At 44.5% G+C, this 57,671-nt stretch carries 49 protein-coding genes and 4 tRNA genes (2 of these 53 cut by a window edge); 32 read left to right on the top strand and 21 right to left on the bottom strand.

The window, feature by feature from the left end:
- The 5 genes from ppx to PSBA01_RS05145 form a co-directional block, all read left to right on the top strand.
- Nucleotides 1–878, top strand: the 3' portion of a protein-coding gene (gene ppx / locus PSBA01_RS05165; protein ID WP_093067257.1) for an exopolyphosphatase. 685 nt of this gene lie to the left of the window's left edge; the window shows 878 of its 1,563 coding nt (coding positions 686–1,563); its start codon lies beyond the left edge, outside the window; its stop codon occupies nucleotides 876–878.
- Between the two features lie 165 nt (nucleotides 879–1,043).
- Nucleotides 1,044–1,847, top strand: a complete 804-nt coding sequence (locus PSBA01_RS05160) for an acetyl-CoA carboxylase carboxyltransferase subunit alpha (RefSeq protein WP_093067260.1) — start codon at nucleotides 1,044–1,046, stop codon at nucleotides 1,845–1,847.
- A gap of 134 nt (nucleotides 1,848–1,981) precedes the next feature.
- A complete protein-coding gene (gene tilS, locus PSBA01_RS05155) occupies nucleotides 1,982–3,538 on the top strand; it encodes a tRNA lysidine(34) synthetase TilS (RefSeq protein ID WP_093067263.1) in 1,557 nt (518 codons plus the stop codon).
- A gap of 323 nt (nucleotides 3,539–3,861) precedes the next feature.
- Nucleotides 3,862–4,695, top strand: coding sequence for a pyrroline-5-carboxylate reductase (gene proC / locus PSBA01_RS05150; protein ID WP_186475248.1), 834 nt, complete (start codon nucleotides 3,862–3,864; stop codon nucleotides 4,693–4,695).
- A 142-nt stretch (nucleotides 4,696–4,837) separates the two neighbouring features.
- Entirely contained in the window at nucleotides 4,838–5,407 is a 570-nt protein-coding gene (locus PSBA01_RS05145) for a YggT family protein (protein WP_093067270.1), read from the top strand.
- Between the two features lie 131 nt (nucleotides 5,408–5,538).
- Here the strand turns inward: PSBA01_RS05145 and PSBA01_RS05140 are convergent, their stop codons facing one another.
- Nucleotides 5,539–6,333, bottom strand: a complete 795-nt coding sequence (locus PSBA01_RS05140; RefSeq protein ID WP_093067273.1) for a hydroxymethylpyrimidine/phosphomethylpyrimidine kinase — start codon at nucleotides 6,331–6,333, stop codon at nucleotides 5,539–5,541.
- 345 nt (nucleotides 6,334–6,678) lie between these two features.
- On the opposite strand from PSBA01_RS05140, the gene PSBA01_RS05135 reads away from it, so the two are divergent.
- The 3 genes from PSBA01_RS05135 (at nucleotide 6,679) to PSBA01_RS05125 (ending at nucleotide 7,923) form a co-directional block, all read left to right on the top strand.
- Nucleotides 6,679–6,768 (top strand) — tRNA-Ser (locus PSBA01_RS05135).
- 183 nt (nucleotides 6,769–6,951) lie between these two features.
- Nucleotides 6,952–7,028, top strand: a tRNA-Arg gene (locus tag PSBA01_RS05130).
- Nucleotides 7,029–7,260: 232 nt separating this feature from the next.
- Entirely contained in the window at nucleotides 7,261–7,923 is a 663-nt protein-coding gene (locus tag PSBA01_RS05125) for an RDD family protein (protein ID WP_093067276.1), read from the top strand.
- A 45-nt stretch (nucleotides 7,924–7,968) separates the two neighbouring features.
- Here PSBA01_RS05125 and PSBA01_RS05120 read toward each other — a convergent pair whose 3' ends face one another.
- From PSBA01_RS05120 to PSBA01_RS05070, 11 genes are all read right to left on the bottom strand, one after another.
- Nucleotides 7,969–8,943, bottom strand: coding sequence for a calcium/sodium antiporter (locus tag PSBA01_RS05120; RefSeq protein ID WP_093067280.1), 975 nt, complete (start codon nucleotides 8,941–8,943; stop codon nucleotides 7,969–7,971).
- Between the two features lie 188 nt (nucleotides 8,944–9,131).
- Complete coding sequence (gene panD / locus PSBA01_RS05115) at nucleotides 9,132–9,512, bottom strand: aspartate 1-decarboxylase (RefSeq protein WP_010196068.1); 381 nt, start codon at nucleotides 9,510–9,512, stop codon at nucleotides 9,132–9,134.
- Nucleotides 9,513–9,612: 100 nt separating this feature from the next.
- Nucleotides 9,613–10,194, bottom strand: coding sequence for an aminoacyl-tRNA hydrolase (gene pth / locus PSBA01_RS05110; protein ID WP_093067285.1), 582 nt, complete (start codon nucleotides 10,192–10,194; stop codon nucleotides 9,613–9,615).
- 456 nt (nucleotides 10,195–10,650) lie between these two features.
- Nucleotides 10,651–11,340, bottom strand: coding sequence for a 50S ribosomal protein L25/general stress protein Ctc (locus PSBA01_RS05105; RefSeq protein ID WP_071002496.1), 690 nt, complete (start codon nucleotides 11,338–11,340; stop codon nucleotides 10,651–10,653).
- Between the two features lie 407 nt (nucleotides 11,341–11,747).
- The gene (locus PSBA01_RS05100; RefSeq protein ID WP_057758042.1) at nucleotides 11,748–12,695 is read right to left on the bottom strand and encodes a ribose-phosphate pyrophosphokinase; all 948 of its coding nucleotides are present in this window, start codon (nucleotides 12,693–12,695) and stop codon (nucleotides 11,748–11,750) included.
- Between the two features lie 110 nt (nucleotides 12,696–12,805).
- Nucleotides 12,806–12,881: transfer RNA gene (locus PSBA01_RS05095), tRNA-Gln, on the bottom strand.
- A 163-nt stretch (nucleotides 12,882–13,044) separates the two neighbouring features.
- Nucleotides 13,045–13,120, bottom strand: a tRNA-Gln gene (locus tag PSBA01_RS05090).
- A gap of 167 nt (nucleotides 13,121–13,287) precedes the next feature.
- On the bottom strand, nucleotides 13,288–13,872 hold the full coding sequence (locus PSBA01_RS05085; RefSeq protein ID WP_186475247.1) for a hypothetical protein: 585 nt from the start codon (nucleotides 13,870–13,872) through the stop codon (nucleotides 13,288–13,290).
- Between the two features lies 1 nt (nucleotide 13,873).
- Nucleotides 13,874–14,836, bottom strand: coding sequence for a 4-(cytidine 5'-diphospho)-2-C-methyl-D-erythritol kinase (gene ispE / locus PSBA01_RS05080; protein WP_186475246.1), 963 nt, complete (start codon nucleotides 14,834–14,836; stop codon nucleotides 13,874–13,876).
- A 90-nt stretch (nucleotides 14,837–14,926) separates the two neighbouring features.
- Nucleotides 14,927–15,556: a lipoprotein insertase outer membrane protein LolB gene (lolB, locus tag PSBA01_RS05075; RefSeq protein ID WP_186475245.1), complete on the bottom strand. Its 630-nt coding sequence runs from the start codon at nucleotides 15,554–15,556 to the stop codon at nucleotides 14,927–14,929.
- A 178-nt stretch (nucleotides 15,557–15,734) separates the two neighbouring features.
- The gene (locus PSBA01_RS05070; RefSeq protein ID WP_071002489.1) at nucleotides 15,735–17,672 is read right to left on the bottom strand and encodes a tetratricopeptide repeat protein; all 1,938 of its coding nucleotides are present in this window, start codon (nucleotides 17,670–17,672) and stop codon (nucleotides 15,735–15,737) included.
- A gap of 551 nt (nucleotides 17,673–18,223) precedes the next feature.
- Here PSBA01_RS05070 and hemA point away from each other — a divergent pair.
- From hemA to PSBA01_RS05050, 4 genes are all read left to right on the top strand, one after another.
- Nucleotides 18,224–19,615, top strand: coding sequence for a glutamyl-tRNA reductase (gene hemA, locus PSBA01_RS05065; protein WP_093067289.1), 1,392 nt, complete (start codon nucleotides 18,224–18,226; stop codon nucleotides 19,613–19,615).
- A gap of 516 nt (nucleotides 19,616–20,131) precedes the next feature.
- Nucleotides 20,132–21,268: an aminotransferase class V-fold PLP-dependent enzyme gene (locus tag PSBA01_RS05060; RefSeq protein WP_186475244.1), complete on the top strand. Its 1,137-nt coding sequence runs from the start codon at nucleotides 20,132–20,134 to the stop codon at nucleotides 21,266–21,268.
- 205 nt (nucleotides 21,269–21,473) lie between these two features.
- Nucleotides 21,474–21,911 carry a YeeE/YedE family protein gene (locus tag PSBA01_RS05055; RefSeq protein WP_075105759.1) on the top strand — a complete coding sequence of 146 codons (438 nt, stop codon included), beginning with the start codon at nucleotides 21,474–21,476 and terminating at the stop codon, nucleotides 21,909–21,911.
- Nucleotides 21,912–22,006: 95 nt separating this feature from the next.
- Nucleotides 22,007–22,426 (top strand): DUF6691 family protein, encoded by a 420-nt coding sequence (locus PSBA01_RS05050; RefSeq protein WP_186475243.1) that lies wholly within the window; start codon nucleotides 22,007–22,009, stop codon nucleotides 22,424–22,426.
- A gap of 207 nt (nucleotides 22,427–22,633) precedes the next feature.
- On the opposite strand, the gene PSBA01_RS05045 is transcribed toward PSBA01_RS05050, so the two are convergent.
- A complete protein-coding gene (locus PSBA01_RS05045; protein ID WP_186475242.1) occupies nucleotides 22,634–24,298 on the bottom strand; it encodes an AMP-binding protein in 1,665 nt (554 codons plus the stop codon).
- A 399-nt stretch (nucleotides 24,299–24,697) separates the two neighbouring features.
- Here PSBA01_RS05045 and PSBA01_RS05040 point away from each other — a divergent pair, with 399 nt between their 5' ends.
- Nucleotides 24,698–26,833, top strand: a complete 2,136-nt coding sequence (locus tag PSBA01_RS05040; RefSeq protein ID WP_186475241.1) for an NADPH-dependent 2,4-dienoyl-CoA reductase — start codon at nucleotides 24,698–24,700, stop codon at nucleotides 26,831–26,833.
- Nucleotides 26,834–26,983: 150 nt separating this feature from the next.
- On the opposite strand, the gene PSBA01_RS05035 is transcribed toward PSBA01_RS05040, so the two are convergent.
- From PSBA01_RS05035 to PSBA01_RS05025, 3 genes are all read right to left on the bottom strand, one after another.
- On the bottom strand, nucleotides 26,984–27,679 hold the full coding sequence (locus PSBA01_RS05035) for a hypothetical protein (protein ID WP_186475240.1): 696 nt from the start codon (nucleotides 27,677–27,679) through the stop codon (nucleotides 26,984–26,986).
- 50 nt (nucleotides 27,680–27,729) lie between these two features.
- Nucleotides 27,730–28,737, bottom strand: a complete 1,008-nt coding sequence (locus PSBA01_RS05030) for a lipoate--protein ligase (RefSeq protein ID WP_093067311.1) — start codon at nucleotides 28,735–28,737, stop codon at nucleotides 27,730–27,732.
- A 226-nt stretch (nucleotides 28,738–28,963) separates the two neighbouring features.
- Entirely contained in the window at nucleotides 28,964–29,218 is a 255-nt protein-coding gene (locus tag PSBA01_RS05025) for a hypothetical protein (protein WP_071002476.1), read from the bottom strand.
- A gap of 626 nt (nucleotides 29,219–29,844) precedes the next feature.
- Between PSBA01_RS05025 and PSBA01_RS05020 the strand changes: the two genes are divergently transcribed.
- Both PSBA01_RS05020 and PSBA01_RS05015 read left to right on the top strand, forming a co-directional pair.
- A complete protein-coding gene (locus PSBA01_RS05020) occupies nucleotides 29,845–30,774 on the top strand; it encodes a DMT family transporter (protein WP_071002474.1) in 930 nt (309 codons plus the stop codon).
- Between the two features lie 241 nt (nucleotides 30,775–31,015).
- Nucleotides 31,016–32,122, top strand: coding sequence for an alkene reductase (locus tag PSBA01_RS05015; RefSeq protein WP_071002472.1), 1,107 nt, complete (start codon nucleotides 31,016–31,018; stop codon nucleotides 32,120–32,122).
- Nucleotides 32,123–32,220: 98 nt separating this feature from the next.
- Here PSBA01_RS05015 and PSBA01_RS05010 read toward each other — a convergent pair whose 3' ends face one another.
- Nucleotides 32,221–33,237 (bottom strand): pirin family protein, encoded by a 1,017-nt coding sequence (locus PSBA01_RS05010; RefSeq protein ID WP_093067314.1) that lies wholly within the window; start codon nucleotides 33,235–33,237, stop codon nucleotides 32,221–32,223.
- A 115-nt stretch (nucleotides 33,238–33,352) separates the two neighbouring features.
- Nucleotides 33,353–34,636 carry an NAD(P)/FAD-dependent oxidoreductase gene (locus PSBA01_RS05005; RefSeq protein ID WP_093067317.1) on the bottom strand — a complete coding sequence of 428 codons (1,284 nt, stop codon included), beginning with the start codon at nucleotides 34,634–34,636 and terminating at the stop codon, nucleotides 33,353–33,355.
- Nucleotides 34,637–35,074: 438 nt separating this feature from the next.
- Between PSBA01_RS05005 and acs the strand changes: the two genes are divergently transcribed.
- The 12 genes from acs to pgsA all read left to right on the top strand — a co-directional run bounded on the left by acs (nucleotide 35,075) and on the right by pgsA (nucleotide 49,263).
- Nucleotides 35,075–37,036 carry an acetate--CoA ligase gene (gene acs, locus PSBA01_RS05000; protein ID WP_071002467.1) on the top strand — a complete coding sequence of 654 codons (1,962 nt, stop codon included), beginning with the start codon at nucleotides 35,075–35,077 and terminating at the stop codon, nucleotides 37,034–37,036.
- Between the two features lie 259 nt (nucleotides 37,037–37,295).
- Nucleotides 37,296–38,459, top strand: coding sequence for an NAD(P)/FAD-dependent oxidoreductase (locus PSBA01_RS04995; RefSeq protein WP_186475239.1), 1,164 nt, complete (start codon nucleotides 37,296–37,298; stop codon nucleotides 38,457–38,459).
- Between the two features lie 303 nt (nucleotides 38,460–38,762).
- Nucleotides 38,763–40,100 (top strand): tyrosine-type recombinase/integrase, encoded by a 1,338-nt coding sequence (locus PSBA01_RS04990; RefSeq protein WP_186475238.1) that lies wholly within the window; start codon nucleotides 38,763–38,765, stop codon nucleotides 40,098–40,100.
- Between the two features lie 113 nt (nucleotides 40,101–40,213).
- A complete protein-coding gene (locus PSBA01_RS04985; RefSeq protein ID WP_186475237.1) occupies nucleotides 40,214–41,542 on the top strand; it encodes a coiled-coil domain-containing protein in 1,329 nt (442 codons plus the stop codon).
- Between the two features lie 151 nt (nucleotides 41,543–41,693).
- A complete protein-coding gene (locus PSBA01_RS04980) occupies nucleotides 41,694–41,921 on the top strand; it encodes a helix-turn-helix transcriptional regulator (RefSeq protein ID WP_186475236.1) in 228 nt (75 codons plus the stop codon).
- A 3-nt stretch (nucleotides 41,922–41,924) separates the two neighbouring features.
- On the top strand, nucleotides 41,925–42,179 hold the full coding sequence (locus tag PSBA01_RS04975; protein ID WP_186475235.1) for a helix-turn-helix domain-containing protein: 255 nt from the start codon (nucleotides 41,925–41,927) through the stop codon (nucleotides 42,177–42,179).
- Complete coding sequence (locus PSBA01_RS04970) at nucleotides 42,176–42,451, top strand: hypothetical protein (RefSeq protein WP_186475234.1); 276 nt, start codon at nucleotides 42,176–42,178, stop codon at nucleotides 42,449–42,451. The genes PSBA01_RS04975 and PSBA01_RS04970 overlap by 4 nt, the downstream gene beginning before the upstream one ends.
- Entirely contained in the window at nucleotides 42,444–42,719 is a 276-nt protein-coding gene (locus PSBA01_RS04965) for a hypothetical protein (RefSeq protein WP_186475233.1), read from the top strand. Before PSBA01_RS04970 ends, PSBA01_RS04965 begins: the two co-directional genes overlap by 8 nt.
- Nucleotides 42,706–43,218: a hypothetical protein gene (locus PSBA01_RS04960; protein ID WP_186475232.1), complete on the top strand. Its 513-nt coding sequence runs from the start codon at nucleotides 42,706–42,708 to the stop codon at nucleotides 43,216–43,218. Before PSBA01_RS04965 ends, PSBA01_RS04960 begins: the two co-directional genes overlap by 14 nt.
- Nucleotides 43,211–43,795, top strand: coding sequence for a hypothetical protein (locus PSBA01_RS04955; RefSeq protein ID WP_186475231.1), 585 nt, complete (start codon nucleotides 43,211–43,213; stop codon nucleotides 43,793–43,795). Before PSBA01_RS04960 ends, PSBA01_RS04955 begins: the two co-directional genes overlap by 8 nt.
- 106 nt (nucleotides 43,796–43,901) lie before the next feature.
- Nucleotides 43,902–46,031 carry a DUF3987 domain-containing protein gene (locus PSBA01_RS04950; RefSeq protein WP_186475230.1) on the top strand — a complete coding sequence of 710 codons (2,130 nt, stop codon included), beginning with the start codon at nucleotides 43,902–43,904 and terminating at the stop codon, nucleotides 46,029–46,031.
- Nucleotides 46,032–48,582: 2,551 nt separating this feature from the next.
- The gene (gene pgsA / locus PSBA01_RS04945; RefSeq protein WP_186475229.1) at nucleotides 48,583–49,263 is read left to right on the top strand and encodes a CDP-diacylglycerol--glycerol-3-phosphate 3-phosphatidyltransferase; all 681 of its coding nucleotides are present in this window, start codon (nucleotides 48,583–48,585) and stop codon (nucleotides 49,261–49,263) included.
- A gap of 98 nt (nucleotides 49,264–49,361) precedes the next feature.
- Here the strand turns inward: pgsA and PSBA01_RS04940 are convergent, their stop codons facing one another.
- On the bottom strand, nucleotides 49,362–49,856 hold the full coding sequence (locus PSBA01_RS04940) for a pyridoxamine 5'-phosphate oxidase family protein (RefSeq protein WP_186475228.1): 495 nt from the start codon (nucleotides 49,854–49,856) through the stop codon (nucleotides 49,362–49,364).
- A gap of 345 nt (nucleotides 49,857–50,201) precedes the next feature.
- Complete coding sequence (locus PSBA01_RS04935) at nucleotides 50,202–50,696, bottom strand: pyridoxamine 5'-phosphate oxidase family protein (RefSeq protein ID WP_186475227.1); 495 nt, start codon at nucleotides 50,694–50,696, stop codon at nucleotides 50,202–50,204.
- Between the two features lie 423 nt (nucleotides 50,697–51,119).
- Between PSBA01_RS04935 and purL the strand changes: the two genes are divergently transcribed.
- From purL to nadS, 3 genes are all read left to right on the top strand, one after another.
- Complete coding sequence (gene purL, locus PSBA01_RS04930) at nucleotides 51,120–55,121, top strand: phosphoribosylformylglycinamidine synthase (RefSeq protein ID WP_186475226.1); 4,002 nt, start codon at nucleotides 51,120–51,122, stop codon at nucleotides 55,119–55,121.
- Between the two features lie 172 nt (nucleotides 55,122–55,293).
- Nucleotides 55,294–55,629, top strand: a complete 336-nt coding sequence (locus tag PSBA01_RS04925; RefSeq protein WP_186475225.1) for a type II toxin-antitoxin system RelE/ParE family toxin — start codon at nucleotides 55,294–55,296, stop codon at nucleotides 55,627–55,629.
- Nucleotides 55,619–55,900 carry a NadS family protein gene (gene nadS / locus PSBA01_RS04920; RefSeq protein WP_186475224.1) on the top strand — a complete coding sequence of 94 codons (282 nt, stop codon included), beginning with the start codon at nucleotides 55,619–55,621 and terminating at the stop codon, nucleotides 55,898–55,900. The genes PSBA01_RS04925 and nadS overlap by 11 nt, the downstream gene beginning before the upstream one ends.
- A gap of 220 nt (nucleotides 55,901–56,120) precedes the next feature.
- Here the strand turns inward: nadS and PSBA01_RS04915 are convergent, their stop codons facing one another.
- Complete coding sequence (locus PSBA01_RS04915) at nucleotides 56,121–56,354, bottom strand: hypothetical protein (RefSeq protein WP_186475223.1); 234 nt, start codon at nucleotides 56,352–56,354, stop codon at nucleotides 56,121–56,123.
- A gap of 20 nt (nucleotides 56,355–56,374) precedes the next feature.
- On the opposite strand from PSBA01_RS04915, the gene PSBA01_RS04910 reads away from it, so the two are divergent.
- Entirely contained in the window at nucleotides 56,375–57,352 is a 978-nt protein-coding gene (locus PSBA01_RS04910; protein WP_186475222.1) for a hypothetical protein, read from the top strand.
- A 104-nt stretch (nucleotides 57,353–57,456) separates the two neighbouring features.
- Nucleotides 57,457–57,671: the start of an IS1595-like element ISPssp3 family transposase gene (locus tag PSBA01_RS04905; RefSeq protein WP_186474796.1), read on the top strand. 436 nt of this gene lie beyond the right edge of the window; only the first 215 of its 651 coding nucleotides appear in the window; the start codon lies at nucleotides 57,457–57,459; its stop codon lies beyond the right edge, outside the window.

The following is a 57,671-nucleotide window of genomic DNA, read 5'->3' as shown; positions in this document are numbered from 1 at the left end:
ATGTCCTTGTGTCCAAAGGCTGGGCCGATGAGCAAGAACGCATTACTTATAAAGGCGTTAAAAAACTAGAGCGATTGCTGCTTAAGATTGGCAATATTGATGATATCGAGCTAGAAGGCGTCAAAGACCACCGTAAAGCGGTATTTCCGGCAGGTGTGGCAGTGTTGCGTGCGGTGATGAAGGTACTAGGCGTTGAGACCATTACCTACTCAGATGGGGCATTACGTGAAGGCGTGATGTATGACATGCTGGGGCGTTTTGCGAGCGAAGATGTGCGTGACCGCAGTGTGCTCGCGCTTATCAAGCGTTATTCAGGCGACAAAAAGCAAGCCAAGCAAGTGGTAAAAACCAGTCGTAACCTGTTCGAGCAAGTAAAAGATAAGCTTGCCCTAACAAGCGATGACTGTGACTTACTCAGACGTGCCGCGTTTTTGCATGAGATTGGCCTTGCAATCAGTCATAGCAGTTATCATAAGCACAGCGCCTATTTGCTTGAGTATTCTGATATTCCAGGGTTCTCACAAGTGGATCAAAAGCGTATGGCGCAGTTGATGCTCAACCATCGCCGTAAGCTCAAAGCCGATATGTTCGAGCAGACCTGTCAGATCGGGGGAAACCAGCTCGTTTATCTGTGCTTGCTATTGCGTCTTGCGGTACTCGCGCATCATAGCCGTAGTGATTATAAACTGCCAGAATTAGAATTAAAGGTCATCAGTGATAGCGACTGGCAAATCACGGTGGCTGATAGCAGCGAGCATTATGCGTTTTTGGTTGCTGATTTGCGCACAGAGATTGAGCAGTTTGCCAAATGGGGCGTACAGCTTAGTGTGGTAGAGGCGCAAGCAACTGAACCGTTACCATTGTCCGTATCGAGTTAAAGACTAACGTAACAAAAGCAGTGCTGTCGATAATGTCATGCTATATAAGATGTGCTACTATAGCTTCTACTCAGTTTACAACTGTACTTTCATTATCTGAACACCGATAACGATATTATTCTTAAACATAAATACATTAAGTATAATGATTAAAGGGAAGCGTCTATGAGCACTGTCTGGGATAGTGTGCAGCTTGCACGACATGCCAAGCGTCCATTATTTATGGACTATGTTAATCAGCTTTTTACTGAATTTGATGAGTTGCACGGCGATCGTGCTTTTGCCGATGACAAAGCCATTTTGGGCGGTCTGGCACGGTTCAATGATCAACCTGTAATGGTCATCGGTCAGCATCGTGGTCGCAGTACTCGTGAGCGTATCGAGCATAATTTTGGTATGGCCAACCCTGAAGGCTATCGCAAAGTGATTCGCTTGGTCAAAATGGCAGAGCGCTTCAATATTCCTGTGATGACCTTTGTCGATACTCAAGGTGCCTATCCTGGTGTTGGCGCAGAAGAGCGCGGTCAAGCGCAAGCGATTGCAGAGAGTATCGCGGTATTCTCTAGCCTAAAAGTGCCTATCATCGTGACCATTATCGGTGAAGGTGGTTCAGGTGGTGCATTGGCAATTGGCGTTGGCGACAAAGTCAACATGCTGCAAAACAGCATCTATTCGGTCATTTCTCCTGAAGGCTGTGCATCTATCTTATGGAAAACCGCTGAAAAAGCACCAGACGCTAGTGAAGCACTGAAATTAAATGCCATCAACCTTTACCAGCTAGGTTTGGTTGATGCCGTCATCGATGAAGGTGAGGGCGCACATGTGCAGCCACAACCCGTTATGGAAGCTCTAAAATCACTGATCACTGAGCAGCTTGATGAAATCAAAGATTTGGATCCTCAAGAGCGTTGTGAGCTCCGCTACGAAAAATTAAAGACGTTTAACTCAGAAGTGATGCTGCCTGCTTAATGCAAAGCATGTGCTAAGCTTTTCATATTCGAGACTGAGTCTTAATGCTAAAATAAAACGTGTCATTCAATGGCGCGTTTTTTTATGTCTATTAATTTGCTCATGAATTTATCTATCTAAAACTAAGGCTGATTATGACCAGCAGTGCCATCCTCACGCATCCTATTAGACCAATCAGTGATTTGCCGATTGATGAGACATTGGCAGATGCATTATTGGGCAGTATAAATGACTATAGGGAGCAGCTGCATGGTCGTCGGCTATGGCTGGCTTGTAGCGGTGGGCGTGATTCATTAGCGCTTGCAGCGTTATGTGTGCAGCTCTATCGGCAAGGCAGATTGCCATGTTTGCCGCAGCTGTTACATGTTGATCATGGTTTGCAAGCGCATAGTCGGCACTGGGCTAAGCACGTCGCTGATTGGGCGCAAGCACAGCAGATACCTTGTCATATCCTAAGAGCACAAGTGACAGGTCATGATGAGCAAGCCGCGCGGCAAGCCCGCTATAACGCCATGCGTGCGCATATCAACCAAGATGATGTACTGCTACTAGGACATCACGCCGACGACCAAGCCGAAACGGTACTGATGCGCTTGATCCAAGGCGCTGGGGTCAATGGTCTATCAGGTATGCAACCATGGCGAGTACAAACGCAGCATGGACGACGCCATGCATTGTGGCGACCTTGGCTCACGGTAAGGCGCGCCACGATTAGTAATTATGCCAAGCGCTTAGCGTTGCCTTATATCGATGACCCGACCAACGAGACGGGTGATAATGTCCGTAGCGGACTGCGCCGCGATATCATGCCTATACTGGCAACTTATAACCCCAATGTCATTGATAATATTGCTCGCAGTGCGCAGCTATTAGGCGATGCGCAAGCCACTGTCAATGTTCAGGCTGAGCAAGATATGCAGCAGACAGCTGATGAAAGCCTACAGCTACCAGCAGCACAGCGCATGCTCAATATCGATACATTGCAAGTATTGCCCATTTATCGCCAGCGGCAACTACTGCATCATTGGCTGGGTCAAGATGAGCCATTACCGCCTGCTAAGCAGCTGGTCGATGACGTATGGAATTTGACTCAGCGCAGCGACCATGATCACCAAACTGAGCTGTTTTGGCAAGCTCGTACGCGCTCCTATGTTGTTCGCCGCTATCGTCAGCAGCTCTATCGTCAAAGCAGTGAATGGTTGTCTTGGTTAAACGTGCCACTAATAGAGCAAGCGCAGCTTTTATCGCGTTTGGATTTGACAACAAATGACTCAGCAGACAGTGATTTTGCACTACTGACTGTTCGTCGCACTGAAGACTATATCTGGCAGTTGCAAGTGTATCCAGATGCGCTGGCAAGATTGATAGAAAGTCATATAGGCGCACTCAATGCAGTATTAAAGATAAAGCCATTAGATCGCAAACAGCGTGTGCAGACGGCATTGGCGACACGTTCACAATCAGGCAAAAAACTGTATCAAACGCTTGGTATTCCATTATGGCTGCGAGAAAGCTTGGTTGTGGTCAGTGTCGTACTCTTAGATAAAGAACACGCTAAAAATGAGATTCCTATCTTATTATTATCGCCTTTTGATAGGTGGATATTGAAAAATGACTTTTCGAGCAATACCAAAAGTCTAGGTAGTGATATCGACGATGTTTTTAAGAATGTTATAAGCGTAGTTGAGTAGATGAAACAAAACTATAGCGGCTATTATATCTTGCAATGAGGCTTTCATAAGTGTGCTGCCCATACCTTGAAGTCTTTTTGAACCGCCTTACGAATAAAAAACATATTTGACACCTCAAAATATTTTATAAAAATTATTTCTCAATCTAACAGCTAAACCATGTCATAGTCGACGTCAGTTGCGTGTTTTAACTAGGTTTAATGCGATTGTAGCTGACAGGAATTTATCAAACGGTTGTAGTGGCAGTATGCTAAACTGAGTGTCGTTTTATATATCAGTATGTTACGTTGAATACTTTTGAATTTTGTGACTAGGAGACAAGTATGTCGGTATTAGATAATAAGAAAATCAGTTTTATTGGTGGCGGAAATATGGCACAAGCGCTTATCAGCGGGCTTGTGGGCTGCGGCATCAAACCAAGTCTAATCACGGTCGCCGATCCTAGCAGCGATATCCGTGAGCAACTAGCCGCTAAAGGTCTAAACACCGTCGATCCAATGGCGGATGCCAAAGCAGCTGTGGTCGGTGCTGATATCGTGGTACTGGCAGTAAAACCACAAATGATGAAAGTGGTGGTTGGTGCTTTTGCTGAGGCATTGGACAATCAGTTGGTCATCTCGGTTGCTGCAGGTCTGTCAACTGACCTATTGTCTAGCATGCTGGGCGGCTATAGTAATATCGTGCGCGCCATGCCAAACACGCCTTCCATGATTCAGATGGGTGCAACCGGTCTCTATGGCACAGATAATATCTCAGCTGAACAAAAAGAGCTGGCAACCGCGGTGATGGAAGCCTCAGGACTGGTCATGTGGGTCGATGATGAAGAACATATGCATGCTGTGACTGCCGTGTCAGGCTCAGCGCCAGCGTATATGTTTTATTTCATCGAATCGATGGTCGATGGCGCAGTGGCATTAGGGCTTGATAAAGAACAAGCCTCAGTACTTGCCATGCAAACCATGCTTGGTGCGGCAAAAATGGCGATGAATAGTGAAGATACGCCTGCTGAGCTGCGCCGTAAAGTGACGTCTCCAAACGGTACCACTCAAGCCGCTGTTGAATCCATGCAAGCCAATGAGATTGGCCGCCAAATCGGTGAAGCCATGCAAGCGTGCTATGATCGTAGCCAAGCGCTTAGTGAAGAGATGAGTAAATAGTTATTGATTAGCAATTAAGTAAGTAACGACCCAAAAAGTAGGTCAGGCTCAACAGCTGACCTGCATTGTATGATGATTCGCATCTGATAATGACAGTTGTCATCCTAAAATCTGTCAACAATGTCCCATTGAGTAGCCCTTCATGAACAACATGTTATTTCAAGTTTTTGATCTGGTCACCACATTCGCTATGATGCTGGTGTTTATTCGTTTTATGCTGCAATTTGCAGGGATGGATGCGCGCAACCCGATGATTGCACCTGCCTATAAAGCGACCCATATCGTCGATGTGTTTGGGCGTATCTTCCCAACGGTCGGACAGGGACGTATTAGCATTGCTGCTATTGTCCTGATGTTTTTGATTCGTCTGATTGATATCTCTGGAAAAGCGGCCTTGACGCATCAAGGGATTGCGCCTGTGCCGCTATTCTTCACGGGTACGATCAGCTTGGTATTAGACTTTTTACGCATGTGTCGTTACCTAGTGATTGGGTCTATTATCGTCAGCTGGATCGTGGTGTTTACCCAATCCCAGCATCCTATTATTGGTATCATCATTCAGCTAGCAGAACCGATTTTGGCACCGTTCCGTCGTATTACGCCAAACTTAGGCATGCTTGATTTATCACCGATGATTGCTTTTTTTGTATTCTATCTGCTTGAGATCTTCATCGGCGGCTTGTCGGCAAACTTTATGCCAATGCTAGGATAATTGGTGTCTCTAAATCACAGAGAATAAATAACGCATCGCATGCCAAAAGGCGCACTATAAAATATAGAGCGCCTTTTTTATGTCTGCTATTGATGAACGTTATTACTTTATGTTGTTACTTTATAAAGACATTAAGAGTGGATAAAGCGATTGGGTATTAATTGCGCCTGAGCATCATCAGGGTGAGGGTCGTCAGCCGCGCGCAATGTCTGGTTAATCCAATTATCTGCGGATTTTACCGCATCAATCAAATCATCTTCCATGGCCAAACGCCCAGCAATAAAGCTGGCAAGCGAACATCCTGAGCCATGAAATTCACCCTCTAAGCGCGGTAAGATGCTCTTATGTACCATCTCGCCCTCTATATATAAATACTGCTCGATATCACCGCTATCAAAATCATGAGAGGTTTTTACCAACACCGCATGAACGCCTTGCGCGCACAGTTTTTTCGCACCACTGTGCAAATCCTGCTCGCCGCTCAGCGCGCGCAGTTCATGCGTATTGGGTGTAATCAAGGTGGCATAGGGTAGCAGCTGCCTAAACGCGCGCACCAGCGTTTTCTCATCGCCCAAACTGCCACCGCTATTGGCGACTAATACAGGGTCTAATACAAACGGGGTATCAGGGCTTATTATTTGCTCAGCAAACAACTGGGTTAGCATGGCGATATTGTCAGTGGTACCAATCATACCAGATTTGATGGCTTTGACAGGTAAATCGTCAAGCACCGCAGTGGCCTGTGCTTGCACTAAGGAGGCAGCGCACGCCTCAAAGCCAAATACCTGCTGTGAGCTTTGAATCGTGACTGCCGTACAAGCAATAGCCGCATGCGCACCAGATTGACCGATGGCTTCAATGTCCGCTTGTAATCCAGCACCGCCTGAGGGATCCAGTCCAGAAAAACACAGTACGACAGGTCGCATAACCGCTCCTTTTAGGTATTTTATAATCAGTGATAAATACTATAGCCACCTACTGCCAAAAAATCTATCTCAGTCTAGTACCTATAGATTAAGTATAAAGTATCAAAACAAATGAGACTGTTCTGAATCATCAATTTAGCAGTGGTATTTTTTTGCAATATGGCGTAATTTTAAGTATTAAAAGGCGAGAAAAGCATTTATATCGATAATTATGAGAAAAGCCTCATTAAATCGGTAGACAAGGCTTGCAATTCGTTTTGGCTTTGTTATAATACTCGCCCACGACATAAGACGTATTGTTAGCATTAATACTATGTTTATTTTTATAAATGTCTTAAATCGTTAGGTGAAGTGGGTGAGTGGCTGAAACCAGTTCCCTGCTAAGGAACCATACGTGTAAGCGTATCGAGGGTTCGAATCCCTCCTTCACCGCCATTTATTCAGTTATTATTAGAGTAGTAACGCAGCATATTGCGTTAAACATTCTTAATAATTAAATCAAAAAATATTTTGTTTTTAATTAAAAAAGATGTTGACACAAGCGATATTATCTATATAATAGCCAACCTAATTTACTGAAATTGTTTTTAACAACTCGGTAAATGATTTGCAAAGTACGCGCTTGTAGCTCAGTTGGATAGAGCACTTGGCTACGAACTAAGGGGTCGGGAGTTCGAATCTCTCCAAGCGCACCATTTGCATAATCAACTAAATCAATCGCCTGTCTTATGACAATTGGCGATTTTTTTATGTCTATCATTTTTGTAATCTATCACGGGGCTTGATGGCTTCGTACTGGTGACTTGCTGTCAATCGCTTTGCAACTATAGTCAATATGATCAGACGGTCATCTAGGATAATGTACGATAGACCAGTCATTTACGGTACAATAGCGTTATTATTCACTGCTTGCTATGAGCTCGTACCATGCCAAAAAGTTCCTCTAAACGCCCGTCAAAATCTGTCAATAAATCAAAGCCGCAACCGAGCGCTTTTGCGCAGCAAGATCCTAATGAAGCGCCCGCCATTGCCAAACCCATGGTTCGTGTCGTAGCCATTCTGTATGATGGTATGTTGATTCTGGCATTGTTATTTTTGGTGGGTACGATATTGACCGTAGTTGGCACGCTGCTAACGATGGAGACGGGTACCGAGTCTTCACAGGCCCAGTCACTACCGCTTTGGTATCAAAACGCCATTATGACGCCATCATTTGTACTGACATTGGTGGCCTTCTACGGCATATTTTGGCGCCGTGGTGGTCAGACATTGGGGATGCAGACATGGCGGCTCAAAACCATTAATGACGCGGGTCAGTGGCTCACGTGGGGGCAGTCGTTTAAGCGTATCTTGGCTGCTTGTCTGATGCCGTTACTCTTTGGCATCATCGGTAGTCTTATTGATGGGTCACGCGCCGCCTTATTGGCCAGCGCGTTTCTTGGACTGGTATTCAACTATGTTTTTTGTCTGTTTAACCCTCGTGGTCTCGCAGTACAGGATATGCTATCCAACACCATTACCCTAAAAATGCCAAAAGTAGCACATGAAGGGTTATGGCGCGGTTTTAAAAATCGTAAGAAAAAATCTTAGGATTATAAAATAGCCAGCAAGGCTCAAAACATACAAAAGTGAAAGTTATATATTAACGCTTTGAATCAGCCATGCAGTATAACCGACAAAGAAAAGCACCAACGTAGCGCCCGACGTACGACCGAACTGGCGCTTTTTTGTAAAGGCAAACACACACAGAGCAACGAGTAATACCGTCAGTAGCCCCATTGCCATCACATCACGTGATAAAATCACTGGATCAGCAGAGATAGGGGCAATCACCGTAGCTAGGCCTACGACCGCCAATGTATTGAAGACATTTGAGCCAATGATATTGCCAAGTGCCATGTCGTGCTCGCCTTTACGCGCTGCTGACAAGCTTGATACCAGCTCAGGCAGTGATGTACCAACCGCAACAATCGTCAAGCCAATGATAAGCTCGCTGAGACCCCAGAGCGTTGCCAATTCGACCGCTCCCCAAACGATCGCCCGCGAGCTAAGTACCAGCATCAGCATACCGAGCAGTAAGCTACCAAGTCCACGCGCTACGCTTGGCTCTGTCGCATCTGAATCTGCATTATCAATGTCCTCTTCATGCTCATGATAGCCCTCACGAATGCTCAATACGATCTGTGACCCCAATACCGCAATCAACAATACAAGCAATATCAGACCATCCACTTGGCTCAATATGCCGTCACGTAGCTGCCATGCAGCGATGGCGGTGATTAGCAGTAGCAGCGGCAGGTCACGCTTTACGATACCTTTACGGATGATAATAGGGCTAATCAGTACGGTTGCACCCAGTACTAAGGCAATATTGATAATATTTGAGCCGTAAGCATTGCCTAAAGCCAGCTCAGGACTGCCTTCTAATGCAGCCAGTACTGACACGACCATCTCAGGTGCTGATGTGCCGATACCTAATATCAAAACACCGATTAGGAAACTCGGTACACTAAACTTTTTTGCCAGCGCTGTTGCTCCGTCAATAAAGACATCGGCACTCCAAACCAAAATTGCTAACCCAATCAGTATTGCAATCACCGCCAACCACATCGGTATGTTTCCTTATATATGATGAAAAATATGAGTTTAATAAATAAAAATCGCACAAAAAAAGCCGAATCTTGATTTAGATTCAGCTTTCCTCATAGCATCGAGATTTTTAGTAATAATAGCAGTTAACTCAAAGATGTAACTTTGTGTTTATCTTAAATTTACCAAAACCTCACCATCCTGTCATATTAAGCAACTTGTACAGGAATGATATTTGCTGTGTCTTTCACCGTGTTGTCTTCGTTGCAATAGACCAGTTTTGGCTGATACGTCGATGCTTCAACTTCATCGAAATGCGCGTAAGCACAAATAATGACGATGTCGCCTAGGTCTGCCATATGAGCCGCAGCACCATTTAATGAGATAATACCAGAGCCCGCCTCAGCACGGATAGCATAGGTGCGAAAGCGCTTGCCATTGGTCACATTATAGATATCGATAGATTCGTTTTCACGTAGACCAGCTAGGTCTAGTAGATCACCATCGATACCGCATGAGCCTTCATAGTGAAGCTCAGCATGGGTAACGCGAGCACGGTGTAATTTGCATTTAAGCATATTAAGTAGCATAGGTTGCTTCCTTAGCGTAACTGATATTAAATAACTAAATCAAAAGGTTAATGGGGACAAACGTACCAAAATAAAAGGCTATTACTATAGAAATAATATTTTATTCAGGCAATTTAAAGCCATTAATTTGTGAACGTGCTTTTTCGATATCACCATCTAGCAATAGTGGTAGCGCGTCAAAAGCCGCCGTCAATGCGCTGTCAATGGCGATTTGCTCATCGGGAGACGCTTTTGAGAGCACATGTCCACTGACTTTAGATTTGTGACCAGGATGACCGATACCCACACGCAGACGATGAAAGTCATTACCGATATGCGGCGTAATATCACGCAGGCCATTGTGACCACCGTGACCACCGTCGGTTTTGAGTTTGATGCTGCCAGCTGGAATATCGAGCTCATCATGAGCAATCAATAACTCGTCGTTTTTGATGCCATAAAAATTTACCATAGGCACGACTGACTGACCAGATTTATTCATAAACGTCAGAGGCATAAGTAAGCGCACATCAGATCCATGAATGTGCCCACGTCCTGTCACCCCGTGGAATTTTTTGTCAGGGGAGAGCGTGATGTTGAATTGTTGCGCCAAGTGATGGACAAACCAAAATCCGGCATTATGACGCGTAAACATATACTGCTGACCAGGATTACCAAGACCGACAATAAGCTTTATGGCCATAAAAACACCCTGCTTAAATTTGATAAATAAGGATAAGGTTTGAAATATTGATAGACAATATATTCTCAAACCTTAGGGCGTGTTGAACATTCGCAAATAGGCACTGCTGATCGCTAAAATTGTTCCAGACAAGGCACAAAGCGACGATAATGCAGATGCCTTAGCGAGATTTGTAACGCAGTATGGGGCAATTTTAGCATCAGCCCCAACGATAAAAGCAGGGGACAGGACTCTTTTTTGCCGCTTCATCGTTAAAAATAAGCGCTTAGAGTGACTAAGCTTATTATTTTTAACATCGAATCGCCTAAAAAATAGTCGCTGTCAGTGCCATGGTCGAATGTTCAACACGCCCTACTTACAAAAACAGCAGGAGATTTCAAATCGCCTGCTGTCTTCTTAACTAAACGAATCTGTTACTAAGTAGCACAAAATAAAATGCTACCTAGACATAGTATATTACTCGTCGTCGTTGCTTTCTTCAGCATCAGCGCCGTCGTTTTGCTCAGTTGCTGGTACTTCATCAGCATCAACGTCGTCAGCATCTTCGTCAACTTCTTCAACCGTTGGTGGCTGCATGTTAACGATAGTACGGTCATGGCCGTCTTCTAGCTCAAGCTCATGAATCACAACGCCTTCAGGAAGTTTGATGTCTGATAGACGGAACAAATCACCGATTTCCATACCAGATACATCTACTTCTAGATATTCAGGAAGTTGTGATGGTAGGCAGATCACTTCGATATCAGATACTAAAGTAGACAATACGCCACCAGCAGCAGTACCTGGCGCTTCTTCACGACCAACAAAATGCACAGGAACGTTCATGTGGATTTTTTGACCTTTTACAACGCGCTGGAAGTCAGCATGCATTGGGAAGCCTTTAGCAGGATGACGCTGCAAGTCTTTGATAACAGCTTGATGCTCGGTACCGTCAACATTGATGGTCAAGATGTGTGAAAAGAATGCTTCAAACTCAAGTGCTTTTACTAGCTCGTTGATTTTGATAGAGATCGCTGTTGGCTGCTCACCACCACCATAGATGATAGCAGGAACTAGGTTCTGCTTACGTAGGCGGCGGCTCGCACCTTTACCTTGTAGGTCAGCAGAACGATCAGTAGCGTTTAGTTCAAAATGATTATTGCTCATGGATATAATCCTATAAAAAGAATGATGAAGTGTCTGGTCATAAAAAAGTGGATTTGCGACCAATCCACTAATACGTGATGAGAGCTAATATCTATCGTTGCGTATAAATGACACAACTATCGATGTTAGCCATTTGCTTATAACAATGATTTTTATAGTAAAAATTACCAAAATAGCCATTATTATTCAGCATGATCAGCACTTTTGATAATGCTGGCCTGATTGAATAAAACAAACGGTCAGCACAGGCGCGCATTATACGGGATTTTGTAGTAATAATAAAGACCTACGCAAAGTACGTACATAAAAATAGCGTCAAGTACTGATACTTGACGCTATTATTTTTATGACTAAATTTTTATTGTCACTACAATGTTATTAAAATTTATAGCAATGACTGTCTCATATTAAGCATCAAACATCGCACTAATAGATTCTTCATTATTAATGCGGCGTAAGCTCTCAGCAAGCATTGGCGCGATACTGACCTGACGGATTTTGCTACAGGCTTTTGCTTCGGCAGATAATGGAATCGTATCAGTCACGACGACTTCGTCTAGCGCAGATTCGCTGATGTTTTTGAGTGCATTACCTGATAGGACAGGGTGAGTGATATAAGCTAAGACGCGGCGTGCACCATTCTCTTTTAGTGCTTCAGCGGCTTTACATAATGTACCAGCCGTATCGACCATATCATCAACGATGACGCAATCACGGTCACGAACATCACCGATGATGTGCATCACTTGTGACTCATTGGCACGAGCACGGCGCTTGTCGATAATCGCCATGTCGGTATCGCCTAACTGCTTGGCCATTGCACGGGCACGAACCACACCGCCAACATCAGGTGAAACCACCATGATGTTGTCATAATCTTGTTTTTGTAGGTCGTTTAGGAGTACTGGCGTACCATAGATATTGTCTACAGGAATGTCAAAGAAACCCTGAATCTGATCTGAGTGCAAATCAACTGTCATCACGCGATCGATACTAACGATGTTCAGCATGTCAGCGACGACTTTTGCTGAGATAGGTACACGCGCTGAGCGCGGGCGACGATCCTGACGCGCATAACCAAAATATGGCATGACAGCTGTGATACGACCAGCACTAGAGCGACGCAAAGCGTCAGCCATCATCATGATTTCCATCAAGTTGTCGTTGGTCGGTGCACAAGTCGGCTGCATGATAAACACGTCTTTACCGCGCACGTGCTCTTTGATTTCCACGGCAATTTCGCCATCAGAAAAACGCGTGATGTCAGCTTTACCAAGAGGAATGTGTAGGTGGTCGGCGACGGTTTTCGCAAGTTCTGGATGGGCGTTGCCCGTAAAAATTGCCAAATAAGGCATGACTGAAGTCCTATTTATTGACTCAAGCAGCGACCACTAAGCAGTGTCTAACTGCCCAAATAAAGAAAAGAGTGGTGAAAGTAATTATAGACTACTAAGATAGTAAAAAATGGCAGGGGTAGCTGGACTCGAACCAACGGATGTCAGGATCAAAACCTGATGCCTTACCAACTTGGCTATACCCCTGTAATGTCTAGGCAGGACGAGCGCTGAATGCTAACAAAGTATTAGCTAGGCTTCGCTACCTATCAACCGTCTAAGACGGTGTTCCCTAGCGGTGTTCATTGCGAACTATACCGAAATTGGGAAGGTGTTGTCAATTGCTATCACTAGCAATCCAAACTAAAAATGGCAGGGGTAGCTGGACTCGAACCAACGGATGTCAGGATCAAAACCTGATGCCTTACCAACTTGGCTATACCCCTATTGTGGCGACCTATTATAAGTAAATTTTCAGATTTTGCAAGTCATTTGCGCCTTTTTCTGGTATTTATTCGAAACTAAGTGAATTAGCCTGAGTTGCATCGCTACTATTGTAGTGAATAGAGGTCTTTTTATTAAGCCTGTCAATCGTAAGCTAATGTTGTATGAGTTAATTTTGTACGAGAGGATTGACCACTCTACCACTCATAAATATTGCAGGTTCCGTCAAACAAGCTGTATTCTCTGGGTCTTCGATGACAATATCACCTTTTCGTAAATAGTAACTACCTATACGGTCTTTAATTTTGCCACTCGTAAGAACTTCCTCACCCAGTTTAACCTTGGTTCCCTTTAAAGAAATAGAGTTTTCATCCTCAAACAGAATGGCTCTATCTGGATAAAAAATAGGACTAAGATACTTATCATCGTTCTGAACAAAGTATAAGCAGTTATCTTTTATAACGTATTTGCCTTTCAAAACAAAATTGATTTCGCGCATTGAAAGAGCCGGTGCGTAAGTAAATAGTTCAGCAGGTGAACTGGTTTTACGGTGCTGCTCAGGAGTAGATATATTCTGAGAGTTATCTTTTAATTCAATTCCTAGCTGCGATGGTAAAATTACATTATCAGACAAACGCTTGGAATTAGGTTCATCATAAGACTTAGGTAGCGATGTACACCCAGTTAGACTCAATGACAAGCAAACAAAAACCGTACCTATTATTGAGCATTTTTTTAGATATAAAGCATTCACGTTACAAACTCCCCACCACATACCCCGAACAAGGCGCACTTTCAATCCATGTTACCAACAGCGCTTTATCAGAGGCAATACTCGCATCTAAGGGTAAAAACACCGCGCTACCAGAGCCAGTCATGCGTGCTGTACCCATTGCTTGCGTCTCTAACCCTTTTAAGTAATCTAAAGCCTCTGCAACAGCAGGAGCGAAGCTTGTCACTACTGGTGTAAAGACATTATGATAGGGCGTATTTAAATTTTGAACATAATCATTGGATTGATTTTTAATCGTATCAATCGACAGAGAAGTGATATCTCGCTGTAGTTTGGGGTGGGCGAATAGTTTGGCAGTATTCACATGCGCCTCAGGCGTTAAGACTAAATACTGCTGGTCAGGTAAATTGATGGCAGTTAATTTTTCACCAATTCCCATGGCAATGGCATCTTGCCCAAAGATAAAGATGGGTACGTCTGCGCCTACCTTTGCACCGATTATTATCAGCGCATCACAAGTAACGTTAAGCTGCCAAAGCTCATTAAGTACCAGCATAGTTGTTGCGGCATTGGATGAGCCACCGCCCAATCCTGCACCCATGGGCAAATGCTTGTCTAACGTGACAGTGACTTGTGCCAATTGCCTAGGTAGAGTCTCTGACTGTATGGCAAAAGCGAGCAATGCGCGCGCCGCTTTGAAGATTAAGTTGTCTTCTATATTGGCAGTTATCGCCTCTGCACCAGCTAATACCAATAGCTGATGACAGAGGGTATTGGCATCCGCTTTATTATCAGCCGTTTGTATCACAACATCATCCATGAGTGAAAAATGCAAATAATCGCCCCAATCAAGCAGGCGAAACACCGTTTGCAAATTATGATAACCGTCAGCACGCTTGCCTGTAATATGCAAAAATAGATTGATTTTTGCAGGGGATAGACGCGTAACAGTAGAGTCAGATGCTTCGGCTATGTTTTCAATCATGTTTTTTCATCATAAGGTACAGTCATAAACGACTATGGTAATGAGCAATAGGGGCTGATTTTTCAGTGGTGATATACTAGTAATGACGGACTAGTGATTAATCGTCATCACAACTTTATTGCCCTGTGGTTGTACAGCGCTGATTTTACTAGGGAGTTTGTCATTCCCTTTATAAGTAAAGCTGGCACTCCAGTCGCCATTGACTGATCTGATCAATCGGTTTTGAGCATCTAGCTGCGGAGCGCTATCTGAAGGCGCGGGGCGACCAGAAATCCAGTAAGGCATTTGCGAGATAGGCGCTTGCCAGCCAGTGGCTTTTTGTAATAGTTCCTCAGGGTCATCAGCGGTCAGTGTGCCTGTCTTTTCACTGACTAGCGTCGCGGTTTGACCATTGTACTCGATGTTGGTTTTACCAATGCCAAGCGCGCCGATGAGTTCAATAGCAAAACGATCGTTTTCTTGTCCCCATGCATAAAACGCACTACCACCTTGGGTACCTGAGGTGTCATTAGCAGGTATGGTCACCCCAATTTTACCCGTGATATTAAAGCTCTCTAGCTTTTTGGGCTGATCTGCGTTTTGAGCTTGCATCGTGGTTGGTTGATTGGTCGCGTTGGCTGTTTTTAGTGACTGACAGCCAGAGGTAATAACCATTGTAGTCGCTATCGCAGTAAGCAAAGCCAGTTTATTTGGTTTATAAGACATCGTTGATGCTGACATAATGTGCTCTCAAAATGGGAAAATGGACAGGTTAACAAAGATATTAGCTTAAGGGCTATTTGTTGCTCAGTTATGCACGGCTGTTAGCTTCTTATACGTCCCTTGTAATTGATAAGTGCTTTGTGACGTGTCAAGCCTAATGGCATCATGCCGCAACAGTTATTTTGAAAAACCACTATCAATATAGCTGTATGCTGTCATTGATATTGTGTTGTCCAAAGGAGAAGCGCTGTTGCAAATCTGCGAGTAGTGCTTCGACTTTTTCGTTATTGCCAAGACCTTGATAAGCACGCAGTAATAGAGTGCCTGAGCGCAGGGTTGGGAGCACATCGTAAGGCGTTTGCAGATAATCGATGACTTGCTTATAGTTTTCTTTGGCCAGTGCATTACCCGCCAGTACGTTTAGGGCCTGTAGATGAAGGTCATTATCGTAGCGCGGATCATCATAGCGAATCTGGATAATTGCTGTGGCGAGTGCCAGACCTTGCTCAGAGCTACGCTCGTTGGCCAATAGCAACTGTGCATAACTGAGCTGATAGGATAAATTGGTAGGATCGAGCGCCTGCAAATGATTAAGGAGTGTACGTTTGACGACATAGTCGCTTTTGTCATCTAACAGTTGGACACGGGCAAAGAGTAACATCTCATTATCAGGATATTTACGAGCGGCCCGCGTCAATAGACGTAAGGCTTCTTCTGATTCATTTTGCTGCCACAAAATATCGGCTTGCATCACAAAGGTGTCAGGGGCGAACACCGTAAAGTCTTTGCGTAGCTTTTCTAAAGTAGCAATGGCGGCGTCGACGTCGTCATTGAGCAATTCATATGCGACCACTTTTCGACGTGCTTCTAATACTAAGTCTTCTTGCATCACGGCATTGAGATAGTATTTGGCTTTATCAAACTGCTGCTGGCGCTCAGCACTGATACCGAGATAGTAATAAGCTTGGTCAAGGTAAGCGGGGTTTTTGGCAAGCATATTGAGTAGATCATCCGCACTCGCATATTCTTCGATATCCAAGCTCACTAGTGCTGCTAACAAGGTAATCTCAGCATCGTCGTTAAAGCGGCTGTGGGCTTCGAGCAATAGTTTCCAAGCTTGCTCGCTTTGTTTTAAGTCTAATAAGTAGCGAATCTCGTACAGGTACAAACTTTTGCTATCAGGATTGCGCAAGCGTGCTTGGCTTATATAGTTGACCACAGTTTCAGAGGTGACGATTTTGCGCAAGATGTCAGCCTTTAGGGTGATAAAAGGCACATAATCAGGCTGGCGCTCTAGCGCACGGTTGATATGCACGATAGCGATTTCGGGCTCATTAAATTGGTAAAGTAAACCAGCTTTTAATACGGACAGTGAAGCATTTTGCTCACTATCTAGTGGCTGCAAAGCGGCAAGCAGCTCGCGTTTGTCATCGTCATTATTGGGATAAATACCGATAAGGATTTCGCTCAAATCTGCACGCGGATCGTAACGCAAGATGCGGTTTAAGGTCTCGCCAGCTAAGATATAGTCGTGTGCCCGTAGTGCCAAATGCGCCACATAAAACCAAGCAGGTACATGATCAGGATTCTGGTCTTGCCATGATTTCGCAAAGGCTAATGAATCCTCAACCCTTTCATTACGCAATGATAGAGTTAGCGCCCTCTCAAATACCGCTGTGGCATCTTCTTTAAAAGATTGTTGCTTATAGATCGTCATCGCACGTTGTTTGTCATCACGATCCGCAGCAAACTCTGCATCTAATAGAGCATATAAACTGGGTTCGTTGAGTTCAGGCTGCCATAGGCTGGCTGGCGCTAGACCATCAATGTTGGTTACGCTATCTGTCATTTGGCTGTTTTTATGAACAGTCGTGCTGATAGAGGTGCTAGAAGTAGCATTATTATTTGCCCTGTTATCGCTAGTAATGACTGCTACTGGTGGCGTTTTTGCGGCCAATTCTGTATCAGCATGGCTGGCATGTGCAGGTACGGCAAGGCATAAACAGACGGCCAATGACAACGCTAGCTTATAACGCTGGCACAAACGATCAATAACGACTTGCAATAAAGCGCGGAGGCTAGATTGCTCGTTATAAAGAGGTTGTGATCTAGATAATGATCCAAAAAACATCATAGATAGTCGTGTTCGCCCATGGTTTACCTACATAGCTGAGGCAATTTTATTTTAATCATTTCAAATCAAATAGTGGTAATGAGTACCCATGACAAATATTATAAGAGCGGATGAACAGTATAAACAATAGCATCCGTGTTACTCATATCTGAGCAATCATCATTCTATTGATAGGCTATGACTGATACTTGTTTTAAGCATGAGTTATCTTGCTAAGACTTTTATACAAATAGGTATATTGATCAGAATACTGTGGAAATATAACAAGTTAGGCGACACTAAGCGAATGATTTATGATGATCTTAGCGACTATTTGCCAAAATACATCCATTGATTTTATCAATCATATCGGTAGTTGATTTGTTACATTTGCGACCAGATACAGAGATATCGCTATCATAGATGGGTGAGTGTTAATTAACGCCAGCAATAATGATATAATAAGCGGTTTTTAGGGTCTTCCTTTCAGCGCTGTCGTCAAAAACTGTCTTTTAAAAATAATAAGATAGCGTGAGTGGGCAGCTAGGCGTCATGTTTATGGTCTATCGATAATGAGATTAGTGGTCATTGGGGTCAATCACAAAACTGCACCAGTCGCTCTGCGAGAGCGCTTGGCGCTGGTGGGTGACGATGTGAATGTCGCGCTTGAGCAAATAGAATCCTTCACGGATGGCAGTGTGATTGTCTCTACTTGCAACCGTACTGAGATTTATGCGCTTGTGCCCCATACGTTGACCCCGCACCACTCACATTCATCAAGCTCGGCAGTCAATGAGCAGACAGATCACGCCATCTCCCACAATGATTTTAGTAGCAGTGCTCATGTCACATCAAGCATGATCAGCGCTCATATCCTCAAGATTAAGACGTGGCTTGCTGAATTCAAACAGCTGCCACTCGTAGATATCGATCCTTATCTCTATGTGCACCGCGACACGCACGCATTGACCCACTGGCTAAGAGTCGCAGCGGGGCTGGATTCTATGATACTGGGTGAGCCGCAAATACTTGGTCAAATCAAGCGCTCTGTGCATTTGGCACAAGAGCAAAAAGTATTGAGCAATCAGCTCGGTTGGATCGTTGATCAAGTATTTGCCGCTGCCAAACGAGTACGTAATGAGACGCAAGTGGGTGCACAAGCGGTATCGCTGAGTTTTGCGGCGGCCAAATTGGTCACGCAGATATTTGATGACTTGCCGAGTCGTACGCTATTGGTCGTCGCGGCAGGTGAGATGAATCGCTTGGTTGCCACCCATATCGCAGGACTTGGCGTTGGGCGAGTGATTATTTGTAATCGTAATCCTGAGCGTGCTGAGGCATTGGCGGCTGAACTGCGTAGTCCCAATCGCCGCATAGACGTCAGACCCTTGCAAGATTTGCCGCAAGTGCTGGCAGACGCCGATATTGTCAGCAGCTGTAGTGGTAGTATGGATTTATTGATTGATAAAACCATGACCATGCAAGCGCTTAAGCGTCGCCGTTATCAGCCAATGTTGATGATAGATTTGGCCGTACCACGTGATATTGACTCAACCATCAGTCGCATGGATGATGTCTATCTGTATTCTGTCGATGATTTGCAGCATGTGATTGCTGGCAATATTGAGCAGCGTCGGCAAGCGGCGGTCGATGCGGAACTTTTAGTCAGTCAATTGGTCGTTGAAATAGATCGTCGCTTCCAAGTTCGTCAAGTGGGTAAAGACATCCAGCAGTATCGTACCTGTACTCAAAATCAAGTAGATAAGCTACTGCATGAGTCCATTGCTAAGCTGCAACAAGAAGATAACAGTCCAGAAGACATTCTCATTGAGCTGTCACGGCGCCTGACTCAAACACTGACGCACGCACCATCCAAGCTCATGCGTAAAGCGGCCCGCGAAGGTGATAGCGATTTGCTAGATTTTGTGGTGTCTGGGCTACAGGATGCCCATCGCGGGCGCTAATGTTCTCACAGCGTCGATCAACGAACACTTACCAATAAAACTCTAATCACGCAAGCCATATCAGTGCCTGAGCGTATCGTTGTCAACCTCTAGTATCAGTGCTACTATCAAATCTTATGGATGATTTGGGTCAAGACAGTTTGGCTTGACATAGGGTGATGAGACTCGCTCATGTTGTGACTATAACGTGACTAGAAATAGTTTCGCCCCATGTTTATAGCCCTCATTAATGTGTATTAGAATCAGTGCGTTTGCATATCATGAATCTGAAGCATTGATATCAAAACAACACATGACCTCATCATCAAAGACAGTAGCGCTGGGTTAAAGGGTTATCTTGTCTATCCTATATCTTCTTCATTTTTGTTCGATATGAGTATTCGGTTGATACCAATCATCTATGGTACTTAACGATATTAGTATCTATATTATTTCCTATCCCCATATTATGGTATAAAAATAAGGTCCAAAAAATTAAGAAACAGTCATCATCTAATCATATACTAGGAGTGTTCCATGCCTGCATTACGTCAAGATATCGATCCAAACGGCTTATTAGAGTATTCGGTGGTCTACACTGATCGTGCGCTAAACCATATGTCAAAAGCCTTTCAGCAAGTGATGAATGACTTATCTAGTGATCTAAAATCTGTCTACAACGCGGATGCCGTGGTGATCGTACCGGGTTCTGGTACTTATGGTATGGAAGCGGTCGCGCGTCAACTGGCAAATGACGAAGATTGCCTCATCATTCGTAATGGTTGGTTTAGCTATCGTTGGACGCAGATTTTAGAAAAAGGCAAAATTGCCAAATCCTCTACCGTGCTCACAGCCAATCGTGCAGATGATAGCGAGTTACCAAAGCCGTTTGCACCAGTCGATATCGACACGGCGGTAGCTAAAATCAAAGAAGAGCAGCCAGCAGTGGTATTTGCGCCGCACGTCGAGACTTCGTCTGGCATGATTTTGTCAGATGATTATATCAAAGCGTTGAGCGCGGCTGTGCATAGTGTCGGTGGATTGTTGGTTATCGACTGTATCGCGTCAGGCTGTGTCTGGTTAGACATGAAAAACTTGGGTATCGATGTGCTGATTAGCGCGCCGCAAAAAGGTTGGAGCAGTACACCAGGCGCTGGTCTTGTCATGCTAAGCGAGGCGGCGGTCAAAAAAGTAGACAGCACAGAGTCTGATAGCTTTAGTATTGATCTAAAGCAATGGCTAAATATCATGCGCGCTTACGAAAACGGCGGTCATGCCTACCATGCGACGATGCCGACAGACAGCTTACGCCAGTTCCGTGATGCGGTGAATGAAGCCAAAGCGGTTGGTTTTGATAAGCTATGTGAGGCGCAGTGGACGCTTGGCAAACGTATTCGTGAAGTACTAGAAGCCAAAGGCATCGAGAGCGTTGCGGCTAAAGGCTTTCAAGCGCCTGGCGTTGTTGTGTCTTATACCGATCGTGATGATATGCATAAAGGCAGCGCTTTTGCGGCAGCGGGTGTGCAAATCGCCGCTGGTGTACCCTTAAAAGTAGGTGAACCTGACAGCTTCAAGACGTTCCGTTTGGGTCTGTTTGGCTTGGATAAATTAACCGATATCGACGGTACGGTCACGCGTTTTGAGTCCGCACTGGATGAAGTACTAAGCCAGTAGTTATGATTGAGAAACCTTTTAAAATGATACCGCTAACTTTATAAGTACTTCTGAAGACGCTTTTATCATCATAAAATACTGAGCCGTTATTATCATCATACGTGCTCAGTATTTTTTTACCCTTTTATTATATTTTATAATATAATGTATTTATATAAATAGAACGTTAAGCAAATACTTAATAAACCTAAATGGGTAGTCCGTTATGAGTATACAAATAGACTGGCAAGCATTTACACCGATCTCTTTAGTCGGTGGTCTGATGCTAGGGGTGGCGACGGTTATTTTGCTGCTCGGTATCGGGCGTATAGCCGGTATCAGTGGCATTTTTTCAAGCTTACTAAAACCCAAGCGTGTAGAGATGTGGCAGGTGCTGTTTATACTGGGTTTGGTCATATCGCCCGTGCTGTACAGGCTGGCAAGACCGCTACCTAACGTAGAGATTAGCACTTCTTTGCCACTGTTGATTGCCGCAGGGCTATTGGTGGGCTTTGGCACGCGTCTTGGCTCAGGATGCACCAGTGGGCATGGTATCTGCGGTAATGCACGTCTGTCTCCACGCTCACTGGCCGCGACCGTCACCTTTATGCTGTTGGGTATTGTGACCGTGTATATCGGTCGTCATGTCCTAGGGCTACTATAAATGCTCAATGGCAGATCGCCATGAGATTGCTAGTAGGACTAAAGCACGCACGATATATAAGAGTTAATAGAAGATAATAATAGCGAGAGACGACGATGCTAAAAAATATAATCGGATTACTGGCAGGGTTACTGTTTGGGTTTGGGCTGCTGGTGTCAGGTATGACGGACCCTGTAAAAGTACAAGGGTTTTTGGACATATTTGGCGCATGGGATATCTCCCTTGCACTGGTGATGGGTGGTGGTTTGTTCGTTGCATTTTTTGGTGTGCTGTTGGCCAAGCGTCAAGAGAGTAGCTGGATTGGCACGCCCATTGATATGCCAAGCAAAACCGTCATCACCAAACAATTGATTATCGGAGCCATGTTGTTTGGTATCGGCTGGGGGCTGGTCGGTATTTGCCCAGGGCCAGGCATCGTCTTGCTCGGGACGGGTCAGTGGCAAGCGTACGTGTTTATCCCTGCGATGATCATAGGGATGCTGGTCTATCAGTGGTTTGAGCCAAAAATTGGCTGATATAGTTAGTTCTCTATAAATTGGATACGGTGTCAGCCTCGCTTAGTCTACTATTTGTAGTACTTTTACTTGGCTTCCTTGTCTCCAAATTATATTGAACCAACTATAGTATAAATAGGCTAGCACTCGAAAAAAGGTCAGCCACGTATATGTGATTGACCTTTTTTATGAATGTTAGTTGATGACAGGATTTAATAAATCGCCGTTTTATTTAGCACTAGCAGTGACTTTTGACGTTTCATGCGCCAACGATTTGGCTGCTTGGCGTAGCTCAAACTTTTGTACTTTACCCGTACTGGTCTTTGGAATTTCAGCAAAGACGATATATTTTGGTACTTTAAAACCTGCTAAGTGCTGACTACAATGCGTCATGACTGTATCACGTTGCAAGGTGCTGCCCTCATGAATCTCGATAAAGGCGACGGGCACTTCGCCCCATTTATCATGTGGCGCGGCGACGACCGCACAGCTCTCAATCGCAGGGAGCTTGTATAGGACGTTTTCGACCTCGATACTAGAGATGTTCTCACCGCCTGAGATGATGATATCCTTGAGTCTGTCCATGATTTTGATATAGCCATCAGGGTATTTGACACCCAAATCCCCCGTGCGGAACCAACCATCAGTGAATGCTTCTTCGGTGGCTTTGCGGCTTTTTAGATAGCCTTTCATTACCATATTACCACGTAGTGCCAGCTCACCCATCTCTTCGCCATCGGCGGCGACTGGCTCAGTCGTGCCTTGTTTAAATACCTCAAACCCTGTCATTAAGTGTGAGGTCACGCCTTGACGTGATTTTTTTTGGGCGCGGGTAGCGACATCAAGATCATTCCATTCTTCTTGCTCAGCGCAAACGGTCACTGGCCCATAGACCTCAGTGAGACCGTAGACGTGAGAGATATCAAAGCCCATCGCTTCCATTGCTGCCAGCATGGTTTCAGATGGTGGTGCCCCAGCGACCCAGCCTTTGACGGTATGCGTAATGGCTTCCTTGTATTCGGGTTTGCCGCCAGCAATCATATTATGGACGACGGGCGCAGAGCAGTAATGGGTCACTTGATGCTTGGCAATTAGCTGCAATATCAAATCCGCATCAATCTTACGCAAGCAGACATTGACCCCAGCGCGCTCAGCGATGCTCCACGGGAAGCACCAACCGTTACAATGGAACAGCGGCAACGTCCACAGATACATTGGATGCTTTGGCATATCCCAATCCAAAATATTCGACACCGCATTGAGCGTAGCACCGCGATGATGATAAACGACGCCTTTTGGTTTGCCTGTTGTGCCAGAGGTGTAGTTCAGGGCAATGGCATCCCATTCATCCGCTGGCATCTCCCAATTATCCAAGCTGTCTGAACTGTCAACCAATGCTTCATAGCTCATCTGTCCAAACGCCTCGACATCGATAGCATGATCGGTCGCGTGAATGACAATGAGGTTTGGGAAGGTCTCATTGATGATCTCAGCGTGCTCCGCAAACTCGCTATCCAAGATAAGAACCTTGGCCTCTGAATGCTGCAAACAAAAGGTCAGGGCGTTGATATCAAGGCGCGTGTTCAACGTGCAGAGTACGCCGCCTGACATGGGTACGCCAAAGGCGCATTCGACCATCGCTGGCGTGTTTGGTAGCATGACGGCGACCGTATCGTTTTTATCGATACCCAATTTGCGTAAGCTATCCGCCAATTGACGGCAGCGCGTATAAGTCTGTTGCCATGTCTGAGTGAGATTGTTGTGTGCAAGGTCATCATAAATGATCGCAGTCTTATCGGGATAAACCTGAGCGCTACGGATAATAAAATCAATAGGGGTGAGTGGTTGATAATTGGCAGCGTTTTTGCCGAGGCCGGTATGAAAATCTGTCATGATGATAATCCTTTATCGTATTTTTATAACGCGTCAATAGGGTAACGCAGCACCGTAATTTAACATAGAAAGGTGTTAGATTAGAATAGTCGATGTTTATCGATTAGTCTAATGGGCGGTGAGGAGGAAGTGATAAAATAGTTGTCTGATTATAAAAAAACATTGTCAACACTGGAGCGGGCTTTACCATAATAACCTAACGATACGCCACCAGCCCGTGTGATAATTGGCACACTTCACGATCATATTCTGATCGTCGCTAAATAGTGCTCACTCATCAGTCGTTTGTCTGCATAGCTAGTGATAATAGCGGTGTGTTACGATACTGATAACGCTACATCTTATAGTATGTCTGTTCTGCAAAAATAGTCCAAAAAAACCATTCATAAGGAAAATGATATGACCGCCAGCCGTTCTGCCAATACGATCGAAACTGCCAGCACTAACGAATATTATCCACATTTATTTGAGCCATTAGATTTGGGTTTTACCACGCTAAAAAATCGCTTGGTCATGGGCTCTATGCATACAGGGCTTGAAGATCGTTTTTATAATTATGGTAAGCTGGCGGCGTATTTTGCAGAACGTGCCAAAGGCGGCGTGGCAATGATGATCACAGGCGGCATCTCTCCCAATCGCGAAGGTTGGTTGTTGCCTGCTGGCGGCACGATGAATACCAAAGCTGACGTCATCAATCACCAACGCCTCACTCGTGCTGTGCATAAGCATGACAGCAAAATCATCATGCAGATATTGCACAGTGGTCGCTATGGCTATCATCCTTTTGCGGTATCCTCCAGCCCAATCAAATCTCCAATCTCGCCGTTTAAACCGCGCAAGATGAGCATAAAAAATATCGAGCAGACAGTCAAAGACTATGCCCGCTCAGCGCGTCTTGCCAAGCAAGCGGGCTATGACGGTGTCGAAATCATGGGCTCTGAGGGCTACTTACTCAATCAGTTTTTATCGCGCCACGTCAATCAGCGTAGCGATCAATACGGCGGCGATATCAATGGCCGGATGAAGTTTGCCGTCGATGTGGTCAAAGCTGTTCGCGAAGCCGTGGGTGAAGATTTTATTATCCTATTCCGCTTGTCAGTGATTGATTTGGTCAAAGATGGCAACGTCATGGATGAAGTCATCACCGTGGCAAAAGCGTTAGAAGAAGCGGGCGTGACGATCATGAATACGGGCATCGGCTGGCATGAAGCGCGTGTCCCAACGATCGTCACCAGCGTACCACGCGCCGCTTTCGTTGATTTCACCGCTGAGATCAAAAAACACATCAGCATCCCGATGATGGCGGCCAACCGCATCAACATGCCAGACACGGTAGAAGAAATCATCGCTGCGGGTCAAGCTGACATAATTCAAATGGCGCGTCCATTCTTGGCGGATGCAAACTGGGTCAACAAAGCCAAAAACGGTCAGACAGATCGTATCAATACCTGTATCGCCTGTAACCAAGCGTGTCTCGATCATACGTTTGAAAACAAACGCTCGACTTGTTTGGTCAATCCACAAGCCTGTTATGAGACTGAGCTGGTCTACAAAAAAACCAAGAAACCGAAAAAAGTCGCCGTTATCGGTGGCGGGGTCGCTGGTATGTCAGCCGCTCATGTCGCCGCCTTACGTGGTCATGAAGTGACCTTGTTTGAAGCCAAAGATGTGTTGGGTGGACAGTTCAACTACGCCAAAGTCATCCCGGGTAAAGAAGAGTTCTTTGAGACTGTTCGCTACTATATCAACGAGCTTGAGCACTTAGGCGTCGAGATTAAACTTAATACTTTTGTAGATAAAGACATGTTGGAAAAAGCCAAGTTCCATCATGTTATCGTCGCCACTGGCGTTGTACCTAGAAGTCTCGCAGGTAAGCTTGAAGGGGCTGATCTGCCACAAGTCATCAGCTACGCTGAATTGCTCTCTGGTGAAAAAGCCGTGGGCAACACCGTGGCGGTCATCGGTGCTGGCGGTATTGGCTTTGATGTTAGTGAATATCTGACTGCCAATCACGGACAATCGCTGGATGAGATCGGCCCTGAAGGTCTAAAAGATCCAGATTATCGCCCTGAACCTCAGTCCATCAGCGAGTGGCGCGAGGAATGGGGCGTGACCAACGATACCGATTATCAAAGTGATGGCGGACTGGTCAGACCTAAAGCGATTAAGCCCATTCGCCAAGTCTATCTGATGCAGCGTAGCAAAGGCCGTTTGGGTAGTGGTCTGAACAAAACCTCAGGCTGGGTACATCGCGCGCATATCAAATCGCATGGCGTCATCCAAGTCGCTGGCGTGCAGTACGACAAAATCACCAACGAAGGTATTTGGGTCACCAACGCCCAAGGTCAAAGCCAGCTACTCCGTGTCGATAGCGTCGTCGTCTGTGCTGGTCAAGAGTCAGTCGCCAGTCTGATGCCAAATGTCGGTGATGCACCAGACGCGCAATATCATCTCATCGGCGGTGCTAAGCTCGCCGCTGAGCTAGATGCCAAACGTGCGATTCGTGATGGGGCTGAGGTTGCGGCAGGGATTTAAGGATTATTTAGACTTTTCAAATAATCTATATTTGAAAAAATGAATGTTTTGACAAAGGCTGTTTTTCTTGAGAACAGCCTTTGCTTAAGTACATTAATTTGCTAAAGAAACTAATTCTTGAAATTATTAATGATTCTTTATCTAGCTTGATTAAGGGATATTAAGTATTTTTTTTACTATTTTGTCATATATTAATTCTTTATGTATGATATTGATATCACTTCGATGTATGTCAGCATGTTTTTTCAATACTATTACTGCTTCCAGAGAGACTTCCTTTTTTATACTGAAAAACGATCCCAAAAGAAAATAAAGCCCTAAAAACAGTAATACATACTGATTGTCTACAGAGACATAGATTTTTGATAAGTACTCATATTCTAAGAAATAAGATAGAAAACCTACAATGAAAAAAACCGAGAGCATATAGTAAAAATAAGAATATATTTTATTTAGTGTTTTTAATATAGGGTATGAATATCTATAAATTAAGCAGATATTTTCATTTTCGTAAGTAATATAGTTATTTGCTTTTCTAAAAGTCGATAACTCAATATCGCAAGAATTGTTGGAGATATCAATAATTTTTCTACGATAATATTTACTTATATTTAATTTATAAATCTTGTGGAACACCTCTCTTTCATAGGTAGTAACTAACTGTTCTCTGAGTTTGTTATCAACTTTTTCTGTTTCAAAAGCTTCTTTGAGCTTATCCAAGCTATAGTATCTATTCTCTTGGTAAGATTTACATACCTTTCCTATCTCAAAAAGTATTTTCAATGTTGCCATGATAATTGCGATTGGCCATAAACTGTCTAAAGATTCAAGATTTAAACCTAACATTTCTGACTTCTATGTGATAAAAAATTAAACTATACACTTTTAATCATAAATTAGTAACCTTCCATCTCACTAGTCAGCCACTCAGATACATCGTCTATCTGTGCTGCCAATTCAGGATGTGCTTTGCCCAGCTCAGCAAGCTTGGCATTAATCTCATGCTTATTATATTTCACACCAGTCAATGTCTCTTTGAGCAAATCAATCAGCTCAATATTTAACGCATCAGAGAAGATAACAACCTCCGTAATCACAGCTTGCTTGATATCCAAATGCACATCCATCATGCCCCAATCAAAGCGCGTCTCGATATGATGGCTAAACTCAGGCGTCTTGCCAAAGCGCCAATCCCAGTCCGCCATCTGCTGATAGTAAGCGTTTAGCGCCGGCTGCTTGGCAAGGCTGGCTTCATCCAACTGCTCAACTGGCGCAGTTTCTCCATAATACTCACAAAACGCCTCGATAATCGCCTCAGACAAGGTCTCATGATTGATGGCATCATTGAACGCTACCAAGTTTGCCACGCGCGCACGTACCGATTTGATGCCTTTTGCTTTGAGCTTTAAGGGATGCGGATTGAGATAATCGCCAAGCTTTTGCATATTGGCATTGACTAGCAGTGTCCCGTGATGAAAACTGCGATCGGCGGCGTGTTTGAAGGCGCTGCCTGATATTTTTCGATCGCCCACTTGCATATCATTACGACCAGACTGCTCAGCATCGATACCCAGCTTTTTTAGCGCATTGATGATAATGGTAAAGTTGGCCGTTTGGTCGTACGCGTGTTTTGGGGATAAAAAAGTAAAATTGGTATTGCCCAAGTCATGAAATACCGCACCGCCGCCACTTTGACGCCGCGCCAAAAAGACATCGTCTGCTGCCATCTTATCCGTCTTGCATTCTACCCATGGATTTTGTGAGCGACCAATGACCACGGTCTCAGAGTTGCGCCATAAGAAAAGCGTGTGCGAGTCGGGATTGAGCGTATTAAATATCCAATCCTCGGTGGCAAGATTGAACCAAGGATTGGTCACCGCAGACTTTAAGATGCGCAGTTTCATGATGGATCCTTTTTTAATCGTTTTTATAGGGAAGTGCTACAAATAGATACTGATATTCTTACTGATAAAAGATTGGGGTTCAATGATAGAGTGGTAGGGAGAGTAATTCGATGGAATATGTAAGCAATACTATAACGTAAAAAGTATTAAGTCTTGCTGCTAGTAGTGGAAAAGCTGAGCAATAAGCTCAGCTTTATGATGTATTAAATCTCAATAATATCTCACTCTATTCAGCACAAATCTCCCACTGCGACTTGGTACTAAGATAACACTGCATCACCGCTTTGCCAGACTGCGCATAGGCATCACTGACGATACGCTGATTGCTTGGCAAACGATATCTGATAATGGCTGGCTCATCATTGACGGTGGTCGTCCATCCAGTGATCTCATTACGGTCATTGTAGTTTGCTTGATTAGATGTGGCCATTTTGCCAAGTCCTGGCAGGTTATAAGAGACCTGCCTAAAGCTATAACTCATCGCTGCACCTTCAGCGCCCTCATACTGACAGTTTAGCTTTTTGTGTAATTTGTCATCTATTTTTGTATCGCCAGATACGAGCCAATACCTCTTAGATAGTAAATAGATAGTAAAAAATTAGCAAACAAATATCAATTATTATATTTTTAAGGAAACCTCCTACTGATTAGATGGCATTGCTTATACTTTGATATTATTAAGATTGTCTATCGATGAGTCTTATTGTTAGAAAGCTTCGATATCAAGATAGGTTCTATTCTTATACATACTGATGAGGGTAATGACTCAAGAGTGACTTTGGAGTTTGCCAGTATATAAATAATAAAGCGCTGAAATAGGCTAAAGTAGAAAAATTGTAGGGTAGCAGCGTCTACTGGCTTTTCGCTCGATAAAGTATTTTACCCAGTTATCTAAGATATAGAAAAGCTAGACATCGTGAAATGGCTTTAAATAAGACAGGTTAATCCATAAGAATGTGCGATGACACCTATAAAAAGCAATATACAAGGTGGTTATAGATTTACCATCATAGTGCCTTATTAGCACATTAACCTCCACCACATATCAGACGGTTATGACCGACACGAGTTGGCAAATGCAGTCTACGTGCTTAATAGGATTATCCGATGACCAACCGTGATCTCATCATCTTTGTGACCCTCTCTTTTATGTGGTCACTCTCTTTTGTGTTTTATCGGGTTGGCGTGCCTGAATTTGGTTCGTTGGCATTTGCCAGTTTGCGGGTGATTTTTGCAGGATTGGTCATGCTCGTATTTGTACTGCTAAAAAAGAAAAACAGAGTTGGTATCAAACAGCACTGGAAAATGCTGTCGCTGGTTGGCTTATTCTCTGCCGCATTGCCATTTGTGTTGTTTTCTTTTTCTGCGCAGTCAGTGAATGCAGGCGTACTCGCCGTACTAAACGCTTCCGTACCGATGATGAGCGGCTTTATCGCTCGCGTCTTCTTTAAAGACAGACTGTCCAAAAAACAAGCGCTTGGATTGGTGATTGGGGTAGTTGGGGTGATTATATTGATGAGCGAAAGCTTATTTGGTGGTGGCGATCAGGGTAAAGGCTTGGTCGAGGGATTATTACCGATGGGCTACGCGCTATTCGCTTGTGTGGGTTATGCGCTTGGCGCAAACATCACCAAAAACTACTTATACGATGTCTCGCCAGTTGCGATCACGGCAGGTTCACTCATCATCGGTAGCCTTATCATGCTGCCGGTGACTTTTACAGAGTTCCCTTATGGCAAAGCGATCAGCATAAAGGCATGGGTATCTGTAATATGTATCGGTGTGTTTTCAACCGCCATTGCCCTTATTTTTATGAATCAGTTGATCAAAAATATTGGGCCAACGCGTGCCACGAGTATCACGTTAGTCATTCCAATTTTTGCGATTATTTTGGGCTATCTATTGCTTGGCGAGGCGCTAAATATACAAGCCATCATTGGTTCGATTGTGATATTAATCGGCACATATCTGTCATTAGAGCTATCAATTAAGAAAATGCTAAAGCCAAAAGACAAGGCCCAGATGAACAGTATTTAAGGCTTAGTAAACAGTCTTCGTAGTAAACAAATACAAAGATTTGTATAGGTGAATATTGTTGTATCTGTTTGTAAATATTGCTTGGAATAATGAAATCTATCCCCTATAAATGTAGGCGCTAAACGTAGATTTACTAATGATATTATAAGTTTTTCTAAACAGCATTCGATAATAATCAGTATGAATGATGGTTGCTATAACTAAAGATCATAAATAGCGACAATAACCAATAGGACAGATTATGGCACACGATATTTTATTTGAGCCTGTAAAAATGGGCACACAAACGCTAAAAAACCGCATTATGATGGCTCCACTGACACGTCTGCGTGCCGTTGAGCCAGGCGATGTCCCTATCACATGGGCAGCAGAGTACTACTCGCAGCGTGCAGGGGCGGGCCTTGTCATCACTGAAGCGACGCAAGTATCGTTTCAAGCAAAAGGCTATGCAGGCGCACCAGGGCTACATACTCAAGATCAAGTCACTGCATGGAAAGCCATCGTTGACAATGTCCATGCCAAAGGTGGCAAGATTGTCGTCCAGCTATGGCACACAGGACTTGTCTCACATGAAAGCGTACAACCTGAGCGCCGTGCGCCAATTTCAGCCTCAGATGTCGATGTAGGTATCCGTACCTCATTGCGTGATAGTGACAACCAAGCCATTCGCGCGGATGCCACGCCGCCGCGCCCAGCCAGTCTTGATGAGATTCAGCAAGTGGTTACTGACTTTGCACATGCAACCAAGTGCGCGCAGGAAGCGGGGTTTGATGGTATTGAGATTCATGGCGCGCATGGTTATTTGCTGCATCAGTTTTGGGCCAAGCATACCAATCAGCGTGACGATGAGTACGGTGGCAGCCGCGAAAACCGCGCGCGTCTGACCTTGGACGTGATTGATGCTTGCGCAGAGGCATGGGATGCTGATCACGTGGGTATTCGTATTTCACCACTTGGCACGTTCAACAATGTTGAGGGAGGCTACGAAGAAGACGATAACATTTGGCTGATTGAGCAAATCAACAAGCGTGGTCTAATGTATTTGCATCTGTCAGAGCCAGACTGGGCAGGGGGTACGCCGTATAGCGATGAGTTCCGTCAGCGTGTCCGTGATGCGTTCGATCAGACCATCATCGCGGCGGGAGGCTATGATGCGGACAAAGCAGAAAAAAATATCAAGGCAGGTTATATCGACGCAGTAGCATTCGGTCGTGATTATCTTGCCAATCCTGATCTCGCTGAACGTATTCAAGAGGGTGCACCGCTCAACGAGCAGCATCCAGAGAGCTTCTATGGTGGCAGCACGGTTGGCTACACTGATTATCCGTTTATGGATCAGGCGCAATAGTTTATTTGTCGGTTCTGCTGACTAAATAGCTAAATTATGCTTCATAAAAGCCCTCTGACTATCGGTAGTCAGAGGGCTTTTTTGTGCTTCTATTTTCATTATGTACCAAAATTGCCTGTTTGATAATCACGGAACGTTTGTCGTAGCTCATCTTGGGTATTCATTACAAAGGGGCCGTGACCTGCGATAGGCTCACCGATAGGTTCACCACTTAACAACAGTAGTTTGGCAGGAGTGTGTTCATCGTTATCGGTAGAATAGGTGAGCTCAATAGTATCGGTAGCAGCATCAGATAAAGGTACAGGTTGAGAATCTACAGATGGTTCAATCGGCGCTGCAAACTGAATCAGATTGCCTGCACTGATAGATGTGCCATTGACCAGTACTCGGCCTTCTTGTACGAGAAGCAGGGTATTGTGCGTGCTAGGTACTTCGAGTATCGTTGTGCCTGCGGTATGCAGCGCGATATCCCATAGGTTAATGGGCGTAAAGGTTACCGCATTACCTGTGACGCCATGCCAGTCACCTGCAATGATGGCAACTTGACCGATGACCGTTTGTTTGTCAGCGCTTTGAGCAACAGCATCTTTAGTAAGATTATCTTGAGAGTCGGCATCGCGACTGTCCACCAATTCTATGATAGGCATCTCAGCACGTTTGATAAATTGATATTTAGGATCAGTCAGCTTGTGCGCGCTTGGCAGATTGACCCACATTTGCACCATACTAAACACACCACCGCGCTGCCCAAACGCCTCAGAATGGAACTCTTCGTGTAGAATGCCGCGACCAGCGGTCATCCATTGCACATCGCCTTCCAAAATATCCCCGCGTCCACCGATAGAGTCAGCATGACTGATTTCACCTGAGTACGCGAGGGTGACGGTCTCAAAACCTTTATGAGGGTGTTTGCCAATGCCATGTGGCTGCGTCTGATAATCAGGATTTGGTGCAAATGTCGTCGGCTCGCCATAATCAAATAGTAAAAATGGATCGGTATGACTGTAATTGAAGTCTGGTTGGTCATCGACATAATTGATCAATGTTTTCACAAAGAATCCGTCACCGACCCAATGTGGTGCTTTATCACCATGAATCTGTTTGATTGGACGCATGGATTACCTCATGATTTTATCTAGCATAAGTCATATTAGTTAATATTATACCGCAATTTCATAATAAAATGAACTTATGTCGTGTTTATTTTAAGCTATCAAATGCGACTGCTTCTTAAACGACCTCGCCACTCACAAAGCCACTGGCCCAAGCCCATTGGAAGTTATAACCACCAAGCCAGCCTGTTACATCGAGCACTTCGCCGATGAAATACAAGCCCTCTTGTAGATTGCTTTGCATGGTCTTTGAGGATACCTCATCGGTTTTTACGCCGCCGCGGGTGACCTCGGCCGTGCGATAGCCTTCAGTACCAGACGGCTTGAGCTGCCAGCCGTTGAGGGTAGCGCCAAGCTCACTCAGTCGCTCATCTTTGATATTGGCAAGCTCAGTATCTTTGATATCGTCCCAAAGCTGGGTCTGTAGTGCTGCCAATAGTTTTTTGGGTAGTGCGTTGTCTGTGTTTTCTGCCAATACAGTACGGATCAGTTGGCGTGGGTGTGACTTTTTGCGGGTGAGTAAAATATCGGTGACATCTACATCGGGCAGTAGGTTAATGCTGATCGTCTCACCACTGTGCCAATAGTTCGATAGCTGGAGCATGGCAGGGCCAGAGAGCCCGCGATGGGTAAACAGTACAGGCAGTTTAAAAGAGATACGCTCGTTACTGGCAATGACTGGTAGGCTGATGCCTGCTAAGCTACGAATCAGCTCGCCTGTTTTGTCCGTGAAGGTAAATGGTACGAGACTGGCATCGGTTGCTATCAAGGTATGCCCAAACTGCTGCGCTAGCTCGTAGCCAATGCCGCTTGCGCCCATCGTTGGAATAGACAAACCACCAGTGGCTACCACTAACGACTCACAACGATAGCGCGTCTGTGACGATTGACTCTCGCTTGCGACGTCTTTTTTGCCAAGCTTTTTGCTGGTTATTAGCTCAAACCGTTTTGCTTTATCATGGTCAGTCGTCTGTACATGATTGATTTGGGTATTGAGCTTGATTTGCACACCGACAGCCGTACATTCATCAAGGAGCATAGTGAGGATATCTTGGGCAGAATCATCACAAAATAGCTGCCCGTGTTCACGCTCATGGTAGGGAATCTGATGCGCCTCTACCATGCCGATAAACTCCCAGCTTGGATAGCGACTCAGTGCCGACTTACAAAAGTGAGGATTGGCACCGATAAAATGCTCAGGTTCGACGAAGTAATTGGTAAAGTTGCAGCGGCCACCACCTGACATCAAAATCTTTTTGCCTGCTTTATTGGCGTGATCTATGACCAAAACGCGACGACCACGGCGACCGGCGGTGAGCGCACAATATAATCCTGAAGCGCCAGCGCCGACGATGATGACGTCATAGTGAGTAGAGGGTTGTGCATTGCGGTGATTAGTCATTGTGGTCTCGTAAAACAATCATTTAAAAAAAGGTGATAACAAAACCAATTGTATGTGTTAATAATACAGATCGGCGGTGTTGTCTAAAGCAGTATCGGTAGGGTAGCTATTGTCCATATTTCATTTGAGGTTACAAGGATTAAATGTGATATCCGATGAGCTGTGACATGGCATCTGCATATCAAGAGCACTCTTGATTGCGATGTTGCAATAATCCTTACTAATAACTCTTCAATAACCGCTGCTATCAATCACCAAGTATACAGATGTACAGCGAAATTGTTATGATTGGCTGATGATGTCTTGCAACCGACACGCTTATTTGTCAAACTATCGCTGAGTGTCACGCATTATGGAAGATGACTCTTATTGCCTGCATGGTTAGTCGTTATATACGATTTTCTGTGTAAGTCATGATAATTAAAAAGGAACCATACTATGACCCAGAAATCATTTCCAATCTCAGCCGAGTTTATGGCTGCTGCCAATACCACCCCTGAAAAGTATCTCGAAGACTACAATCAATCTATCGAATCAACCGAAGCAAATGATGCGTTTTGGGCGAAGCGTGCTGAGCTGATCGACTGGATAAAAAAACCGACCAAAGTCAGCAATGTCAATTATGACTTAGACGATTTCAGTATTAAATGGTTTGAAGATGGTGAGCTGAATATCTCCGTCAACTGTCTTGATCGTCACCTCGAAAAAGATCCATACAAGCCAGCTATTATTTGGGAAGGGGATCACCCTTCACTACACAAGATTATTTCTTTTAAAGAATTACATGAAGCAGTCTGTCGTCTGGGCAACTCGCTACGCAAGCTTGGCGTTGGCAAAGGCGATCGGGTCACGTTGTATATGCCAATGATACCAGAAGCCATGGTCTCGATGCTGGCATGTGCGCGTATTGGTGCGGTGCATTCAGTGGTATTTGGTGGGTTTTCTGCTGAGAGTCTGGGCAATCGTTTGATAGACAGTCGCTCAAAAGTCGTTATTACGGCTGATGAAGGTTTACGTGGCGGCAAACATACACCGCTCAAAGCCAATGTCGATCATGCTCTTGAGATGGATGGCACAGACAGTGTCGAAAAAGTCATCGTCGTCCACCGCACAGGCAACTCTATACCGATGAGCGGTCGCCGCGATGTCTGGTATCACAATCTCGTTGATGGGCAATCAGAAATCTGTGAGCCTGAAGTGATGAATGCCGAAGATCCATTATTCCTATTGTATACCTCTGGCTCAACGGGTAAACCCAAAGGCGTTGTGCATACCACAGGGGGTTATATCACTTATGCCTTGTCTACCTTCCGTGATGTCTTTGATGTCAAAGAAGATGACGTTTATTGGTGTACCGCAGATGTGGGCTGGATCACAGGTCATACCTACTCAACATATGCACCGCTCGCCAATGGCACCACGACAGTCATTTTTGAAGGGGTGCCAGAGTATCCAACATGGGCACGTATCGGACACATCATCGACAAGCACGACGTGACCATTTTATACACCGCCCCAACGGCGATTCGAGCAATGATGAAAGAGGGTGATGCCTTTGTACGTGAGTCAGATCGCTCAAGCCTGCGTTTGCTAGGTTCAGTCGGTGAGCCAATCAACCCAGAAGCGTGGGATTGGTACTATCATGTCGTTGGTGACAGCAAGTGTCCCATTGTCGATACGTGGTGGCAAACGGAGACAGGCGGTATTTTGATGGCACCGATTCCGGGAGCGGTCGATCTTAAGCCGGGTGCCGCGATGACGCCACTATATGGTATTAAACCTGAAGTCGTCAATGCTGAAGGCGCAATCATGGAAGGCGCTGCTGAAGGTAATTTGGTCATCAGTACTGGTTGGCCTGGGCAAATGCGTACGATCTACAATGACCATCCGCGCTTTTTGAAAACCTATTTTAGCGATTATCCCGGCTATTACTTCACAGGTGATGGTGCGCAGCGTGATGAAGACGGACATTATTGGATCACAGGCCGCGTGGATGACGTGCTAAACGTCTCAGGGCATCGCTTGGGTACGGCAGAGATTGAGAGTGCATTGGTTGCTCATCCGGCTACTGCCGAGGCCGCGATTGTTGGTATGCCGCATGAGATTCGCGGGACAGGTATCTGTGCCTTTATCATTCTAAAGTCTGGCGAAGAAAAAACAGACGATCTAAAAGCGGAGCTAAAACGTCATGTGCGTGCCGAGATTGGGCCGATTGCGACCTTAGATGCTATTTATATGGTGGATGCGCTACCAAAGACTCGCTCAGGAAAGATTATGCGTCGCATCTTGCGTAAGCTGGCAGAAGGTCAGTATGTCGGATTGGGCGACTTATCTACGCTGGCGGACAGCTCAGTGATCAATGATTTGGTCGAAGAAGTCAAAGCGAGCCGCGGAGAGTAGTTGCGTTAGCCCGTCTATCGGGCACGCGAACGGTGCTATTTCAACTTTGATATCCGTTCAGCAACGTCAAATAAAAGCCATGTTATCGTGAATAGCATGGCTTTTTTACGCAGACGATATTGATATTGCGGCGTTTTGACGATTCAATATCAATGGTCAACGAACATTGCTACCTACTAGTTGCCCGCCATATAAGAGATCGTTTTGCCATTTATAGATGGTAGCGACTCATAAATACTCGATAAGGTTTCCTGTCATTATGACTGATCATACTTTGCTCTCAACGGATAAATCTTCACCAAAAATCGCGATCATTGGTGGTGGTCTGACAGGACTGCTAACCGCGACACTACTAGAACGCGCCTCAAATCAGACACACGATCTATCCAATACACCGAAAATCACGATATTTGAAAAGTCGCGTAGTGTTGGCCGGTTAGCGACGCGCTATCGTACCGACAGTGAGACGGGCCGCAACTGGCAATGGGCGTTTGGGGCACAGTTCTTTACGGCAAAGACTGATAGTTTTCAGCAGTTTATCGCCCCTTGGCTAGAGACAGGGCTGCTACAGCCATGGTGTGCCAACGTGGTCGAGCTGACACCCGCCGATGATAATGGCCAATCGCCCGATATCCAAAGTAAAGAGCAGTGGGATACCGTGCACGCGCGCTATATCAGCACGCCAAAAATGACCAGTTGGGGACGTGAATTGGCCGCTGGGCTCAAGCACACAAACATAGTGTTTAAGACGCGTGTGGCTCCGCTTGGTGGGCATACCACTCACTCAGATGATAAAAAAACTGAGCTATTTGATGAGACAGGGGAGAGCCTCGGTTGGTTTGACTGGGTCATTTGTACTGCACCAAACGGTCAGGCAGTAGAGCTGATGGCAGACAGTGGGTTTAGTCAGCAAGTTAACATCACCCAGCCGCAGATGCAGGCCTGCTATACGTTGATGCTCGGTTGGGACAATGCCCAAGAATTACCTGAAACATTGAACTCTCAAACAGCACCGCAGTGGGATGTTGCTTATTCAAATAGTGAGGTACTCGATAGAATATTTATTGAACATCATAAACCCGCTCGTGATGAGCTATTACCAAGCATCACCATTCATGCGCGTAATGACTGGTCACAAGTCCACGTCGATGATGATTTGGAGACAGTCAAAGCCGCGTTATTAATGGCAGCGCAGCAAGCCTTAAACTGGGGCAAAGATAGTGCTCCAAGCCAAACAGATTGTCATCGCTGGCGCTATGCGGCTACTATAATAGATATAGATACTAAAGAGCTAGGTATCTTAGTCGATGAAACCAGACAGTGGATGGTCAGTGGTGACTGGTGCGCACGCGGCAATATCGAAAGCTGCTATCAGGTAGCTCGGCAGACAGTAGAGGCAGTCTATAGGGCACGATCTATATGAGTTGATTGCTGGCTGAATCTATCGGCTGCCAATCGCTAGAGAGGTTTTTACGTGTTTATAGCGATAGGCATCGAGATTTGAACCTGTTATAAATAGCGAGGCAAAAAAAAGCCCACAGAGGGGGTTATTGTGGGGCTATCTCACGTTATCTATTGTTAGCTTAAAGCTATATATTACGTGCATTACATGCTAATATCTATTATCTAGCGTTATCACAAGTGACCACCAATTAGTTACATAAATGGTGGTCAAAGTGGTGGTCAGATTTTTAACGCGATAAATGAGCAATAGAGGCGTGTAGTCATGGCGGCATTAACAACTGATACCCAAATCAAGCGAGCGATCAAAGACGCACAGGGACAAAAGCGCGTTTATCACACCATTGGTGGCTATGCTGGCTTACGTTTGCGCTTACGTGGTGGCTGTATAGAGTTTCAGCACCGCTACACGCACCCTATCACTGGTAAGCGTAAAGAGATGACGCTAGGACAATACCCAGCTTTGACGCTTGAGCAGGCAAGACAGACACACGCCGATAATATGCGAATGCTTGCCCAAATGATTGACCCTATCACCCAGCGTGATAATGAACGTGCAAGACAAGCTACTGCTATAACCAACACCTTTCAAGCGGTGGCTGATGATTGGCTTTATGAGCTGACAAGCAACCCTGACCACCAGCCAGCGACCAGCACCCTAAGGAATATCAATAATTACCTTAAGCCATTAGTAACTGCTTTCGGTCAATTACCAGTTGGTGAGATCACAAGTCAGCAAGTGCTTGCCCTATGCCGTGAAATACAAAAGGAATACGTCCATAAAGGCAACCGTGTGAAGCATATGGCGCAGCGTATCTTTGCCCATGCTGTGCTAAAAGGCTTCATTGAGTACAACCCAGTAACGCAGCTATCAGGTGCCAAAGCATTGAAGGCCACACGAACCAAGCACCATGCGTCACTGACAGACCCCAAAGACTTTGCTGTACTACTAAACGATATTGAGCTGCTAAGCAGTACAAGCCAACCATACAATAAGCCTATATTGCAGTTACTAGCCTTAACCTTTGCCCGTGTGGGCGATATATGCGCGATGAAATGGGCAGATATTGATCTGAACGCTAAGCAATGGGTTTTTACCCCTCAAAAAGGGCAGAGGCGCGATGACATGGTAGAAAGCCTTGTTATTCCACTAGCACCGCAAGCAATAGCAGTGCTTGAGCGATTGCGGCCACTGACAGGTGGGCATGAATATGTGTTTTATAACCCTAAACGTAAGAAAGGTAATTACCAAGACCCACAGGCAGTGAACAAAGTCTTAAACGACCCATCTATGAACGGCGGCGGCATTGGTGCCAATTACGAGGGTAGAGGCTATAAAGAAGTTCACACGCCCCACGGCTTTAGAGCCAGCGCAAAAACTATGCTGATGGAACGATTAGGCTATGACGAACTGCTAACAGAGATACAGTTAGGGCACCAAATGCTTAACAAGTACGGCAAGGCTTATAACCGTATGCAAGCCATACCTGAGCGCACGCGCATGATGACGGACTGGGCGAACTATTTAGATAATATTAAGGCTGGCAAGTTTGATAACGTCATACACGCCAGCTTTAAACAACAATCACAAAAGCTAGGTTAAGGCTTAGCACCAACTATGCAAGGCTAGGACTAATTACCCGAACGACAGCTATTCACACCCTTATGCTGTCACCGCCTTGCACCTATTTTGATTAAGGGTGTAGGGGTGTGAATGTGAGTATCTTAATTGATGAACTAGAAGCGCGTAAAAATGATTATATTTTAGTAGCAGATGTAATAGAAGCAATGGCAAATGCAACTAATAGCAAACCTAATGATGTAGTAAAGTATCTTAATGCCCATGATGTTGATGAACATCTCACCGTGTTTTATATGGGTGAGAATTATAATTTCTACCAATATAATGGCTTCCTAGTAAACGTAGGTAATGACGCAAACACAACTTACTTTCGAATGTCCGATATAGTAGCGTTTGAGCCAATCACAAAGCACGGTATTTTTGACGACAAGCAAACCCCTTTAGTTAACGATGTTTATGGGCGGACTTATGATATTAGTCAGTATAAGAAAAATCGTGAGGACGACTACCTAACATCAAGTGAAGCTTTAGATTTTCTTAATCACAATACTGACATTAATATTTCAAGTTATGATTATAAAAAGCTAAGAGATTTAGCAAGAAAAAAGCTCATAACTCCATGCTTTTATTTTAGTGGCTATGTTGGCAGCTTTACAGGTGGCCACGATAATTCTTTACATACAGAAATTATAACGAGTTACTTCACATATAGACTGCTAACTGAGGAAGTTTATAATTCTGATGACTACATGAAGCTACCAAACGACGGAGTTAAAATCTATAGATTGTTGGAAAAGCAAACTGGAGAATATGTAGATTATGATGATGGTTTATTCTTATTTTTTGAAAAACCATCAAACCTAGATGATGCTGAGAAATTGAAGCTAACACATATGGAAGCTGATGAGATTAGGTTTTCAAAGCGAGAACTAGAAAGTTATATAACCTCAATCCAACCTGACAATGATAATGATGATTACTTTATTGAGCATGTGAAATTAGTTAATGACGATAAGCTCAAACAGTTAGACAGTTTAAAAACTGAAAATGACAAACTTAACGCTAGATTGAACAAAGCTAGTGACATTTACAGGCAGAACCAAAGCGAGATTAAAGAACTCAAAGCGCAGCTTAAGAAAGTGAACGCCGATAATGCAGTCCTTAACGAGCAGCTAAGCAATAAGATAGACGCGCCAGCCGATGACCTCACCTTGCAAACCATCTTAGATGAAAGCCATAATGAACACGCCCCCGATTTAAAGCACGCCATTAACTTACGGATTGATTTATATATTAACAAAGGTGTAGGCGGCGGCTCGCATTCTGCTATGGCGAATAATTGGATATATGGCAATACAGGATATGAAAGTAGCACGGAAAGCAGCCCAGTTAAAAGATTAAGAGAGATCACAACGCCTTTAAAGGATTTTGGAGGACAAAGACCAAAGGAGGTTAAAAAATAATTTATCCGTAAGTCTTTGATTTATATATACCTTAGGTAGCTTACCTAAGGTATTTTTTTGTTTACCCCACTTACCTGACCCAACAATCAAAAAGCTATATTGCTAACACTTACTAACGCCAATCACTGGCATTACATAGGAGTTAGCAATCATGCTAAACATTGCAGACAATCCCCAAACCCCTAGCACCTTACACCCACAAGGGCAGACGCGCATCAAAGCCGCCGCCGATCTCATAGGCGTTCACCACCAAACGTTACGCCGCTGGTGGAAAGCGGACAAATTCCCAAAACCAACCGACATTAACGGCATTTTGTTATTTAAAAATGCCGACCTATTGGCATGGCTTGATCGTCAGCATTCAGCAAGCGAGGTGTAAGACATGAACACACGGCAACCAAAAAAGAGCTATAAGCAGATTATCCATAATCACATGCTGGCAGGTAACAGCCTATCTACTTATGAGGCTTTTGATCTATGGCAAATCACATGCTTTTTACAGCGGATCAGTGAGCTAAGAGCGCAAGGCGTAGTTATTCAAGATAAGACAGTCAAACGCAATGGTAAGACGTTCAAAATTTACTGGATAGACACGCCAGCCGATACCGATAACAACGCTAGTGGGGTGCAATCATGAGCCAATCAAACGACATTTTAGAGCCGCGCCTAGTGGCAGTAGATAGCTATTATCTGTCTGTCATTAATGACCGCATACAAGACCTATCAAGCAATAGCGAGCACCTAGCAATGGCGCTTAGTGCGATTAGTACCGATGATGACGCAAGCAAGGGCGTAATAGTCGCTGTGAAGTCTGCCTTATTCGCTAACAGTGAACTAGCAACCATTTTAAGCGAACAGATGGACGGGCTTATCTTACTACCTGAAATCAAGGTGAACGACTATGAGTGATAACGACTTTATAACTCAAGTCATGGACGGGCTAAAAGAACAGGGCGTGCTGATGATGCCTGATGGCTTTATCGACCAGCTAATCATTACCTTGCACGCCAATGTGACAATCATTAACACCATGACCCAATTAGCAGAAATAGAAGTAAAAATGTTAGGCAGCTTGTTACCGACAGGCAGCCGACAAGTGGAGTCACTAAAAGAGCTATCGACACGCATAGCAGAAATAGCCTTTAACGTGGAGGACGTAAGAAATGACCAAAGATAACAGAACCAGTCTAAAAGCCGACCACGGGCAGCACAGCGACAGCCAGCCACACAAACGAGGCTTACTACTGAGATTTATCATCTTTATGGCATGGGTGGCAGGTATTGGCTTGCTACTGTCATTGGTAGCTTGCCAGCCAGCACAAGCAAAACCGATTGCAAGTGATGATAACAGCGGTTATCATAGCCACACTACTAAACTAATAGCGGTTAAGCCAAGCCGTCATTCATTGGCTATTTTTGTGCCTAAAACTTGCCTGACTACTAACCAGCAAGCTACTACGGGCATGAATAAAAATACGTCTGTCTTTATACAGGCACGTCATATATTTAGCGCCTTTATTGGTGCGAACATCTATGACGGGTTGATAGAGCCTAATACAAAAGCCTTTACGGTAAATAAGCTCAACCGTCTATTAGCGGTAGTTAAGACCCGTCACCCTATTTTTATGGGTGACAACAAACTAACTAATCTAATAGGAGGGCATAATCATGCCTAAATCAATCCGTACGACCTCAAACACCCAAACCACTACCAACAGCACACCAGCCACATTCAAGGCAGGTGACAGCGTGCTATGCCCGTCTGTGGGCAGTGGTACTTATAAGCTAGTCCAAAAGTCAAAAGACTGTCTTACTATCAATATTGGCAATGTTGAGTGCCTATATCGCGCTGATGGTAGGGCTTATCATGATGACTGCTACGCACTGCCCCAGTTATTCCACGACACCAAAGCCAACCGCCAAGCGATAGCCACGCTATACAATGGCAGCCAATCAAGCCAGCTCAAAGTCATAGACACCACAGAGGCAGACGATAAAGAGGCGGTTTTAATATCAGCTTTTGATTTATCAGGTATTGTCTGTGACATTGAAGGTGCTGCTACTGTCATAAGCGATATTGGCAAACTCTTAGCCCTCATTCATTACGAAAAAATAGACACTAACACCGCTATATCAATGGCGCGATTGACGCACGATACCACGGTAACGTGGGACGACTTATTACAAAGACAAGCAAGCGCAATCAAAGAAACCCTAGCAATGACCCGTTACGGCAGGGAGGGCAGCAAATGAAACGCTACCCACCAAAACAAAGCCGTAAGTATGCCAAGCGCAAAAGCTACTACAAGAAGTACAGAGCCACGCGCCAGCCTAAACAGTCACACGCAAGGGGGAACAGATGACCACCACACTACAAACAAACACCCATGAAAAAGCCCGCGCATTGAGCGCAGGCTTAGACATGATAGGTCGTTTTAATGCAGCCACACGGCAAGGGCTGGCAGATGACAATATATTGCTTAATCTTTATAACCTATGTGAGCAGTTAGGCGTACAAGACAAGCTATTGCACCTTGATAGTGATATTACCATAACCACAGGCATTGATACAGGCACGATAGTGCCCACAGCTGGCACGATAGGGCTAGTATTGAGTAATAACCAAGATCAACCCGTAACCCTTGCCAGTGTCACGCCTAACAGCAATCATAAACCGTTAATCATTGACCGTATGCAGCCGTCTGCCTTAATCATTGGCACGTTAGACAGTGTTAATGAGCTTATAGCGATTGATGACCCACTGGAGGACGTAGTAAAGCTGTCTTACTACCTCATAGCCGATAATGTCACGCTACTGGTAAGCCTTGATAAGCTGCTATTTAATAGCATGGTTAGTCATTTTGCCGAAGCCTACCCCGTGACTATCTTTACTACCTTAGATCAAAAAGACAAAGTTTGTAAGCCGTTCAAAGGTGAGAACGTAAAAGCCATTGTTACCAGTGATAGAAACGTCTTAGAGCATTTAGAATATGGCAATTTAAGCTATAGGGACATACTAGCCCTTGATGATACAGCCATACTTGATCTACAAGCTGAGATATGGGGCGAGCCTGAACCCTTAGCCAATGATCCAAGCAAGCCGACACCATACCCTATTAACGCATTCACAGGGCTATTAAGGCAAGTTATCGAAGCCGTGGCATATTACGCACAAGTACCGCTTGCCATGGCAGGGCAATGCGTTTTAGGCGCACTGGCACACATGGGGCAACGCTTTATTGATGCACCGATGGGGCATGGTCACATGCCAGCCAGTCTTATTCTAATCACAGAGGGCGAAAGCGGTAGCGGCAAAACGCAGGCGATGGGCTTAACTCACTTTAAGATAGAACAACATGAGCGCGGGCAATATGAGCAATATTTAACAGACCTTGATACATGGGAGGCGGACAAGGCAGGCTTAAAAGGCGCTGAATTAAAAGAGTATCTAAGCAATACGCTAAAGCCTGCCAACCCCAAAACGGTTTTTGATGATGCAACGATTGAGCCTATCTTAGATAAGTTTGTTGATGGTGAGATCAGTAACGCGTCATGGTCAACAGACGAGGCAGGGCAGTTTTTTAACGGTCATACCATGAAAGGCGATACCGCAGGCAACGCACTAGGCGCAATCACAAAGCTACATAGCAGTGGGAGAGCATCGCGCCAACGCTCGCAAAAGTCAGCCCACGCCACGCCGCGCACAGATGCTTATGACGTTCGCCTGACCCTACTACTACAAGGTCAGCGCGTGATATTAGAACCAGCATTAACCGACCCACTAATGAACGGGCAAGGGTTTTTAGCCCGCGCTTTGATTGCTTGCCCTGAGGACTTACGCGGGCAGCGCGTCTGGGACGATGCCAAGCGCCGCCGTGATAATCCCTATGACAATCCCGTTTTAATAGAATACTGGCAACGCTGTCACAGCTTGCTTGATAGCATACCTGCCAATGAGCCAACAGACGCGCAAGGGCAGCCGCAGCGCGTTAAGATGTGCTGGCAGGACGCACAAACAGAACAAGCATTTTATAAGCACATGCAGGCGATAGAGAACCGCCAAGCACAGGGGCAGGCATTAGAGTATCTAAAGGCGTATGCCTCACGTATGGCAGAGAATGCGAGCCGTATAGCGTCATTAATGGCGTTCTTTGATGGACGTAAGGCAATCACCACTGATGATATTAAACGGGCGTTTATGCTTGTGGAATACTCAACCAGCGAGCGCCTACGCTACCTTGATGCCACCCCCACGGGTGAGCAGAACGACAGTGAGAAACTAAGCAGCTGGCTAGTAGATAAAGCGAGGGGTAAGAAGCCGCCTACTTTGAATAAGTCGTTTGTATCACAGAATGCACCTAATGCCCTAAGAGGCAAGAAACTTAATAGCTTACTTGATGATTTAGAAAGCATGGGGCATATCAGGTTAGAGAGTGACGGGCGCAGGCGCTTAGTTTTAATCAATCCGAAGCTAATTACTGATGAATAGCTAACCTTAGCTATAACTTAGCTACCCTAAAAAGCTGCTAAACTTGCTAAACTTCATCTAGCCCTTGCCAGTCAAGGGCTTAACTTTAGGTAGCGCGCTGCTAAGCATTGCTAAACTTGCTAAACTTTAGCTAAGAATGGCTAACTTTAGCGGAACTTTAGCAACTTTAGCAGCACCTTAGCAGGTGCAATCTAAGCTACAGGCTATAGCTGATAAGGCTTACGGGAACTTTAGCAACTTTAGCGACTTTTTACGGGTATAAAACTATATTGGCAGGCGTTTATCGTCTGCCTTTTTTTATGGACTGCAAAAACCTTAGGGAAACCTAAGGTTAGGCGCTCAATAATCACGGGCTGCATGTTGTCATTTGTTTACATTCAAACCAGTTTGCCGACTGCCAGCATGTTAATAAATGTTAAGGTTTAAAAGCATGATTACCTTTACTTAGCGATACAGATTGCATAACCCCCAATGGGGTAAGTTAAGCCCAAAGCATGACCATCATTAGCCTACAGCGTTATAGACTCACTAAAACAGCATAGGGCCGTCAAAGTAAAATAGATAACCCCAAAGCTGGGGGCGTTAAGCATGATTTAGGTTTACCAGTGTTTACGGATTGCCAAAACTCCACTGGAGGGCAACCGCTGGCTAGTCATAGTCTGTAATGCGGTTTTAACGGCAAATCAGCATGGGGTTGTAAACCTAAATTGATGTGAGCAGTTTTGCGCGTATCTCATACAAAGGGTAGTTTTTGGAGTCCATAAAAAGGGGTGATTTTCTATACTGTTTAATACGAGATGACCACTTTACAACATTAGATAATCGACCCAATGGCAGCCCGTGCAAGGCTCATAGTAGATATGCACCGCAATAGCCGTATTAAAAGATAGATAGGCTCAAAATTGAGCGCATTAAACGCGGTTTAAGTTAACTATTTGGTTACGGATTGATAAAAAGCGAATGAGCCGAAAACGATTACTAGGCATAGGTTACAAGGCGATTTTAGAGGTAAATTATAGGAGGCCTGTATCGGATTATAGATAAATCCTATTTTGGTTATATCGCATATCAAAGGGTAGGAATAACGGCAAGATTACGGCTAGTTTTCGGACACGTTAGAACCCAGCAAAACCTTACATTCATTTCATTACTGGCAGCACCTACCACCCCATGATTACCACAAGGTTAGAACCTCACAAAACCTCATATTCAAAACCCCGCGCATGTTGTGGAATGTTGTTATGGGCAGACAGTACCGACTTGTCAAAACTTGTTATTCAAAACCTTATAAAACCTTACATTGAAAACCAAGTTACAGGGGTTTTCGGAGTCCATAAAAGGGACTTTATGCACAGGTATCGTAAGGGACTTTTCGGACATCTTAAGCAGCGGCTAAAAATGAATTGTTGGACACGTTAGGGGTAGTTTATGGAACAGTACGCGCACGGGGCATATTCTGCCTATGATGGGTAGTTTCGCGACAAGTAACATGAGGCAGCATAAGCGACTTTTCGGACAGGTATCGAGGGGGGGGGCGCTATTTTTAGTGTTGAGCGTATCGACAGAGGACACCGCCACCATTCACACACACAAAATAAAAACCGTTTCAAAAAGAAGTTAAAGCGATCACCACCGCCGAACACTGGCAGCATATACCCTAAAGCGTACAACAGATTAAAGTGAGCAGGTTAAAAAGTTAAGTAAGGTTAAAACAGAAAGTCAAGGGGCTAAACTTTTAATTACGCGGTCGTAAAAATATGTAGATGGCTGCGGTCACCGCTTGCGAAGTCCTGAACAATTACACCGCCCTACCGTGTCGAGAAATGTTGAAACTCAAAACACAGTCAAGTAAATGGCAGTCATGACTATATTAATATTGGTGGTCAAAACATTAAAATTTTGAGCAAATGGTGGTCAAATTGGTGGTCAATTTACTAATTAAAAATAATAAGTATATATAAATCAATGGTTTACCAGCCAAAAAAAAGCCCACAGAGGAGGTGCTGTGGGCTGAGGAAAACGGGCTGTGGAGATTGACGACAGACTCCGTGGTCATGACTTGTTGTCATTATTATCTTTCTATACCGTTATTTATTAGGGCAATAATAACCAATACAATGGGTACATATATTTGCTTACATATTTAAGTGTACAAGTGTTTTGTGACAGTTGATATCATAACTCAGTTGCTTGCTATTTGGTTATTTTGGTTACAGTATATTACTTTGTAAAAATACTCGGCTGCACGATCACAGCATAGACTCTGTCATTGGGAAGTAAGAAGAAAGACGCAGATAAGTAAACAGCCTGTGACCAACTATCGAGCCCTATACATAATAGGACGTTACATTAGGTAGCAGATTGTTTTTAAGAATTTTATAATGCTTTTAATAAAAGATACAAATGATTTCAATGGGTTATATCATTATGAAACGAATGACTCGATGTTGATAGTTTGAATCATTCAATCATTAAAGAGATGGCATGACGGCTTGCCGGAAAAATGCTAAGCTATCTGCCATTATTATGTCTATATTAAACTGGGTTTGCCATGACTGAGAGCACGCATTTGCATACGCAGGAACCGTCAAGTTCGCAAAATACCAAAAGTATTTTTAACTTGCCCAATAATCTTACGATTGCTCGTATCTTGATGATTCCGTTGTTTGTTGCAATTGCTTACTGGCCGCCTGCCATGGGTATAGGCTTGCCTGCAATCTCAGACAATGTCATTGCTCGAGTGGGGATGAGTGAGTTTAGCGATAGCCTATTGCGCCATTTATTATTAACCAGCGTCTTTATTATTGCAGCAATTACCGATTGGCTAGATGGTTACTTTGCTCGTAAGCTGAATGTCATGTCAGCGTTTGGGCGCTTTTTGGACCCAGTTGCTGACAAGCTGATGGTGGCGGCGGCCTTGATCGTTTTGGTGCAATGGCATCCTAATATTATTATGGCAATCGCTGCGATCGTCATCATCTCACGTGAGATCGCTGTATCCGCATTGCGCGAGTGGATGGCAGAGCTTGGCAACCGAACCAGTGTCGCTGTGTCCTATGTGGGCAAATTAAAAACGACCTTTCAGATGATAGCGATTACAGTACTGTTATTAAACTGGGAGTCGCTTGAGACAATCGGTTATGCGCTGATGGTGGCCGCGGTGATATTGACACTATGGTCGATGATGATTTATCTCAAAGCTGCGTGGCCGTACCTAAAGCAAAGTGGCTAATAGTGAGACAAACAATCGTAACCTGCATAAAAAACGCCAGTGGCTCATGCGACTGGCGTTTTTATTTGTCTATTCTTACTGTTTTAAAGATTGAAGCATTACAGCTCTATCGAAAAATTCTCACCCAAGCTCTTTTCAATGGCATTATCTGTCACTGCCGCCGCCGCCATTTTGACAGCACTAGTGATGGCATTACCATTTGCCCAGTACTCAGCGCCATGTGGGGTGACTTTGATTAGCTGAACGCGTGGGTCCTCTTTGCCTTTTTCAAAATACGCATTGTACATAGGCGACCACAGCTCATCTAACTTGTCTTTATCATCTACCAGCTCCGCTTTACCAGTGATAGACAGATATTGTTTGTTGTCTTGGCTGACATAGGCCAAATTGACTTGTGGATCGTTTTTGATGTTATCGATGGTCTCACAAGGGCTGTGACCGATAAACCAAATTTCTTTGGCACCAATACTGGTCTCGGTGGTATTCATGGGGCATGAGTGAAGATGGTTCTCACTGGTGCGCGTGGTCATCATCGTATATTTGATGTCTTTTACCATGGCTTGGATGGTGTCCATTTGTTGTTGCTTGCTCATCGTAGTTATCCTTTACTATTTAAAATTTGGAGTAAAAATTATTATTCGGTAAGAGTGATCTAGAGTACTGATAAGGTGGTCAATGACGCCTATTAACAGTTATCAATATAGCGATATCACCTAATAGAACGATACAGCTGGTCTGTAATACCCTGTGAAAGTTTGTAATTATCTGCGTGATTTTATTCAGTAGATGATTTATCAATCAAAAAATACTGTCTAAAAATAACCTTACCAAAAATAAGGCAATAAAAAACGCCAATAAACCGAGGTATATTGACGTTTTGGGCGACTCAGTAACCGTAGGCTTATCTGAGCCAAATGAAGTTATATATGGCTTCTAAACTATAGCGATACTTCAAATTGCTCGCCGATATCTTCTGCCGTTTTGCCATCTTGTAGGGCTGCTGCTGCCATTTTGAACATATTAATAGTAGAGCTGCCACCTAACCAGCACTCGACGCCATGTGGGACGACCTTGATTAACTGTACGTTTGGATCTTCTTTACCATGTTCAAAAAACGCATTGTAGACTGGTGACCACAGTTCTTCTAATTTGTTTTTATCCGTTGGTAACTCAGCATTGGCGCTGACAGAGACATAGTCTTTTTCATCTTTAGAAGCATAAGACAAACCAATTTTTTGATTGTTCTGAATGTCTTTGACCACATCTGAGGTTTTATCACCGATGAACCAGATCTCTTTACCACCGATACTCGCTTCGCTGGTTGTCATTGGCCACGCATGTACGTCACCTTTACTATTGACGGTGCTTAACATCGCAAATTTTACATCTTTAATAACGTTTTGAATTTTGTCGATTTGTTCTTGCTTATTCATAGAGGATTTCCTTTTCTTTATAGTGATTAGAAAGTTAATTGTTTGTAGTAATCATTTTTATTCAAGGTAGATGTAATTCATCTTTTAAAAACATCGCCTTAACAACTGGAACTAGAATACCGAGTTATGCCTTTACATTTATATAGGTGCCCAGTAATGCGATGTGAGTGTTTGTAAGGAGTATGAGGGTTAGGTAAAAATTGCGACGCCGAGTGTCGTCACTGTATGTGAATGCTATCTAAACATTCATGGGCGGATTATTGAATTGATTGTGTTATTGAGCATGTGGTTAGCGGCGACACCGTATCAGTTATCAGCAATTTATCTTGGTTTAAACCTGCTTATTATAGGTCTTCTTGTTATAATACCCAGACCATTTACTTAGCATGGCAGAGATGCCTTGATCTTACGGATTATGCCTTTATGATGACCATCGCCGGACAACCGTTTCTTACCGATTTTCAGACGCAGCAACTCATCAGTCAGTTCCAGCAAAAAACCAAGCTAAATGTTAGTCAAATAAGTACTCAGCAAGTGTATGTACTCTCACGCGAATTGAGCGGTGAGGAGCACAAAAAATCCTTAGACTTGTTTGGGATCAAAGAAGCGATCGCGCTTACCACGCCACAAGACAACCAACTGCAAGTGATCGTTGCGCCGCGCTTTGGCACCATCTCACCATGGGCGAGTAAAGCCACCGATATATTCAATAACTGTGAAATCAAAATCAACCGTGTTGAGCGTGTCGTGGTTTATACGCTAACGCTTGAGAATGAAGCGGCTGACAACAAGCTACCCGCTGCCGCTGAGCAGTTATTGTTTGACCGTATGACCCAGAGCTTGGTCTATGACTTGAGCGATGTCAGCAAGTTGTTTGATGATCAAGCACCAGCATCACTCAATCATATCGATGTCATCGGACAAGGTCAGTCAGCACTAGAGTCGGCCAATACCGAGTTCGGCTTTGCGTTATCCAGTGAAGATATCGACTATCTGATGAATGCGTATGTCAATGAATTAGATCGCAATCCAACCGACGTTGAGCTGATGATGTTTGCACAGGCGAACTCAGAGCATTGCCGTCATAAGATATTTAATGCCCAGTGGACCGTTGATGGTGAGGTGCAGCCAAAATCACTATTCCAAATGATCAAAAACACCTATCAGTCGAACCCACAAGGCATCTTATCAGCCTATAAAGATAACGCCGCTGTGATGGCTGGGTCTGATGGCATGCGTTTTTATCCTATCCCAACGGATGCGATGAATGCCAACGCAATCCATCCTTATGGATTCCATCAAGAAGACATCGATATCTTGATGAAAGTTGAGACGCACAATCACCCAACGGCAATTGCTCCGTATTCAGGTGCAGCAACGGGTTCTGGCGGTGAGATTCGTGACGAAGGTGCAACAGGTCGCGGCGGTAAGCCAAAAGCGGGTCTAGCCGGTTTCCACGTGTCGCATCTACATATCCCAGAGCTGTCCGAGAAATGGGAGCAGTCAGGCCAACTGAGCACGCAAGCCTATGGTACGCCAGATCGTATGGCAACCAGCCTTGAGATTATGCTTGATGCCCCATTAGGTAGCGCCAACTTCTCAAACGAGTTTGGTCGTCCAAACCTATGCGGTTATTTCCGCAGCTTTCAGCTAGATACCTCTGCGGCAAAAGACGGTAGCGAGATGCGTGGCTATCATAAGCCAATCATGCTGGCAGGTGGTTACGGCAATATCAAACGCAATCTGATTGAAAAAAATGCAATCAAAAAAGGCGATTTGCTAATCGTCCTTGGTGGCCCTGCGATGCAAATCGGTCTGGGCGGCGGTGCCGCATCGTCAGTCGATAGTGGCGAGCTTGATGAAGGCTTGGACTTTGCCTCAGTCCAGCGCGATAACGCTGAGATGGAGCGTCGCTGTCAAGAAGTCATCGATCGCTGCTGGGCCTTAGCTGGCGCGGACAAAGACGGCAATGACAATTCGGACAACAACCCTATCGTCTCGATCCATGATGTGGGCGCGGGCGGTCTGTCAAACGCCATGCCTGAGCTGGTCAACGACCATGAAATGGGCGCGCATCTGAACTTGCGTAAGATCCCATCGTTAGAAGCGGGCATGTCGCCAATGGCCATCTGGTCTAATGAGGCGCAAGAGCGTTATGTGCTGGCGATTCGTCCAGAGAGCAAAGATCAGTTCGATGCCATCTGTGCCCGTGAGCGCTGTCCATATGCCATCTTGGGCGCGGCGACGGATATCCGTCAGCTCATCGTTGATGACGAGCTATTAGCTGAGCAACCAGTCGATATGCCGATGCAAGTACTACTCGGCGGTACACCAAAAATGCAGCGTAGCTTTGAGCGTACTGATAGCACGTTACCAGCATTAGAGCTTGGTGAAGTTAATCTAGCCGAGTCAATTACCGATGTATTGCGTCACCCAACCGTGGCGAGCAAATCATTCTTGATTAGCATTGGTGACCGTTCTATCACCGGTATGGTCGTGCGTGATCAGTATGTGGGACGCTATCAAGTGCCTGTATCAGATTGTGCGGTGACGGCGTCAGGCTTAGTGGCGCTAGATGGTCAGCCGATGACTGGTGAAGCCATGAGTGTCGGCGAGCGTACGCCTGTTGCCCTTATCAATCCAAAAGCCTCTGCGCGTCTAGCGGTCGGCGAAGCGATTACTAACATCGCGGGCGCGCGTATCGCTCAGTTGTCTGATATCACCATGTCAGCGAACTGGATGGCAGCATGCGGTGATGATGCAGAAGATGCGGCACTATTCGATGCAGTACATGCAATCGGTGAAGAGCTGTGCCCAGCACTCGGTATCGCCATCCCTGTTGGTAAAGACTCGCTATCTATGCGTGCTAACTGGACTGATGAAGAGGGCGCTGACAAATCAGTCGTCTCGCCAATGAGTTTGGTTGTGACTGCGTTTGCTCCTGTCGTTGACGTCGCAAAAACGCTAACCCCTGAGCTAATCAATGGTGACAGCGCGTTTTATCGTCTTGATCTCTCTAGAGGTAAATTACGTTTGGGTGGCTCTATCCTTGCGCAAACGCTTAGCCAACTAGGTAACGACTGCCCAGATCTAGAGCAGCCAAGTGATTTGATCGACTTCTTTAACTTTGTCCAAGCGGGCAACGCGCAAGGCGTCATCAGCGCTTATCACGATATCGGTGATGGCGGTCTGCTTACGACCATCGCAGAGATGCAGTTCACCAGCCGTCAAGGTATCAAGCTGTCGTTAGATGATGACAACTTACTCGGTCAACTGTTCAGTGAGGAGCTGGGCGCAGTCATCCAAGTATTGCCAGAAAACGTCGCAGCGCTCATGCAGTTGGCAGAAGAATTTAACGTCAGCGATATGCTCAGCCTTGTTGGTCAAAGCTCAGAAGAAGACAACCTATTAATCCAAACGCCTTTGCACATGGGTGATGACACGCTACGCTTTAGCCGTACTGAATTGCAGCAAGCGTGGACGCAGGTCAGTTATCAAATCGCCCGCCGCCGTGATAATCCAGAATGCGTGCAACAAGAGTATGACTTGATTAGCGACGCGAGCCATAAAGGCCTGATCGCAGCGCCAAATTTTGATCTCAATCAAAAAGTGGAAGCGCCTTATGTAAACAGCCGTGCTGATGCTAATAACAGCCAACCAAGAGTCGCAATCCTCCGCGAGCAAGGTGTCAACGGTCAGACAGAGATGGCAGCAGGCTTTACCCAAGCTGGCTTTGAAGCGGTCGATGTACATATGAGCGATCTACTGAGTGGTCGCATCAATCTACGTGATTTCGACGGTCTGGTCGCTTGTGGTGGCTTTAGTTATGGTGACGTACTGGGCGCTGGCTCTGGCTGGGCGAACTCTATCTTGTTCCATGACGAGCTACGCATGCAGTTTGTCCGCTTCTTTGCTCGTCCTGATACCTTTAGCTTGGGTGTCTGTAACGGCTGTCAGATGATGGCGCAATTGAAAGATTTAATCCCAGGTGCAGAAAACTTCCCACGCTTCATCGCTAATAAATCCGCGCGTTTTGAAGCGCGTACGGTCAACGTCAAAGTTGAGCGTACCAAGTCCATCTTATTCAAAGGCATGCAAGACAGCATCTTGCCAATCGCGGTGGCGCATGGTGAAGGCTATGCCACACTAGATAATACCGAGATCGACGGTATGGCAAAACACGGTCAGCTTGCGATGCGTTATGTCGATAGCCAAGGTCATCCAACTGAGACGTATCCGCTCAATCCAAACGGTTCGCTCGGCGGTGTCACAGGTCTGTGTAGCACCGACGGTCGCGTCACTATCATGATGCCGCATCCTGAGCGTAACCTAAAAGCCTACAATCATAGCTGGAAACCTGAGCAGTGGGATGAAGATGGTGCATGGATGCGGATGTTCCGTAACGCTCGTGCTTGGTTTAGATAGGCTAAGTTGGTTTAGAGTATTGTTGTAGATAACTGTTTTTTAGAATGAAAAGGTGAGCGTAAAGCTCACCTTTTTTGTGTTTATGATATTTAGCTTAATTAGATCCAGAAAAAACATATAGATAAGTACTTCAATGACGTATATAATAAGACATAAAGATAAAGGATATTGAATGTTACATTTCATCGAAACGCCAATATTTACTAAGCAAGTACTGAAACTATTAGATGATGAAGCTTATAAAGAGCTACAGGAAAATCTAATCAATAATCCAGAACAAGGTGATTTGATTCAAGGTGCAGGGGGCGTTCGAAAAACCAGATGGGCACTTAACCAAGGTAAGAGTGGCGGTATTCGGATTATCTATTATTTTGTGAATAGTCAAGGCATATTTTTTATGCTGCTCGCTTATCCGAAGAATAAACAAGCCTCTCTATCAAGCGAAGAGAAGTCTGGTTTATACAAACTGACTCAACAAATTAAAGAGGTGTATAGCCATGAGCAATGAATTTTACGATGATTTATCTACATCACTAAATCAAGCATTGGCGATTGCTAAGGGACAGACTCAGCCTAGCCGCCAGTTTACCCATGACGTGCCTAGTATTAAGGAAATAAGAACTAAGACAGGGCTATCGCAACAGCAGTTTGCCGATAAACTTAATATCAGTTCGCGTACCTTACAAAATTGGGAGCAAGGTACTAGAAACCCAACAGGGGCTGCCGTCACATTAATGCGCTTATTGAATAAAAAGCCTGAGTTAATTACCGAAGCTTAATTGATCAAAAACATTCAATCTTATCTTGGTCACGCACTCGGTGGGATTATGGATGTGTGTGAAAGCGATGACGCATGGATGCGTATGTTCCGTAACGCTTGTGCTTGGTTTAGATAGGCTAAGTTGGTTTAGAATATTATTGTAGATAACTGTTTTTTAGAATGAAAAGGTGAGCGTAAAGCTCACCTTTTTTGTGTTTGGGTTTTGGTTCTATTGGGAGCTAATCCTGCTTTTCGCTACTATCTTGGTCGTTCACTGGGGCGGTGGCTAAGGCTAGAGGCGTTCCAGCATTCGAGCGACCACCTCTAGCCAAGCCTCCGCAGCCCAGTGACCAACCAAGTATATCCGCTGCAATCAGGGCTAAAACGCGCTCCTGAATGACCGTTTTATGATAAATTAGTCTAAACTTTAATTTTAGTATTATTGGTGCGCTGGGCGCACCCCACGAACTCATTGTTTTCTTTGGAGATTAGAATGGACAATCAATCTGAACCGAATAAAGTCGAAAACAAGCCACACGAAAAATCAGATGATAATTTACCGAAAAAATGTGGCATTGTAATGCCTATTGCAAGTATGGAAGGCTATCCTGAATCTCATTGGAAAGATGTCAAAAGGATAATAGAATCTGCTATTAAAGAAGCTAATTTTGAAGCTAGATTGGTGAGTGATGCGGATGATATAGGCGTTATTCACAAACGTATTGTTCAGAACTTATATGATAATCCGATGATAGTTTGCGATATAAGCGGTAGAAATCCAAATGTCATGTTTGAGCTAGGATTACGTCTAGCTTTCGACAAACCAACAATCATTATAAAAGACGAAATAACACCTTATTCTTTTGATACATCTGTAATTGAACATCTAAGTTATCCAAAAGACTTAAGATATCATGACATTGAGATTTTCAAAGAAAATTTAAAAGATAGAATAAAAAAGACTTACAAAGCATATGAAAACGATCCTGAAAATTATTCAACTTTCTTGAAAAACTATGGTGATTTTAAAGCCCCATTAATTACTGAAGAGACTGTCTCTATAGATAGATATGTATTAGAAGAGCTTAAAAGCCTTCAATCATCAGTTAGTCGCCTTTCTAGTTCTATGAATTCTAAATCTTCAAACCGCAATAATAAAACTCAGTTTGTCAGGAATGCAACAGCACACCAACTAGATTTTCATGATCACGAAGAACCAAATGTTTTAGAGTTTTATCTCGATAGAATAAGAAATAAAGACGAATTATATTTGAATGTGCATGAAGCTTTGGAACCAATTAGCCCGCTCATAAAAAACATAAATTTTGATTCAGGGAAAATTTATATTACGGTTGCTGTTGGTAATCCTAATTTTGATGTAGTCGAGGAGGTAGTCTCTTCTATAGCAGGATTAGGCTATACTATAGAAGAGTTTGACCAGAACTATTATAGATTACATGAAGATTTTTGAGAAATAAGTGAGACTAAAGTAGCTCGAACAGATAGTTAGTCGTATAATTATTAACTACAATGGGGGGGCTGTCCTAGATAAGTAAAATTATTTAGGATAGTACTATGAGAAAGAGTAAACTAAGTTGGTATAAACAAAACAGACTCATCGAGTTATTTGTTGCTGGTTCTACCGCGAGAACAGCAGCAAGCCTAATTGGTGTTAATAAAACCACAGCCAGTTATTACTTTCATAGGCTACGAGTGCTTATTTACGAGAATAGCCAAGACCCTGGTCTATTTGAGGGCGAAATCGAAGTAGACGAATCATACTTTGGTGG

Source organism: Psychrobacter sp. KCTC 72983 (assembly GCF_014280455.1).
GTDB lineage: Bacteria > Pseudomonadota > Gammaproteobacteria > Pseudomonadales > Moraxellaceae > Psychrobacter > Psychrobacter pacificensis.
The sequence above is the reverse complement of the archived record's forward strand: the minus strand, read 5'-3'. Positions and strand labels throughout refer to the sequence as shown.

Bases quoted from the DNA above. Each gene is read 5' to 3' on its own strand.
- PSBA01_RS05160 (WP_093067260.1), top strand. From the start codon at position 1,044: ATGAGCACTGTCTGGGATAGTGTGCAGCTTGCACGACATGCCAAGCGT.
- tilS (WP_093067263.1), top strand. From the start codon at position 1,982: ATGACCAGCAGTGCCATCCTCACGCATCCTATTAGACCAATCAGTGAT.
- proC (WP_186475248.1), top strand. From the start codon at position 3,862: ATGTCGGTATTAGATAATAAGAAAATCAGTTTTATTGGTGGCGGAAAT.
- PSBA01_RS05145 (WP_093067270.1), top strand. From the start codon at position 4,838: ATGAACAACATGTTATTTCAAGTTTTTGATCTGGTCACCACATTCGCT.
- PSBA01_RS05140 (WP_093067273.1), bottom strand. From the start codon at position 6,333: ATGCGACCTGTCGTACTGTGTTTTTCTGGACTGGATCCCTCAGGCGGT.
- PSBA01_RS05125 (WP_093067276.1), top strand. From the start codon at position 7,261: ATGCCAAAAAGTTCCTCTAAACGCCCGTCAAAATCTGTCAATAAATCA.
- PSBA01_RS05120 (WP_093067280.1), bottom strand. From the start codon at position 8,943: ATGTGGTTGGCGGTGATTGCAATACTGATTGGGTTAGCAATTTTGGTT.
- panD (WP_010196068.1), bottom strand. From the start codon at position 9,512: ATGCTACTTAATATGCTTAAATGCAAATTACACCGTGCTCGCGTTACC.
- pth (WP_093067285.1), bottom strand. From the start codon at position 10,194: ATGGCCATAAAGCTTATTGTCGGTCTTGGTAATCCTGGTCAGCAGTAT.
- PSBA01_RS05105 (WP_071002496.1), bottom strand. From the start codon at position 11,340: ATGAGCAATAATCATTTTGAACTAAACGCTACTGATCGTTCTGCTGAC.
- PSBA01_RS05100 (WP_057758042.1), bottom strand. From the start codon at position 12,695: ATGCCTTATTTGGCAATTTTTACGGGCAACGCCCATCCAGAACTTGCG.
- ispE (WP_186475246.1), bottom strand. From the start codon at position 14,836: ATGATTGAAAACATAGCCGAAGCATCTGACTCTACTGTTACGCGTCTA.
- lolB (WP_186475245.1), bottom strand. From the start codon at position 15,556: ATGTCAGCATCAACGATGTCTTATAAACCAAATAAACTGGCTTTGCTT.
- PSBA01_RS05070 (WP_071002489.1), bottom strand. From the start codon at position 17,672: ATGATGTTTTTTGGATCATTATCTAGATCACAACCTCTTTATAACGAG.
- hemA (WP_093067289.1), top strand. From the start codon at position 18,224: ATGAGATTAGTGGTCATTGGGGTCAATCACAAAACTGCACCAGTCGCT.
- PSBA01_RS05060 (WP_186475244.1), top strand. From the start codon at position 20,132: ATGCCTGCATTACGTCAAGATATCGATCCAAACGGCTTATTAGAGTAT.
- PSBA01_RS05055 (WP_075105759.1), top strand. From the start codon at position 21,474: ATGAGTATACAAATAGACTGGCAAGCATTTACACCGATCTCTTTAGTC.
- PSBA01_RS05050 (WP_186475243.1), top strand. From the start codon at position 22,007: ATGCTAAAAAATATAATCGGATTACTGGCAGGGTTACTGTTTGGGTTT.
- PSBA01_RS05045 (WP_186475242.1), bottom strand. From the start codon at position 24,298: ATGACAGATTTTCATACCGGCCTCGGCAAAAACGCTGCCAATTATCAA.
- PSBA01_RS05040 (WP_186475241.1), top strand. From the start codon at position 24,698: ATGACCGCCAGCCGTTCTGCCAATACGATCGAAACTGCCAGCACTAAC.
- PSBA01_RS05035 (WP_186475240.1), bottom strand. From the start codon at position 27,679: ATGTTAGGTTTAAATCTTGAATCTTTAGACAGTTTATGGCCAATCGCA.
- PSBA01_RS05030 (WP_093067311.1), bottom strand. From the start codon at position 28,737: ATGAAACTGCGCATCTTAAAGTCTGCGGTGACCAATCCTTGGTTCAAT.
- PSBA01_RS05025 (WP_071002476.1), bottom strand. From the start codon at position 29,218: ATGAGTTATAGCTTTAGGCAGGTCTCTTATAACCTGCCAGGACTTGGC.
- PSBA01_RS05020 (WP_071002474.1), top strand. From the start codon at position 29,845: ATGACCAACCGTGATCTCATCATCTTTGTGACCCTCTCTTTTATGTGG.
- PSBA01_RS05015 (WP_071002472.1), top strand. From the start codon at position 31,016: ATGGCACACGATATTTTATTTGAGCCTGTAAAAATGGGCACACAAACG.
- PSBA01_RS05010 (WP_093067314.1), bottom strand. From the start codon at position 33,237: ATGCGTCCAATCAAACAGATTCATGGTGATAAAGCACCACATTGGGTC.
- PSBA01_RS05005 (WP_093067317.1), bottom strand. From the start codon at position 34,636: ATGACTAATCACCGCAATGCACAACCCTCTACTCACTATGACGTCATC.
- acs (WP_071002467.1), top strand. From the start codon at position 35,075: ATGACCCAGAAATCATTTCCAATCTCAGCCGAGTTTATGGCTGCTGCC.
- PSBA01_RS04995 (WP_186475239.1), top strand. From the start codon at position 37,296: ATGACTGATCATACTTTGCTCTCAACGGATAAATCTTCACCAAAAATC.
- PSBA01_RS04990 (WP_186475238.1), top strand. From the start codon at position 38,763: ATGGCGGCATTAACAACTGATACCCAAATCAAGCGAGCGATCAAAGAC.
- PSBA01_RS04980 (WP_186475236.1), top strand. From the start codon at position 41,694: ATGCTAAACATTGCAGACAATCCCCAAACCCCTAGCACCTTACACCCA.
- PSBA01_RS04975 (WP_186475235.1), top strand. From the start codon at position 41,925: ATGAACACACGGCAACCAAAAAAGAGCTATAAGCAGATTATCCATAAT.
- PSBA01_RS04970 (WP_186475234.1), top strand. From the start codon at position 42,176: ATGAGCCAATCAAACGACATTTTAGAGCCGCGCCTAGTGGCAGTAGAT.
- PSBA01_RS04965 (WP_186475233.1), top strand. From the start codon at position 42,444: ATGAGTGATAACGACTTTATAACTCAAGTCATGGACGGGCTAAAAGAA.
- PSBA01_RS04960 (WP_186475232.1), top strand. From the start codon at position 42,706: ATGACCAAAGATAACAGAACCAGTCTAAAAGCCGACCACGGGCAGCAC.
- PSBA01_RS04955 (WP_186475231.1), top strand. From the start codon at position 43,211: ATGCCTAAATCAATCCGTACGACCTCAAACACCCAAACCACTACCAAC.
- PSBA01_RS04950 (WP_186475230.1), top strand. From the start codon at position 43,902: ATGACCACCACACTACAAACAAACACCCATGAAAAAGCCCGCGCATTG.
- pgsA (WP_186475229.1), top strand. From the start codon at position 48,583: ATGACTGAGAGCACGCATTTGCATACGCAGGAACCGTCAAGTTCGCAA.
- PSBA01_RS04940 (WP_186475228.1), bottom strand. From the start codon at position 49,856: ATGAGCAAGCAACAACAAATGGACACCATCCAAGCCATGGTAAAAGAC.
- PSBA01_RS04935 (WP_186475227.1), bottom strand. From the start codon at position 50,696: ATGAATAAGCAAGAACAAATCGACAAAATTCAAAACGTTATTAAAGAT.
- purL (WP_186475226.1), top strand. From the start codon at position 51,120: ATGATGACCATCGCCGGACAACCGTTTCTTACCGATTTTCAGACGCAG.
- PSBA01_RS04925 (WP_186475225.1), top strand. From the start codon at position 55,294: ATGTTACATTTCATCGAAACGCCAATATTTACTAAGCAAGTACTGAAA.
- nadS (WP_186475224.1), top strand. From the start codon at position 55,619: ATGAGCAATGAATTTTACGATGATTTATCTACATCACTAAATCAAGCA.
- PSBA01_RS04915 (WP_186475223.1), bottom strand. From the start codon at position 56,354: ATGAGTTCGTGGGGTGCGCCCAGCGCACCAATAATACTAAAATTAAAG.
- PSBA01_RS04910 (WP_186475222.1), top strand. From the start codon at position 56,375: ATGGACAATCAATCTGAACCGAATAAAGTCGAAAACAAGCCACACGAA.